Source organism: Botrimarina hoheduenensis, from assembly GCF_007859815.1.
GTDB classification, from domain to species: domain Bacteria; phylum Planctomycetota; class Planctomycetia; order Pirellulales; family Lacipirellulaceae; genus Botrimarina; species Botrimarina hoheduenensis.
This window is the reverse complement of the sequence record NZ_SJPH01000007.1, coordinates 1-57,671: the sequence shown is the minus strand read 5'-3', so window position 1 is coordinate 57,671 and position 57,671 is coordinate 1. Positions and strand designations below refer to the sequence as shown.

43 protein-coding genes and 1 tRNA gene (1 of these 44 running past the window's edge) are annotated in these 57,671 nt (G+C 64.1%); 22 read left to right on the top strand and 22 right to left on the bottom strand.

All coding sequences use genetic code 11. The annotated features are described in order from the left end of the window. From Pla111_RS13695 to Pla111_RS13670, 6 genes are all read right to left on the bottom strand, one after another. Positions 1-190, bottom strand: the beginning of a protein-coding gene (locus Pla111_RS13695) for a hypothetical protein (RefSeq protein ID WP_146575014.1). 212 nt of this gene lie to the left of the window's left edge; the window shows 190 of its 402 coding nt (coding positions 1-190); its start codon is at positions 188-190; its stop codon lies off the left edge, out of view. A 121-nt stretch (positions 191-311) separates the two neighbouring features. Then, a complete protein-coding gene (locus Pla111_RS13690; protein ID WP_146575013.1) occupies positions 312-605 on the bottom strand; it encodes a hypothetical protein in 294 nt (97 codons plus the stop codon). Positions 606-711: 106 nt separating this feature from the next. Further along, complete coding sequence (locus Pla111_RS13685) at positions 712-1,179, bottom strand: hypothetical protein (protein WP_146575012.1); 468 nt, start codon at positions 1,177-1,179, stop codon at positions 712-714. A gap of 160 nt (positions 1,180-1,339) precedes the next feature. Next, complete coding sequence (locus Pla111_RS13680; RefSeq protein ID WP_449240193.1) at positions 1,340-1,861, bottom strand: tyrosine-type recombinase/integrase; 522 nt, start codon at positions 1,859-1,861, stop codon at positions 1,340-1,342. A gap of 145 nt (positions 1,862-2,006) precedes the next feature. Beyond that, positions 2,007-3,083, bottom strand: coding sequence for a glycosyltransferase (locus Pla111_RS13675; protein ID WP_197525034.1), 1,077 nt, complete (start codon positions 3,081-3,083; stop codon positions 2,007-2,009). A gap of 145 nt (positions 3,084-3,228) precedes the next feature. Further along, positions 3,229-3,591, bottom strand: coding sequence for a hypothetical protein (locus Pla111_RS13670; RefSeq protein ID WP_146575010.1), 363 nt, complete (start codon positions 3,589-3,591; stop codon positions 3,229-3,231). A 151-nt stretch (positions 3,592-3,742) separates the two neighbouring features. Between Pla111_RS13670 and rnr the strand changes: the two genes are divergently transcribed. The 8 genes from rnr (at position 3,743) to Pla111_RS13630 (ending at position 13,263) form a co-directional block, all read left to right on the top strand. Beyond that, positions 3,743-6,157, top strand: coding sequence for a ribonuclease R (gene rnr / locus Pla111_RS13665; protein ID WP_146575009.1), 2,415 nt, complete (start codon positions 3,743-3,745; stop codon positions 6,155-6,157). A gap of 208 nt (positions 6,158-6,365) precedes the next feature. Further along, positions 6,366-7,496: a glycine cleavage system aminomethyltransferase GcvT gene (gcvT, locus tag Pla111_RS13660; protein WP_146575008.1), complete on the top strand. Its 1,131-nt coding sequence runs from the start codon at positions 6,366-6,368 to the stop codon at positions 7,494-7,496. An 85-nt stretch (positions 7,497-7,581) separates the two neighbouring features. Next, on the top strand, positions 7,582-7,977 hold the full coding sequence (gene gcvH / locus Pla111_RS13655) for a glycine cleavage system protein GcvH (protein WP_146575007.1): 396 nt from the start codon (positions 7,582-7,584) through the stop codon (positions 7,975-7,977). A 79-nt stretch (positions 7,978-8,056) separates the two neighbouring features. Beyond that, positions 8,057-9,460, top strand: a complete 1,404-nt coding sequence (gene gcvPA, locus Pla111_RS13650; RefSeq protein WP_146575006.1) for an aminomethyl-transferring glycine dehydrogenase subunit GcvPA — start codon at positions 8,057-8,059, stop codon at positions 9,458-9,460. 60 nt (positions 9,461-9,520) lie between these two features. After that, positions 9,521-10,987 (top strand): aminomethyl-transferring glycine dehydrogenase subunit GcvPB, encoded by a 1,467-nt coding sequence (gene gcvPB, locus Pla111_RS13645; RefSeq protein ID WP_146575005.1) that lies wholly within the window; start codon positions 9,521-9,523, stop codon positions 10,985-10,987. Then, complete coding sequence (locus Pla111_RS13640) at positions 10,972-11,886, top strand: lipoate--protein ligase family protein (RefSeq protein ID WP_231931043.1); 915 nt, start codon at positions 10,972-10,974, stop codon at positions 11,884-11,886. Before gcvPB ends, Pla111_RS13640 begins: the two co-directional genes overlap by 16 nt. A 381-nt stretch (positions 11,887-12,267) precedes the next feature. Continuing rightward, a complete protein-coding gene (locus Pla111_RS13635) occupies positions 12,268-12,942 on the top strand; it encodes an FHA domain-containing protein (RefSeq protein ID WP_146575003.1) in 675 nt (224 codons plus the stop codon). Positions 12,943-13,011: 69 nt separating this feature from the next. Then, complete coding sequence (locus tag Pla111_RS13630; protein ID WP_146575002.1) at positions 13,012-13,263, top strand: hypothetical protein; 252 nt, start codon at positions 13,012-13,014, stop codon at positions 13,261-13,263. Between the two features lie 133 nt (positions 13,264-13,396). On the opposite strand, the gene Pla111_RS17510 is transcribed toward Pla111_RS13630, so the two are convergent. Next, a complete protein-coding gene (locus tag Pla111_RS17510; RefSeq protein WP_231931042.1) occupies positions 13,397-14,041 on the bottom strand; it encodes a hypothetical protein in 645 nt (214 codons plus the stop codon). Between the two features lie 314 nt (positions 14,042-14,355). On the opposite strand from Pla111_RS17510, the gene Pla111_RS13620 reads away from it, so the two are divergent. After that, positions 14,356-15,141: a tetratricopeptide repeat protein gene (locus tag Pla111_RS13620; protein ID WP_146575001.1), complete on the top strand. Its 786-nt coding sequence runs from the start codon at positions 14,356-14,358 to the stop codon at positions 15,139-15,141. Positions 15,142-15,201: 60 nt separating this feature from the next. Here Pla111_RS13620 and Pla111_RS13615 read toward each other — a convergent pair whose 3' ends face one another. Further along, on the bottom strand, positions 15,202-16,446 hold the full coding sequence (locus tag Pla111_RS13615) for a glycosyltransferase (RefSeq protein ID WP_146575000.1): 1,245 nt from the start codon (positions 16,444-16,446) through the stop codon (positions 15,202-15,204). Positions 16,447-16,631: 185 nt separating this feature from the next. Between Pla111_RS13615 and Pla111_RS13610 the strand changes: the two genes are divergently transcribed. After that, positions 16,632-17,459: a hypothetical protein gene (locus Pla111_RS13610; protein ID WP_146574999.1), complete on the top strand. Its 828-nt coding sequence runs from the start codon at positions 16,632-16,634 to the stop codon at positions 17,457-17,459. On the opposite strand, the gene Pla111_RS13605 is transcribed toward Pla111_RS13610, so the two are convergent. From Pla111_RS13605 to Pla111_RS13575, 7 genes are all read right to left on the bottom strand, one after another. Beyond that, positions 17,452-19,251 (bottom strand): DUF885 domain-containing protein, encoded by a 1,800-nt coding sequence (locus tag Pla111_RS13605; RefSeq protein ID WP_146574998.1) that lies wholly within the window; start codon positions 19,249-19,251, stop codon positions 17,452-17,454. The two genes, Pla111_RS13610 and Pla111_RS13605, sit on opposite strands and share 8 nt — an antisense overlap. 54 nt (positions 19,252-19,305) lie before the next feature. Continuing rightward, positions 19,306-19,809 carry a DinB family protein gene (locus tag Pla111_RS13600; protein ID WP_146574997.1) on the bottom strand — a complete coding sequence of 168 codons (504 nt, stop codon included), beginning with the start codon at positions 19,807-19,809 and terminating at the stop codon, positions 19,306-19,308. A 44-nt stretch (positions 19,810-19,853) separates the two neighbouring features. Further along, positions 19,854-21,140 (bottom strand): citrate synthase, encoded by a 1,287-nt coding sequence (locus Pla111_RS13595; protein WP_146574996.1) that lies wholly within the window; start codon positions 21,138-21,140, stop codon positions 19,854-19,856. Between the two features lie 716 nt (positions 21,141-21,856). Next, the gene (locus Pla111_RS13590; protein ID WP_146574995.1) at positions 21,857-22,150 is read right to left on the bottom strand and encodes a hypothetical protein; all 294 of its coding nucleotides are present in this window, start codon (positions 22,148-22,150) and stop codon (positions 21,857-21,859) included. Between the two features lie 483 nt (positions 22,151-22,633). Beyond that, complete coding sequence (locus Pla111_RS13585) at positions 22,634-24,085, bottom strand: serine/threonine-protein kinase (protein WP_146574994.1); 1,452 nt, start codon at positions 24,083-24,085, stop codon at positions 22,634-22,636. A gap of 168 nt (positions 24,086-24,253) precedes the next feature. Beyond that, positions 24,254-25,141, bottom strand: coding sequence for a methylenetetrahydrofolate reductase [NAD(P)H] (metF, locus tag Pla111_RS13580; protein ID WP_231931041.1), 888 nt, complete (start codon positions 25,139-25,141; stop codon positions 24,254-24,256). Between the two features lie 57 nt (positions 25,142-25,198). Beyond that, entirely contained in the window at positions 25,199-26,146 is a 948-nt protein-coding gene (locus tag Pla111_RS13575) for an aminotransferase class IV (protein ID WP_146574993.1), read from the bottom strand. A 542-nt stretch (positions 26,147-26,688) separates the two neighbouring features. On the opposite strand from Pla111_RS13575, the gene glgP reads away from it, so the two are divergent. From glgP to cysC, 3 genes are all read left to right on the top strand, one after another. Next, positions 26,689-28,890, top strand: a complete 2,202-nt coding sequence (gene glgP / locus Pla111_RS13570) for an alpha-glucan family phosphorylase (RefSeq protein ID WP_146574992.1) — start codon at positions 26,689-26,691, stop codon at positions 28,888-28,890. Positions 28,891-28,933: 43 nt separating this feature from the next. Beyond that, on the top strand, positions 28,934-30,025 hold the full coding sequence (locus tag Pla111_RS13565; RefSeq protein ID WP_146574991.1) for an acyl-CoA dehydrogenase family protein: 1,092 nt from the start codon (positions 28,934-28,936) through the stop codon (positions 30,023-30,025). A 105-nt stretch (positions 30,026-30,130) separates the two neighbouring features. Further along, positions 30,131-30,808, top strand: coding sequence for an adenylyl-sulfate kinase (gene cysC / locus Pla111_RS13560; protein WP_146574990.1), 678 nt, complete (start codon positions 30,131-30,133; stop codon positions 30,806-30,808). A gap of 37 nt (positions 30,809-30,845) precedes the next feature. Here the strand turns inward: cysC and lpxK are convergent, their stop codons facing one another. Further along, positions 30,846-32,009, bottom strand: a complete 1,164-nt coding sequence (gene lpxK, locus Pla111_RS13555) for a tetraacyldisaccharide 4'-kinase (protein WP_197525033.1) — start codon at positions 32,007-32,009, stop codon at positions 30,846-30,848. Positions 32,010-32,237: 228 nt separating this feature from the next. On the opposite strand from lpxK, the gene Pla111_RS13550 reads away from it, so the two are divergent. Beyond that, positions 32,238-35,882, top strand: coding sequence for a hypothetical protein (locus tag Pla111_RS13550; RefSeq protein ID WP_146574988.1), 3,645 nt, complete (start codon positions 32,238-32,240; stop codon positions 35,880-35,882). On the opposite strand, the gene Pla111_RS13545 is transcribed toward Pla111_RS13550, so the two are convergent. Beyond that, entirely contained in the window at positions 35,860-37,170 is a 1,311-nt protein-coding gene (locus Pla111_RS13545) for a DUF4886 domain-containing protein (RefSeq protein ID WP_146574987.1), read from the bottom strand. The genes Pla111_RS13550 and Pla111_RS13545 overlap by 23 nt on opposite strands. A 391-nt stretch (positions 37,171-37,561) precedes the next feature. Between Pla111_RS13545 and nadB the strand changes: the two genes are divergently transcribed. The 4 genes from nadB (at position 37,562) to Pla111_RS13525 (ending at position 45,204) form a co-directional block, all read left to right on the top strand. Continuing rightward, positions 37,562-39,247, top strand: coding sequence for an L-aspartate oxidase (gene nadB / locus Pla111_RS13540; protein WP_146574986.1), 1,686 nt, complete (start codon positions 37,562-37,564; stop codon positions 39,245-39,247). A 311-nt stretch (positions 39,248-39,558) separates the two neighbouring features. After that, the gene (locus tag Pla111_RS13535) at positions 39,559-40,338 is read left to right on the top strand and encodes an ABC transporter ATP-binding protein (RefSeq protein WP_391581027.1); all 780 of its coding nucleotides are present in this window, start codon (positions 39,559-39,561) and stop codon (positions 40,336-40,338) included. A gap of 148 nt (positions 40,339-40,486) precedes the next feature. Beyond that, the gene (locus Pla111_RS13530) at positions 40,487-43,285 is read left to right on the top strand and encodes a Gldg family protein (protein ID WP_146574985.1); all 2,799 of its coding nucleotides are present in this window, start codon (positions 40,487-40,489) and stop codon (positions 43,283-43,285) included. A 116-nt stretch (positions 43,286-43,401) separates the two neighbouring features. Then, a complete protein-coding gene (locus Pla111_RS13525; protein ID WP_146574984.1) occupies positions 43,402-45,204 on the top strand; it encodes a DUF4340 domain-containing protein in 1,803 nt (600 codons plus the stop codon). 142 nt (positions 45,205-45,346) lie between these two features. Here Pla111_RS13525 and Pla111_RS13520 read toward each other — a convergent pair whose 3' ends face one another. After that, positions 45,347-45,688 carry a DUF971 domain-containing protein gene (locus Pla111_RS13520; protein WP_146574983.1) on the bottom strand — a complete coding sequence of 114 codons (342 nt, stop codon included), beginning with the start codon at positions 45,686-45,688 and terminating at the stop codon, positions 45,347-45,349. Continuing rightward, positions 45,685-46,998 (bottom strand): phenylacetate--CoA ligase family protein, encoded by a 1,314-nt coding sequence (locus Pla111_RS13515; protein ID WP_231931037.1) that lies wholly within the window; start codon positions 46,996-46,998, stop codon positions 45,685-45,687. The genes Pla111_RS13520 and Pla111_RS13515 overlap by 4 nt, the downstream gene beginning before the upstream one ends. A 220-nt stretch (positions 46,999-47,218) precedes the next feature. On the opposite strand from Pla111_RS13515, the gene Pla111_RS13510 reads away from it, so the two are divergent. Further along, entirely contained in the window at positions 47,219-49,111 is a 1,893-nt protein-coding gene (locus Pla111_RS13510) for an AAA domain-containing protein (protein WP_146574982.1), read from the top strand. 86 nt (positions 49,112-49,197) lie between these two features. Here the strand turns inward: Pla111_RS13510 and Pla111_RS13505 are convergent, their stop codons facing one another. Further along, positions 49,198-51,117 carry a glycoside hydrolase family 44 protein gene (locus Pla111_RS13505; RefSeq protein ID WP_146574981.1) on the bottom strand — a complete coding sequence of 640 codons (1,920 nt, stop codon included), beginning with the start codon at positions 51,115-51,117 and terminating at the stop codon, positions 49,198-49,200. A 128-nt stretch (positions 51,118-51,245) separates the two neighbouring features. Continuing rightward, positions 51,246-52,727 carry a transglutaminase-like domain-containing protein gene (locus tag Pla111_RS13500; RefSeq protein WP_146574980.1) on the bottom strand — a complete coding sequence of 494 codons (1,482 nt, stop codon included), beginning with the start codon at positions 52,725-52,727 and terminating at the stop codon, positions 51,246-51,248. A gap of 957 nt (positions 52,728-53,684) precedes the next feature. On the opposite strand from Pla111_RS13500, the gene Pla111_RS13495 reads away from it, so the two are divergent. Next, a complete protein-coding gene (locus tag Pla111_RS13495; protein WP_146574979.1) occupies positions 53,685-55,259 on the top strand; it encodes a hypothetical protein in 1,575 nt (524 codons plus the stop codon). A 64-nt stretch (positions 55,260-55,323) separates the two neighbouring features. Here the strand turns inward: Pla111_RS13495 and Pla111_RS13490 are convergent, their stop codons facing one another. Beyond that, the gene (locus Pla111_RS13490; RefSeq protein ID WP_231931035.1) at positions 55,324-57,192 is read right to left on the bottom strand and encodes a sigma 54-interacting transcriptional regulator; all 1,869 of its coding nucleotides are present in this window, start codon (positions 57,190-57,192) and stop codon (positions 55,324-55,326) included. Positions 57,193-57,326: 134 nt separating this feature from the next. On the opposite strand from Pla111_RS13490, the gene Pla111_RS17305 reads away from it, so the two are divergent. Both Pla111_RS17305 and Pla111_RS13485 read left to right on the top strand, forming a co-directional pair. After that, on the top strand, positions 57,327-57,479 hold the full coding sequence (locus Pla111_RS17305; protein WP_197525032.1) for a hypothetical protein: 153 nt from the start codon (positions 57,327-57,329) through the stop codon (positions 57,477-57,479). Then, positions 57,470-57,544 (top strand) — tRNA-Pro (locus tag Pla111_RS13485). Before Pla111_RS17305 ends, Pla111_RS13485 begins: the two co-directional genes overlap by 10 nt. Positions 57,545-57,671: the final 127 nt, after the last annotated feature.

Genomic DNA, 57,671 nt, shown 5'->3' with positions numbered 1-57,671 from the left:
TCAGCCATCCTTGATCGTGCAATTCTCCCATTGCAAACAGAAACGATTCGCAGATGCTTCGTCGCGCAGCAGGATCAGTTACGCCGTTCTCCTGAAGCGATCTGTCAAGGGTTGCGACTTGCACGCATTGGTAGGACGCTCCCATTTCTTCGTAGGAATCGTCGCGAACTAATCGTGTTGGCTCAGGCACCTGATGTGCTCCTTTATCGGCGAACGTAAAAGGCTCAGTTGCCGGCCGCCCGCGGAAAGCAGGCTCCAAACCGACAACAACATTCTACTCGCGGGCGCAGCCGGTCAACTGCAGCCGGTGGTTAGACCGCCTCTCGCCAGTGATCTTCGATGCCGCTGTATTCGAACGCGGCTTGCGCCTTTGCGTCGTCCAAAGTCTGGTGCCACGTATCAGTCGCAGGTTCCCATCTTTCATCACAGTAAAAAAGATAGAACCCGCGATCGTTGTCGTAGGAGCATATAGCCAAACCTGCACATGGCCCCGCGACTTCTCCACCAACTCGATGCGTTGTATTGCCCGTTGGAACGATGTCTTGATTTACCATCGCCCAAGCAATGACACGCGCATCATCGATCTGTTCGGGGCAGTCGTTCACAGGCGGTCTAACGTAAAAGGCTCAGTTGCCGGCCGCCCGCGGGAGCAGGCTCCAAACCGACAACAACATCATAACGCGGGCGCAGCCGGTCAACTGCAGCCGGTGGTTAGCTGCCGTCGGTGATAGCGTGAGCCGGTCTTTCGACACCCTCTAGTAAAAGCTTATCGAAGTACTCAGGGTCCTTGAAAACAGTCCATGAGGCGATTCCATGCCACGCGGCCAAGAACTTCGTCAGTATTCCGCCAGTGTATGATTTGGCACCGATATAGCCATTGTGGGCAAACTGCTCGTTCGGAAAGTCCTTGCGACGCGCGGCAGGCAATGCCGGCCCAATCCGCAGAAACGTACCAAAATCAAATTCTTCGTCCGACACAGCAATCAATGAGATGATGCACGTGTCTGCATCCACAGTAGCGGATGATGGAAACTCTTTTGTGCGTTGATCTGTGACTGCTGTGTATATCCAATGCGGCATCCAGTGATCGACCGCCTGGACGACGCCGAATGAGCCATCTGTGAGCGGTACTGCAAAGAGGTCGCCGTGATCCCATTTGACTCGCTTGCGACGTGGCATAGGCAGCTAACTTGGTTATAGGAAGTTTCTGCCTATCACCTATAGGCCGCACGTTTGCGGCCTAACGCGCAGGCAGTAGATCGCCGCAACTTGAAATGTAGCAGTAGCTTGCTTCTATGGCACCCCTGTTTTTGCGTGATAGGCCGACCCTGCCTAGCGCTCATCGAGGCCGGTGGCGCAGCCCGTCGGCTGGACTCCGGACACCGCGTCCGCCGCGATTCAGGACATGCGTGTAGATCATTGTCGTGCGAACGTCCTTATGCCCTAAAAGTTCCTGCACCGTGCGTATGTCGTACCCGTCCGTCAGCAGGTGCGTGGCGAACGAGTGGCGGAACGTGTGGCTCGTGACTCGTTTCGTCAGCCCAGCTTGTCGAACAGCCTGCTTGATGGCCTTTTGGACAAGAGACTCGTGAACGTGATGTCTTCCTTGGTCGCCGGACTTCGCATTGTTCCAGCGATGCTCTTGAGGAAACACGAACTGCCAAACCCATTCGCGGTTGGCATTGGGGTACTTGCGGGCCAGCGCGTGCGGCAGTTCCACGCGGCCGTAGGGATCGGAAGACGTGTGCGGCGTGAGCCCGACCGGGTGGCCCTCGCGCGGCAGATCGAGATGATCGTTGGAGCCGCCGGGTCTGCCGGCATGATGCCCGCCGACCTGGAAAAGGTTGAACAATGGGGGCAACGTGCCAAAGACCCGATGTCGCCCGACCAAGCTCATGACGGGCACAGCGCGTCGGGCGTGTAATTCCGCTGCTGCGGAAGATCTCACCCCGCCCGCTCTGCTCAGCTTTGCTGATCTGCCCTGCTACGCTCTGCTGCGCGCAGCTTCAAGCCGCGTTGGATAGGTACGCCGACATGCCGCCGACGCGTTGCAAAAGTTCTTCCAGCCGGCGGGCTTGGCCGTCGAGCGAGTGATCGAGCGGGAACCAATCGCGGCGAGGTTTGTAGCGCTCGCGCGCGGTGTGGACAGCAAGAACCGCGTCGGCCAGCTCATCGGCGGTTGCGCGCGAGAAAGAGCCTCCGCCCGGCTGGCGGTCGCCGAAGTGCCGGTCGTACGCCGCCGGGATGTCGGCAGCGGTGATCGGCCCTTGGTAGCCAAAGCCTGCGGCGAGGGTCGGGCGGCCGTTGTACAGTGCTTCGAGCGCCGTGTAGCCGCCGCCGACAACCAGCGCCGCGCCGGCCATCTTGCCCAGCGGATCGAGCGTGAAGCCTTCCACACGCAGCACCTGTCGCCCGATCGTAAGATTGGTTTGGCGTGCCAAGCGACGCAGCACGCGGCTCCGCGAACCACCGCCGACGAGCGTGATCCGCGCCGCGGGGATCCGGCGGACGATCTCGGGAGCCGCCCGGATCAGGGCCTCGCCGGACCACGCCTTCGAGCCGCTCATGCGGTTCATCCAAAGGATCGGAAAGCCCTCGGTCGGGGCGATGCCGAGCGCGCGCTCAAAGACCGGCCGGGGCCAGACGGCGAGCTTTTCGTGCGGCACTCCCAGAGCGGCGGCCCGATCGACGATCGGCTGCTCGACCGCCACAACAGCGGCGCAGCGCTCGAATTCTTCGATCGACTGGCCCTCTTCGATATGGTCCTGCAGCGTTACGACACACGGCAGGGCGAGCGCCTCGGCCGCTGTGTAAGCGGCGAAACGGAGCGAACCGCGGCCGGCGGTCACAACCGCCTCGACCCCGGCCCGGCGAGCCCAAAGCTTCAACAACGGGGTTGCCAGCGGCCCCGGGGGGGTGAGCCAAACACGCGCACCGATCCGCCGGAAACGGCTCGCCAAGCGACCCGGTCCCGCGGCGAAGCTCACACGATGACCGCGACCGATGAGGCCTTCAGCCAGCATCAGCAGATAGGTCGTGTCGCCAGCGACGCTAGCGTCGCGTTTTACGAGGAGCACGTGCATAGCGAGCGTCGTAACGCAATCGCAGGGGGAACGGCAACGCCGATTCCCTCCGCAGTGCATCCCCGTCCGGCGAAGCACGGGTTTTGAGCCCGATCGACGCCCGCCCGGCGCACTGGCCGGGCGGGCAACCGAAGGGGTAAAACGCTCAGTCGTCGGAACTGGGCGAGGAGAGAGCGATCTGACGCCGCGATTCAACGGAACGAATCTGTCGGCGAGAGCGGGCATTGAGCCGTTCAGCCACACGGCGGCGGGCCCGCTTAAGGGCCGTCAGAATGACCCCTAGGGGGTGGGTGCCGCGTTCGCGAACGGTCACGTCCGGGGCTCCTCGGAGCGAGATCCGGAGCAGGCAGCTCTGGTCGTTGCCTCCGCGGGGCCCGTTTTCGTCGCGGACCCGGACCACCACGCCACGGATCGACGCGCCGTAGCGGTCGAGGGCCTTCTGAATCCGGCCGGTGGCGTCAGCCGCCAAGCCGGGAGCCCCCTGAGGGGCAAAAACTGATACTCGCATCGCATCTCCCAGTGGTTCTCGTAACAAACCGAATTGGTTGAAGCACTTGGTTTGCTACGCCCGGCGTGGGAGAGTGGTTTCCGCCGGGCAACGTGCCGCGACGTTTTTTCCTCGATTCGCTCAAATATCGGTTTGGGTATAGGACGCACCAATGGATGAAGCTCTCCGCCAAGCGGTGCTGAACTACACCAGCAACACGGCCTATCGGCCCGCCAAGCCGCGCATCATCGCCGAGCGGCTCGGCCTGGAAGGAGACCAGATCGCCCTGACTAAGAAGACCATCAAGAAGATGGTCCAGGCGGGGGAACTGGAGTACGGGCCAAATCACTTGGTTCTGCCGATCGATCCAAATCATCCGGCCCGCAAGGGATTCACCCGCGATGCCGGCCTGCCAACGTCAGAAGGCAAGCGGCCGCGGGCCGATCGCTTTGTCGTGGGAACCTACCGCCGCGTTTCGTCGGGTGATGGGTTTGTGCGGCCCGAGGGGACACCGGCCGCCGCGGGTCGCGATGACGATGTCTATGTGCCGGCCAAGCTCGCGGGCGACGCCGCGAGTGGCGACAAGGTACGTCTGCGGCTGAGCGCAAGCAGCGGCCCGCGCGGCAAACCTTCGGGCAAGGTGGTCGACGTCATCGAGCGTTCCACCAACCAGTTCGTCGGCTCGTATCTTGAATCGGCCGGCATGGCGCTTGTGGAGATCGATGGCGGCGTGTTCGGCGCACCGGTTTATGTGGGAGACCCCGGTGCCAAGGGGGCTGCCGATGGCGACAAGGTGGTCGTCGAGATGGTCCGCTTCCCGTCGCACGTGCGCGACGGAGAGGGGGTCATCACGCGCGTGTTGGGACAACGCGGCGCGCCGGGCGTGGACACCCTGGCGATCAAGTACGAGTACAGCCTGCCGGGCGAGTTTGCCGAAGACGCACTCGAGGTTGCGCGATCACAGGCGGCGGCGTTCAATGAGTCGATCCCCGCGGGGCGTCGCGACCTGACGGCCGACGTGGTGATCACGATCGACCCCGCCACAGCGCGGGACTTCGACGACGCCATCTCGCTGACGCGGCTTGACGGCGGGCACTGGGAGCTCGGGGTCCACATCGCCGACGTGTCGCACTTTGTGCAGCCCAAGACCGCACTGGACCGCGAAGCCTACGACCGTGCGACGAGTGTTTATCTGCCCGACGAAGTGATCCCCATGCTGCCGGAGATCATCAGCAACAATCTGGCGAGCTTGCAGCCCGACAAGGTGCGTTATGCGGTGACGGCGGTGCTCGAATTCACCGCCGAAGGGGTTTTCGTCGGCTCAGAGGTGTTTAAGAGTGCGATCAAGAGTCGGCGGCGATTCACCTACGCCGAGGTCGACGCCTACCTGGTCGAACGCAAGCTGGTTACGCCCGAATCGGCGACCGCCCGGGTGGCGCTTGCCGCGAAAGTAGCAACGCCCGACATGACGCCGGAGGTTGATCGCTTGCTGGGCGATATGCACCAGCTGGCGATGACGCTCCGTCGACGCCGTTTCGAGCGTGGCGCGCTCGAGTTGTCGATGCCCGAGATCGAGATCGATCTGGATAAAGAGGGGCGGGTGTGCGGCGCGCACGTCGAGCAGAACACCGAGAGCCATCAGATCATCGAAGAGTTCATGCTGTCCGCCAACGAGGCGGTGGCGCGGCAGCTTGCCGACGCCGGGCTGCTGTTCTTGCGGCGGGTCCACGGCTCGCCCGATCCGCGCAAGTCGCGCGCGCTCACGGAGTTTGTGCGGAGCCTGAATCTGCCGGCCGAGAATCTGCAGGATCGGTTCGAGTTGCAAGAGTTGCTCGAACGCGTGCAGGGAGACCCACGCCAGCCGGCCGTCAACTACGCCGCGCTGCGATCCATGCAGAAGGCGGTCTACAGCCCTGAGGAGGAAGGCCACTTCGCGCTCGCCAGCGGTTGCTACTGCCACTTCACCTCGCCGATTCGTCGCTATCCCGACCTGACGGTTCATCGGCTGATCGAGCAGCTCAACGCGCATCGCGGGGGGACGGGCCCCAAGCCCGTGCAAGAGGTCGGCGCGCTGCTCCAGCAGGGGGATCATTGCAGCGAGCGCGAGCAACGGGCGGCCAAAGCGGAACGCGATCTGGTGAAGGTCAAGCTGCTCAACTATCTGTCGAGCCGCATCGGCGACTCGATGGAAGGGATTATCACGGGCGTAGAAAAGTTCGGTCTGTTCATCATGGGTAAGGACCTGCCGGCCGAGGGCTTCATTCATATCACCGCGCTGGGGGACGATTACTTTCAGTACGATCGTGCGAGCCACTCGATCACCGGTCGGCGGGCCGGCAACGCCTTCCGGCTGGGCGATACGGTGCGGGTGGCGGTCGGAGCGGTGGACATCGACGCCCGCACGCTCGATTTTCGGTATCTGGGCCGAGGCACGAGTTCTTCACGCGAACGGTCTGCCGGGCCGCCGGACAAGAAAAGCCCGCGGCGTGGCGGCAAGAAGCCGCAGAACAGCGGCAAGCCGGCGGGGAAAAAGATGACCCGCGGCAAGAGTGACAAGACCGGCAAGCATCGGCGGAAGCCCGGCTAACCCGCGCTCCGCCGCACTGCTGGCGGTTTGCATGGCTGATCAGCTTGGACTTGGTCGTCTATTTTTAGCCCCACAGCCAACCGAGCCGCCCGCCAGAGACCGAGCGATCCCGTGGGCTTGCTCCCTCAAACCCCTTCCGGGAAGCCATCGAACCGCTAAGGTATGGCAAGTCCCGGAAGACTCCCCGCCCCGCTAACCTCTGGCACGGATGGCATCCACCGCTCAGTCCGTTGATTTGCTCCGCACCCCGCTCGCCGATTGGCACGCGGCCCACGGGGGAAGGCTCGTCGATTTCGCCGGCTGGGCGATGCCCGTGCAATACGGTTCGATCGTCGAGGAGCACGTTGCCACGCGAACGGGGGTCGGCCTGTTCGACGTTTCGCACATGGGGCGCCTAGCGGTCCGCGGTAGCCAAGCGGGCCCGTTTCTTGATCATGTGCTGACACGCCGCGTGACGGCGCTCAAGCCGGGCCAGATCCGCTATTCGCTGGTCTGCAATTCGGCGGGCGGAATGCTGGACGATGTGCTGGCCGGACGGGTCGGTGTGGACTCGGCGGAAGGCCCCGCGTTCGCGCTCGTTGTCAACGCCTCGAACCGAGAGAAACTCAACACATGGTTTGCCGAGGAAGCTCAGCACTTCCAGGTCAGCCTTGATGACCAAACCCTCGCCACGGCGATGATCGCGGTTCAGGGGCCACGGGCCGTGGCGATGGTCGCCCAACTGGCGGACACCGATGTCGCGGCGCTGCGCTATTACTCGGGCTGCGAGGCACGCGTCGCTGGCGTCCCCTGCGCCGTCAGCCGGACCGGCTACACGGGTGAAGACGGTTTCGAGCTTACTTGCCCCGCGCAAGAGGCGACGGCGCTGTGGCAAGCGCTGTGCGCAGCGGGCGGCGTGGCCTGCGGCCTTGCGGCGCGCGACACGCTCCGGCTAGAAGCCGGCATGCCACTCTACGGACACGAACTGTCCGAGCAGCTCAATCCGCTCGATGCGGGGCTCCGTTTTGCAGTGGACCTGTGTGACAGCGGCGGCCAGCCCCGTTCTTTCGTTGGCGGCGACGCACTACGCAGCGCGGACAGCAGCGGTCCGCAGCGGCTACGAGTGGGGCTGGCGATCGAAGGCAAGCGGCCGCCGCGTGAGCAATACCGTGTGCTCACCGCAGGACGCGCGTGCGGTGTCGTGACCAGCGGCACCCATTCTCCGACGCTCGGCAAACCGATCGCGATGGCTTACGTCGAGCCACCCTACGCCACCGAAGGAACGTCGCTGACGGTCGATATCCGCGGCACCGAGACCCCCGCCACGGTCGTCCCCCTCCCCTTTTATCGCCGCAGCTAGCGGCACGGTTTTACTTAGCCGAGCCGATCGTTGAACGTTCTTCGCGGCTCGCCCTCCCCCCCACCGCTCCACTCTTCCAACTGTCATGAAGCCTGAAGAACTGCTGTATGCCAAGACCCACGAGTGGGTTGCGATCGAAGAGACCGACGGCGGCAAGACCGCCACGATCGGCATCTCTGCCTACGCGGTAGAGTCACTCACTGACCTGGTCTTTATCGAGCTGCCCAAGCAAGGCCGCACGGTTGCGGCTTTGGAATCCTTTTGTGAAGTCGAATCCGTCAAGGCGGTTAGCGATATCTACAGTCCGGTAGCGGGCGAGGTCACGGAAGTGAACACGCCCCTGGCCGATGCGTTGGAATGGCTAAGCGACGACCCCTACGGTGCCGGCTGGATCGCCAAGGTAAAGATCACCGACGACGCCCCGCTGGCCGGCCTGCTGGATTACGACGCCTACCAAAAGATGTGCGCTGAAGAGGCCTAAAGAAGATCCTCTCCCCCCGCCCGCCCGGCGTTGCCGCCTAACGCCGAAAAGATACTCCCTCCCGCTTTGGTTGCCTCGCATGCCGTTCACCTACAACACGCCAGAAGACGAAGCCGCGATGCTCGCGGCGATTGGCGTCGGATCGATCGAAGAGCTGCTGGAACAGGTTCCAGCCGACTTTCGGCTCGATCGCCCGCTGCGGTTGCCAGCGGCCCTGGGCGAGATGGAACTCGACGCACACACGCGCCGGCTCGCAACCCGCAACGCCAGCCCGACTTCGCACGCGTGCTTTCTCGGCGGCGGTGCCTACGACCACTTTGTGCCGGCGGTTGTCGATGCCATCGCCAGCCGTGGCGAGTTCTATACGAGCTACACGCCCTATCAGGCGGAGGTCGCCCAGGGCAACCTGCAAGCGATGTTCGAGTACCAGTCGCTTGTCACACGGCTTACCGGCTTGGACGTTTCTAACAGCAGCCTCTACGACGGTGCCACGGCGGCTGCCGAGGCGGTGCTGATGGCGCTCGCCGCGAGCAAGGGTCGCACCGAAGTCGTGCTGCCCGACTCGCTACACCCCGAGTACCGCCAGACAATCGCGACCTATCTAAGCAACTTGCCGGGGCAGGTCGTCACGCTCACGACGCCGCACGGTGTGATCGAAGCCGAAGCTTTGCGGGCGTCGGTCAACGAGCAGACGGCGTGTGTCGTGATTCCGCAGCCGAACTTCTTCGGCTGCATCGAAGAGGCCGACGAACTCACGCGCATCGCGCACGAGGCAGGAGCGCTGGTGATCGCGGCCTACGATCCGATCAGCCTGGGTGTCCTCAAGCGGCCCGGCGACTGGTCTGGCGAGGGTGCCGGGGCTGACATCGCTGTCGCCGAGGGGCAATCGCTCGGATCGCCGCTGCAGTACGGCGGGCCCTATCTGGGCATGCTGGCTTGCCGCGAGTCGCTCGTTCGACGGATCCCCGGGCGCATTGTGGGGCAAACCACTGACCGGCGTGGGAATCGGTGCTTCGTGCTCACGCTCCAAACGCGCGAGCAGCACATCCGCCGCGACAAGGCAACGAGCAACGTGTGCAGCAACCAGGGCCTGCTCGCGCTGCGAGCGACCGTGTACCTCGCGCTACTGGGTCCGACCGGCCTGCGCGAGACAGCCCACCTGTGCCTGCAGAAAAGCCACTACCTAGCTGAACAACTCTGCCAGTCCGGCCGCTTCGAGAAGGTCTTCGCCGCGCCAACGTTCAAGGAGTTTGTACTCCGCGATCGTCAGGCTGATGTTGCCGGCTTTATCAACGACGGTCTGGAGCACGGCTTTCTGGCGGGCATCCCGCTGGGCCGCTGGTACCCCGAGCTGGCGGACTGTGTGCTTATCTCGGTGACCGAAAAGCGCACGCGGGAAGAGCTGGATCGGCTGGCCGCGATCGTCAGCAGCACGCGCCACGGCGATGCAATCGCTGCTCACTCGGCTTTGCAAACCGCCTGACTCGGCAACCACGCTTCGTGGCTCTAAAGAATCCCTTCGCCCTGCTTCGCGCCGAAATTCATGCGTAACATCCACGACACCCAACTGCTGTTCGACCTGTCTAAGCCAGGACGCCGAGCGCTACGGTTGCCAACGTGCGACGTGCCGGTTCAGCCGATCGAGACCTTGCTGCCTGCCGGGGCGATCGCCGAGCAAGCTCCGGCGCTCCCGGAACTCGCCGAGCCCCAAGTGGTGCGGCACTTTACGAATCTCTCGACACAGAACATGTCGGTCGATTCGCACTTCTACCCGCTTGGCTCGTGCACCATGAAGCACAACCCCAAGCGCAACGAGCGGGCTGCGGGACTGGCCGGGCTGGGCGATCTGCACCCCTACCAGCCCGAATCGACAATCCAGGGCATGCTCGCGCTGCTGTACGACCTGCAAGAATTTCTCAGCGAGATCTCCGGCTTGCCGGCCTGCAGCCTGCAACCTGCAGCGGGTGCCCACGGCGAGCTAACCGCCCTGTGGGTCGCTGCGGCCTACTTCCGCGATCGGGGCGAACAACGCACCAAGGTGCTTGTCCCCGATAGCGCGCACGGCACGAACCCCGCCAGCGCGATCATGGCGGGCTTCGAGACCGTAACGGTCAAGACGCTCAAGTCGGGGGCCGTGGATATGGAAGACTTCCGCGCGAAGCTCGATGACCACATCGCGGTGTTCATGATCACCAATCCGAACACGGTGGGGATCTTCGAGCCCGCCATGCGCCAGATTGCCGATGAGGTTCACGCGCGGGGCGGCTTGATCTACTTGGACGGTGCCAACATGAACGCCATTCTGGGCGTCACACGCCCCGGCGACTTTGGTGCCGACATGCAGCACTACAACCCGCACAAGACCTTCAGCGGTCCGCACGGCGGGGGCGGCCCCGGTGCCGGCCCGATCTGTGTGACAGAAAAACTCGCGTCCTACTTGCCCGCGCCGATCGTCGTGAAGCGCAACGATGACAACCAGGCTCCCGTCTATTCGCTGGACTACGAGCGCCCCAAGTCGATCGGACGGGTCCGCTCGTTTTTTGGCAACACGGGCGTCTTGGTGCGTGCTTACTGCTACATCCGCACGCACGGCCCCGACGGGTTGCGGCGTGTGAGTGAGCAGGCGGTGCTGAACGCCAACTACCTGCTCAGCCGCGTGAAGCACTTCTTGCCCGTCCCGCAGGGCGATCGGTGCATGCATGAGTTTGTCGCATCGGCCAAGCAGCTCAAGACGGAACGCGGCGTGTCGGCGATGGACATCGCCAAACGGCTTCTCGACTTTGGCGTGCATGCCCCCACGGTCTATTTCCCCCAGACGGTCCCCGAAGCGCTCATGTGCGAGCCAACCGAGACCGAGAGCAAAGAAACGCTCGACGCGTTCGCCGAGATGCTGTTTCGCATTACCGAAGAAGACCCCGAGCTGCTCCACACCGCACCGCACACAACCGCGATCAGCCGACCCGACGAGGTCGCCGCTGCCCGGCAGCCGACGCTGTGCCACTGCGGCTAACGCTATTTGGCGAGCCCCTGACGCCAACGAATGAGCGGGCCCGCTGTCACGCCTCTCACAACTTGGTTAGCACACCGTTGCCCGCCCTGCCCTGCCGCCTGCTGCACAACGCCCCCGCGGCGGGTGACTGGAACATGGCAGTCGATGATGTCTTGCTAGACACCGTGGCGGATCAAGGTCTTGCCGCACTCCGCTTCTATCGATGGGGCGAGCCGACTCTCTCACTCGGCTACTTCCAGGCACACACGGAGCGTAGTCGCCACAGCAGCAGCCGCGCGCTACCGATGGTGCGTCGGACCACCGGTGGCGGTGCCCTGGTGCACGATCATGAGCTGACGTACGCGCTAACCCTGCCCGCCAGCAGCGGCCACACGAAAGACCCGACCGCGCTAACTTGCCTAGTGCATCGCGCCCTGAGCGAGGCGCTGGCCTCGCTCGGGTTTCCGAGCGAGGCCATTTCGACCTGCGCGGCCGCAATACCTGCCGCCGACCAGCCCGAACCTTTCCTGTGCTTCCAGCGGCGGTCGCGGGGCGATCTGCTGGCCCGCGAGGCAAGCAGCAAGAAGCTTCCGATGCCAGCGGCCGAGGGGCTGCATAAAGTGTGTGGCAGCGCTCAACGCCGCCGCCGCGGGGCGCTGCTACAACACGGAGGGGTCCTGCTTGGGCGAAGCCGCCACGCTCCCGAGCTGCTCGGAATGATGGATCTAGGTATCGAACCCGGGGGGTGCATCCCCGATTCGGACTTCTGCGAGACACTCGCCGAGGCATGGGCGACGCGGATCGCCGAAACGGCGGGGCTAACTCTTGCTCCCAGCGAGCTTTCCCAAGCGGAGCAGCAAGCGGCCCAAACCCTGATGGAGGAACGATTTCGGTCCACCGAATGGACCCAGCGACGCTAAGCTACGGACGAACCCGCTAACGCTAGCCGTAGTGGGGGTCGAAAATAACTAGTGAGCAAGCAGAAAAGGCGATTAGTAGCTATGCTAAATAATCGCGCGAAGGTGTTGAGAGTCGGCGCAAGTCACGGTCCAGAGCGGATTTCGGTCTAGGGATTTTCCGCATCCTCGGCCGATCGCTCAGGAACAGCGACCGATGAAGGCACCGCCAGCGTAAGAACAGCACGGATACCGCTGGAATAGCAGGAACAGAGAAGGCATCCGGGCGACGTTGTCGCCGGCGACCGATGTGACCGCCCAACTGGGGGGGTAAGTCGATCGCCACGGTAACGACCGCCCACCGCGAGCTGATTGCTCGCGGCTCCTCGTCGTAAGGACACTGCGATGAAGCTGGTAGTATTAGCAGGGTCAAAAAAGAACTCCGCCGTACCGCTCAAGAAAGACCGACTAACCGTCGGCCGGTCATCGGAGTGTTCTTTGCGTGTGGGCAGCGACGCGATCAGTCGCAAGCACTGTGAGTTTGTCCGCACCGCCGAAGGGGTCATTGTTCAGGATCTCGGCAGCCGAAACGGGACAATCGTCAACGAGGTCCGCATCGAGCAACCGACGCGGCTCAATCACGGCGATACGATCAAGATTGGCCCGCTCGAATTCCGTTTCGAGCTCGAGGCCGAGCTAAGCGATCTGAAGCTCCCTAAGGTAGACGGCGTTGCCGATGCGGTCGCGCGCACCGCTGACAAGGGGCGTAAAGGTGCCGCCATCGACGACAGCATCAGTGATTGGCTGCTGGGCCCGCAAGAAACCGTCGGCCCGGGCACCTCCGTTAACGAAACGCTCGCCCTCAGCGCCGACGAGACGCGCGCGATAACCGAACAATTTGCTTCGGCCGACTCCGATGTCCCGCCAGAGGAAGCCGCCGCGGTGGAAGCCGAAGATCCCAAGGATAAGAAAAAGAAGAAGGAGCCCGGCAAGCTTCCGGCGAACGCCTTTGGGCCCAAGGCCAAAGATAGCCGCGAAGCCGCCGAAAAGATTCTCCGCGACATGGCACGGCGCCGCTAACACGTTGCGCGGCGGACCGTTTATGGCTCTCTTGATCGAGTCTCCCCACCGATCCACTATCTCTCGGCGATGAAAAAAAACTCTCAACCAACGAGCCAACCCTCGGGCGGCGTTCTCGGTTTAGGGCTCGACGCTACCGACGGTCACAAGCGTCTCACGCGGGGCCCCGACTTCTTGCTGGCGGGCGGTTCCGAAGAAACCCACGCCACGATGCAAGAAACCATGATCAAGGTGACCGAGAAGCTCGGTGCCAAGAGCAAACGCATCCGCGACGCCTCGCCCGACGAGCTGCGCGATCTGATCGCCGAGTCGCGTGGTTAACGGCCCCATTCTTCAGATCGACTAAAAACCAAGAGGGCGGCGACCGCCGATGGTCGCCGCCCTCTTTCGTTTCGGTGGTTCTTGGAGGCTGCTACTTCACGTTGGATCTCGCAACGTGGTGCCGTGCTGAAAATCAGTCGGCCAGCAGGGCAGACGACTCTCGTAACGCTTCAGAAGCAGCGGCCTCGACGGCCGACTCGAGATCATCCGCGTCGGCCGGGGCCGCCGCTTGGCGGGCCGCCAGCTCCGTGGGGGTCAGCTTGGCATAACCCAGCGAGAGAATCACCTCCAGCACTTCGCTGCAGGTGGGGAACATCCGACCGCTGGTGCGCTTGTACTCGTCCAGGGCGTTCATGAACTCGACCTCGGCATCCGAGTAGTCGCGTTCGCAGGTGGTCGGGTCGATCTGGCGACGACGGTTCACCTTTTCTCGCCGCTCCAGCGGAGCGGCGGCCTTGGTCGGCTCCGCGGCAACTGTCGGCTTAGCGACCGTCGCCTTGGCAGCGGTCGCCTTGGGCGTGGCTGACTTAGACTTGGCTGCCTTAGACTTGGCGGCAACGGGAGTTTCGTCCCGTCGGCCCGCACGACGACGATCGATCGTGACTTCCGCGTCCGCGATCTCTTTTTTCGCCGCCTTCGCCTTGGCAACGGGTCGGCTCTTGGCGGCTGACTTCTTGGGGAGGGTGGCCTTCGTGGCAGGCTTCTTGGCAGCGCTCTTCGCGGCCTTGGTCTTGGTCGAACGGGCGGTCGACTTGGTGGGGGTCTTGCTCGCGGCCACTTAGGAAGCTCCTGGCAAAGCTGTCGAGAGGGGTAATCGCTCCTCTGCCCAGGCAGTCTGGGTCAGATAGGGAGACTTTCGTCCCACCCTGCTGGCAAACTATGACGATCGCGTACTTTTTCATGCTGGCGCAAAGACACACGTTTGGGGGGTGCTGACGGCCTGCGCGGTTCGTTCGGTCGGCCGGCCCGTTGACCCGATCGGGTTGCCCCCTGGATGCCGTCTTGCTACGGTCTGCCGCCGCCGAGGTGCCGGACAACCCGCCGAGCCGAAGCAATCCGCCCGACCCGATCCCCCCGTAGCGAGTCGCCCTCATGGCCCGCCACACGTACTTCTGCTCGCTGCCGACGCCGGTTTCCGCCATGGGGCGTGCTCTTTGCGCGGCCCTACCGGGAGGGTTGTTGGCCGTCGTGGTCCTGGCGACCGGTTGCAACACCGTCCAGAACCAAACGCTGAACGCTGAGGGGGTGGCCCTGTACCGTCAGGGGGCGTATCCCCAAGCCGCCGAGAAATTCCAGACGGCTATCAGCAAGCAGCCCGACGCCGCGGATGGCTACTACAACCTAGCCGCTTCGCTGCACCAAACGGGCGTGCGTTTGAATCGTCCGGCCGACCTCCAGCAGGCAGAGGTTCTCTACAACCAGTGCCTGGAGCGCGACGCTAACCATGTCGAGTGTCACCGGGGGCTGGCGGTTTTGCTGAACGAAACGAATCGCCCCGACGCGGCATTCCGGCTCATGAACAATTGGGCGATGGCGAGCCCCAGCAACCCGAGCCCGCGCATCGAGCTCGCGCGATTGCTCGAGGAGAGCAAGCAGCCCGAGCAAGCCACCACGCAGCTCGTGCAGGCGCTGACGGTTGATCCGAACAACGCGCGTGCGCTGGCGGCGTTGGGCCGCATCCGCGATCAATCGGGCGACTATCAGCAAGCCCTACAGAACTACCAGCGTTCACTGGCCGCCAACCCCAGCCAGCCTCAGCTTGCGGCGCGCGTTGCGACGCTCACCTCCGCCGCAGGAGGCCAGGTCAGCGGTCTGACAGCACCAGCCGGACAAACCCGAATGGTAAACCAGTGGCAAGGGGCACCCGCCCGCTACTAGGCGCGCACGTCATGGGAGCACCACAGCGCACCGCTCCTTGGTGCGTACGGCCCCGCTTGTTTAGCGGCTTGCGTGGAGCGCGATGAGTGCTTCGCACGCCCGTGTGAGCGCCTGTTCAGAATCGATTGAGAGAGCGATCTCTTGCGCTCGCGAGGCGGCCTGCGGATCGTCCAACAATCGGCGGAGCTTGTCCGCGACACGCGACGCCGTGAACCGTGCGGGTTTGAGCTCATCGCCTACCCCCAGCCGCCGGAGCCGCTCGGCGTTGTCAAACTGATCGAACCCCAGCGGCTGAATCAGCTGCACGATCCCCGCGGCCAAGCCTTGGGCACAACTGCCGATGCCGCCGTGATGAACGAAGGCATCGCAGCGGGGGAGCACCTGGCTCAACGGCTGGAAACCGACCCAGCGGACCGTGTCGGGCAGCTGCGCCGGCAACTGCTCCGGGTACTTGGTCAGCAACACCCCGCGCCGCCCGAGCCGTTGGCACGCACCGACCGCCGCCGAGAAAAAGCGCTCGGCAACGCGATTCGCCGAGCCCGGGGTGAAGGCGAGCGGCGGATCGCCCGCGGCGAGAAACGCTTCGACCTCGGCGGGCAGGTGCGGGGCGTTAGCGCCGTCCCAGAGCGGGAAGCCCGTGAGGGTCGTCCGCGCAGGCCAATCCCCGGGATCTGCCGCAAACCATTCCGGAAACAGGCACACGGGCGGTGCCACGCCATAGTACCAATCGAAGTAACGCTGCCGGAGCGGTCCCAGACCGACCCGCTCACGCAACGAGTCGAGCGCACGCTGGACCGGATGACTCCGGAGCATCCGCTCGACGAGACGAAATTGCTGGCGGGCAAGCCACGCCGGTCGCGTGAAGCCAAACGGCATCCGCGGCGGCGACCGATCGCTCCACAATGCCATCGGCGCGTACACGATCGAGGCCACCGGGGCTCCGAGGGATTCGGCCGCGACGCGACTAGCCAGATCCAGCCCGTGTGCCGCGATGACGGTCTCGCCCGGGCGATAAGCCGACGCAACCACCTCATAAAGCTCTTGGAGCAGATCGATCACGCCGTACTGAAAGACGACCCGCATGCCACTGAGCGGCTTCCACAGATCGCGCCGCTGGGTCAGCGTGTCGTACGCCTCGGCGCTCGAGACCGCGAGAAACCCTAACCCGGCCCCACGAATCAGCGGCTCAAAGTGAGGGTTACTCACCACCTCGACCCGATACCTCCGCCGCGCCAGCGCAACGCCCAGGCCGATCATCGGATGGACATCGCCGTAGCTCCCCAGGGCGGTCAGCAAACAGTGCATCGGGATCCGGCAAGACGGGTTAAAATGAACCGGTACTGCGTACCGCGACCTAGAACATCAATGGAGCTTAACCCTCGCCTCGCGGCTACAGCCCCCCTGACTTGCTCGGCCCCGCCCCCAAGGGGAAGAATCCCGAGCCGCAGAGCGTCTTTTGGAACCTACGCCCACTTGATGACAAACGATCGATGACGAACGACGACCCTCTCAACCGCGATCGCTTCTACTCCGTCGAAGACGCGGAGCCGAAGGTTGTCAATCAGGACGACCAGGAGGCGGACGACTCAGCGGAGTACGAGGTCGAGCCGGTCGATGAACATGTTGCCGAACAAGCACGGCTGCGTGCTGTGCAAGCGCTGCGCGAAGCGGAGTCGGCCATCGACATCAACGCGATCTATCACGAGATGAAAGAGCCTGTCCAATGGCTGCCGTCGCTCGGATCGTTACGGCTGCGGTTTGGAGTGAAGCACCTGCTGATCACCGTGACCTGTGCCGCGATTGTGCTGGGAATGCTCCGCGGTGGTCTGCTGGGCGGCCGTGCGATCGCGATCCTGATCGCGCTAGTTTTTGTCGCAATCCTGATCGTGAACGTCTGGGTGTCGTGGCTGGAGAATCGTCAAGAGCGCCGCGCGATCCGCCGCCGCGAGCATGCCCTGGCGGTCGCTCGCGGGGAAGAGGTCGAGCCGCTCGACGACGACGGTGAAGACTCGTTCGAGTCCAATCTCGCCGAGTTCTACGAAGATGTCCGGAGTGGGGTAAAGAGCGCCCGCTTCAGCACGGCCGACCTGCTCGGCGGGCTGGGTGTCGCGGCGCTGCTGATGCTGCTGCCCAACTTCATGGGTGTGGCCAATGCCTGGTCACTGATTGGACTGTTGATGGTGATCGGCATAGCGGGTGCCGTCACAAGTCTGTTCTCTCCGCCGCGAGTGGTGATGGTCGGCTGGGGGTTGGCGGTGATCGGCTATCTGCTGCTTTCCCTAGCGGTGCTGCTTGCCAAGTCACTGGGATTCATCTGACGATCGGGGAATCCGCCGCTGGAGCCTCGTGAGCAACCCGCTGCTCTTCGAGCCACTCGTTAACGAGTCGCTCCAGCACGTCTAGCGGCACGGCACCGTTGCGGAGCACGACGTCGTGAAACTCGCGCACATCAAACCGCTCGCCGAGTCGTTGTTCCGCCAGCCCGCGCAGCTCGCGGATCTTGAGTTCACCCGTCTTGTAAGCGAGCGCCTGACCGGGCCAACCGATATAGCGATCGACTTCCGCGCGGATGTTATGCAGCGACAACGCGGAGTTTTCGGTCATGAACGCGATCGCTTCGTCGCGGGTCCAACCGTTGTAGTGCAGCCCCGTATCGACAACCAACCGGCAGGCCCGCCAGATCTCCATGCTGAGGCGGCCGAAATCGGAATAGGGGTCTTCATAGAAGCCCATTTCGAGCCCTAGCCGCTCCGCGTAGAGCCCCCACCCTTCGACGAAAGCGGTGAATCCGCCGTTCTGGCGCAGCGGCGAGAGCCCTTCCAGCTCTTGCTGCAGTGCGATCTGCAGGTGGTGACCCGGGACGGCCTCGTGCAGTGCGAGCGCCTCCAGCATGTACAGCGGCCGGCTCCGCAAATCGTAGGTGTTGAGAAAGAAGAACCCGGCCTTTGTCCCGTCCCCATTGGGACGCATGTAATACGCGGCGGTCGTTTTCGGAGCGATGTAGGCCGGGACCGGCTTCAGGCCGTACGGCATGCGCGGCAGCGCGCCGAACAGCGTCGGCAACTCGCCATCAGCCCGTTTGAGGATCGCCGCACACGCCGCGAGCAATTGTTCGTCGGATTCGGCATAGAAGCGTGGCTCGGTGCGCAGATGCTGAACAAACGCCGCAAAATCGCCGTCGAAGCCAACCCGCTCGATCACGCGCGCCATTTCGCTGCGGATCCGTTGCACCTCGGCCAAGCCTCGTTGGTGGACCTCCTCGGGCGTGGTGTCGAGCGTCGTGAACTTACGCACGCGGAAGCGGTAAAAATCCCGCCCGCCCGGCAGGGCTAAGGCACCGACCGACGTTCGGCAAGCCGGAACGTACTCGTCGGTCATGAAGCGCAAGAAGAACTCGTAAGTGGGGAGGATCGCCTCGGCGATCGCCTTGCGCCCGGCCTCGGTCAGTCGCTCTTGATCGGCGGGGCTGATCGTGGCGGGGAAGTTCTTGAACGGTTTGTAAAGCAGACTTGTCTGGGGCGATGAGACAAGGTGGGCCGTGATCGACTCCTCGAAGCCTTCCAGGATCACGGCCGGCGGGGTGATTCCTGCCCGCACCCCTTCCCGCATCAGCTCGACATACCCCCGCGCTTGGGCAGGAAAAGCCCGCAGGCGCGCCACATAGTTCTCGTAGTCTTTGACCGTGCGTAGCGGCACCCAGTCGGGTAGCTCAGGAAACTCGATGTGGAAGCCCGATCGCCCGTCAATCGGCAGCAACTCTTGACGAAACGAATGCTCCGCAAGGTTATTGCTCAGTTCGCGGAGCAGCAGGTCGCGCTCGAGTCGCGCTGCGCTGCCGAGCGCCTCGGGGTCGATCGCCCGTAGCCGCGTGAGAAACGCCTCGGACTGGGCCGCACGGCGGGCTGAATCGGCAAGCGAGATGCTCGTCAGCCGATCATTTGCCACGTGAACGCCACTGCGCGTCGCGGATTCAGGATACTCTTGCAATCGGTACTGCCAAACCTCGTCGAGCAAGACCGCCACTTGCTCATCGGGCGTGGCCGCCTGTGAGACGTACGGTACCAATGCCACCAGAGTGGCTAGCAAGAACAGAAAGATCGGTCGGTGCATCTGCTCGAATCAGGGGTCGGAGGAGTGCGGCAACAACGCGCCGCCACGCAGCGCTCACCAAGTGGGGCTCTTCCCCATCAAGCGTCGCAGCAGCACGATCTGCCCGCAGTGCATCAATTCGTGTTGGCTACACCACTCGATCGCGCCCAACTTGGTGTCGAAAACCGGATGAGCTGGCAGCGTGGGGACTTCAAGCTCCTGGTCGGTGCGGTCGGTGAGCTCGGCCAGCGATAACTCAAAGACGCCATCGAACACGCGCCGCAATTCGGCGGGGGTTTCGTTCTTTGCGGGATCGCCCGAAGGGGTCGATTCGCGTTTGTAACGCTTGAGGAACGAGGTCGAGATCAGGCTCTCATCTGCCTCGATGCGATCGCGGACACGCTTGAGGCACAAAAAATACTGGGCAAAGGCAAGATGCCCCACGTGCCAACCGATGTGGTTCATCTCGGGCTGAGGCTGCCAGAACCATTCGTCCGCCGTCAGCCCTTCGAGAAAGGTGGCGGTCATCTGGCGGCTGAAGCGGATCCGCTCCAGCGCGGGCGCAAGTCGCGTTTGCATACGGTCCCCCTAATGAGAAACGAAAGACCCCCGCCGAACCGGGACTAGCGCTTCTCGATCGGCACAAAGGACCGCTCAACCGGTCCCGTGTACACCTGCCGCGGTCGGTAGATCCGTTTGCCGGGGCTTTCGCGCATCTCTTGCCAGTGAGCGATCCAGCCGGGCATCCGCCCGATCGCGAACAGCACCGTGAACATCTCCACGGGGATGCCCAGCGCGCGATAGATGACGCCCGAGTAAAAATCGACGTTGGGGTAGAGCTTGCGCTCGACGAAATAGGGGTCGGTCAGCGCGACCTCTTCCAAACGTAGGGCGATGTCAAAGATCGGATCGTCGATGTGGCCGCGGTTCAAGAGGTCGTGGCACGCCTTCTTGATGATCTTTGCGCGGGGATCGAAGCTCTTGTAAACGCGGTGGCCGAAGCCCATCAGGCGGAAGCCCGCCGTCTTATCCTTGGCCATTTTGACGTACTTATCGACGTCGCCCCCGTCCTCGCGGATCCGTTCGAGCATCGAGACGCAAGCCTCGTTAGCACCGCCGTGCAGCGGGCCCGAGAGCGCGGCAACCCCCGCTGAGATCGAAGCAAACAGGTTCGCGTCGCTGGAGCCGACCATCCGCACGGTGCTCGTGCTGCAGTTCTGCTCGTGATCCGCGTGCACGATCAGCAGCAGGTTCAATGCGGCGGCGGCGACCTCGTCAATCTCGTACTTCTCCGCCGGAACCGAGAACATCATCTGGAGAAAATTCTCGCAGTAGTTCAGCGTGTTATCCGGGTGCATGTACGGCTGGCCGATCGACTTCTTGTAGGCGTAGGCGGCAATGGTCGGGGCCTTGGCCAAGAGTCGCATGCTACAGCGGTGCACATCGCTGGGATTGCGCACGTCGAGCGAGTCGGCGTAGAACGTGCTCAGCGCGTGGATGACCGAGCTGAGGATCGCCATCGGATGGGCGTCGTGCTGGAAACCGTCGTAGAACTTTCGCATGTCTTCGTGCAGCATCGTGTGCTGACGAAGGTCGTTGCGAAACGCGGTGATCTGCTCCTCGTTGGGCAGCTCGCCGTGCAGCAGCAAGTAGCAAACCTCGACGAAGTCACAGTTCTCGGCGAGCGCTTCGATCGGATAGCCGCGGTAACGCAGGATGCCCTGCTCACCGTCGAGGAAAGTGATCGCGCTCTGCGTCGAGCCGGTATTGACGAAGCCCTCGTCGAGCGTGATGGCCCCCGTCTCGGCACGCAGCTTGCCGATGTCGAGGCCAACCTCTTGTTCGGATCCGCGGACCACCGGCAGCTCTACCGACTTGTCGCCGATCGAAAGCTTGGCTACCTCGGCCATCCACTTCTCCTCTGGGTTGCACGCATGGGGGCGAAACTGCCGCCGCCTTAAGGACGCGGAGTTCCCTAGCGAACTCCTCCCCCCACAAGCACGGCGAAACATTGGGCGAACCAAGAGTCTACCGGGGGGGATGGGCAATGCCAATCGGCAGGCAAGGCACTCATCCGTCAACCCATCGTCGCCAAGGCAGCCCCCCTGCAGCTGGCGAGCAACTGCCCTGGCAAATGATTGCTCCGGCTACCAATCAGTGCCGACCGATCGCATTACGCGGATCCGTACAACGCCATCGGTCCGCGTCACCCGACGGGGTGTTTTTCGGCCGAATAATCTGGCGGGCGTGGCGTTGGGCTGCGCACCGCACACAACGGCCCCGGCGCTCTTGTCCGCACGTTAGGCAACGCGTCGGCGGCCCCGATCCGGTGGCGGAACTAACCGGGGGCTCGAGCACGTCCTCGCGGGCGTAGGGGCTCCGTCGGCCGTTTGCCAAGCTGTTGACAGACGAGCGACTCACGCCGGTGAGGATCGCGATCTGACGGTTGGAGGGGCGCTCGGGCAGGGCCAGCAGCTCCAGAACCGCGTCAATTTGCTCACGTGTTAGCAAGGCTGTTCCTTTTTGAAGCGACCAAAGAGAACGGAGAAAACTGGTCAAGACGACCGGGCTCCGTAGAAAAGCGGCTCCGTAGAAAAGCGGCACCGTAGAAAAGCGGCACCGATCGCTAAGCGTCGAGATCGCTGTCCCGTTCGATCCAAAAATCACCGGGCTCCGGCAGGGCTTCTTCGTCGTCGGGCAGAAAATCGTCGAGCCACGCCGATTCTCGCCCCTCACCGTTCTCCCAATCGTCATCCGCTGCTTCGATGTCCGCCGCTTCGCTGTCCACGTTGTCGCTGTCAACTTGGTCGTGGTCCTCGCTGCTGATGAGCCAGCCATCGCTGGTAGCGTGTTGGTGATGGCCAAAACGAAGGTCTTGATCGCCTTCGGCCGACCCTTCTTGGAACAGATCCTGTCGCATGGCCCCCCTAAAGTGTACGCATGAACACTACCTAATAGCGTCACACTAGCAATTAAGTTGGCCAATTACAACTACACTAACCATATATTGTGCATATTTTGTGCAAATACGCCGAAGTCTAGGGGCTTTCGGTGGTTTGGACTTGCTGCGGCGATCGGGCTGGTCGCCCCGCTCGCAGCGAGCCGAAGACATGGCAGCGGGATCGTTTATCCCTCCTTCCACCAACCGCTTGCCGGCGCGGCATCTACCGACGCCGAGCGGCCCTCCCCGATAACGGGCACTTTGGCCCATGCACGAGCATCATTTGCTGTTCGCCTTGCTAGCGGCCGCCTTTGCGCTGATCTGGTCCGCGATCGCTGCCATGTCGGTCAGCGACGGCCTGAACGCAACACGAACCCGCCGTTTACGCCAGCCGCAGCTCAATCGGGGCGCTGGGCAGCTCGCGCCGCCAGCGCCGCATCTGCCGACGAGCCCGACCGAGGCTCACCCCCGTTCGGCCAATTTAGAGCGGACGCGAGCAAGCTCTTCGGCGAGCTGAGCCGGTGCCTTTTCGCCCAGGCTGTCGAACCGCTCGAGTGCGGTGCGTGCATCGTCATCGCGACCAGCCTGAGCGTAAGCAATCGCTAAGCCTGCCTGGCTAAAGACTGCGAACTCGGGGGAGGTAGCGCCCTCGGCACCGAGTCGGCGCAGCTCGAATTCGGCGGCCTGAGGAGCATCGCGCTCGAGCAGACAAGCCGCCAACCCACGTGTGGCGAGCAACAGGAAGAAGCGGTCTGCCTCGGGGTGGTAGCGCGCGACGGCCCGCCAAGCGTCGGGCGTATCGACACGCTTGGCGATCAGCAGCTGGGCCTTCGCAGAATCGGCCCGTGCGACCTCAGGCGCACCGGGTTGGGGCAAGAGCGGCTGCGGGCGAAGTAGCCCTCCGAGAATGGCTCCGCCGAGCACCGCCGCGGCGATCATCCAGCGTGCGTAGCGGCCCGTGCGACGCTCGCGACGCATCGCAGCCGACAGCCGTTCACGCTCGACACCTAGCTCACGTGTGACGGTTGCCGCCCGCGCTAGCGTATTGGTCAGCCCCGCCGCCGAACTCTCGGACCAGCCATCGCGTTCGGCATGGCTAACCGTCTCGGCGAGTGCGGCGAGCAATGCCTCGGGAGAAAGGTAGCGCTGATCGGGAGACTTTTGCAGCAGCTTGTCGATCACTTGCGCCAGAGCGGGCGGTGCCTCGGGGTCGCGCTCGCAGACCGTTGGGGGGGGGCTTCCCACGTGTTGCATGGCGACCGCCAGGGGCGAATCCCCCACAAACGGTGGGTCGCCCGTCAGCAGATGGAACGCCGTTACACCGAGCGAGTACAGATCGCTCCGGGCGTCGATTGGTCGCGCCTCGACCTGCTCGGGGCTCATGTAGAGCGGCGTGCCCAGGGCCACCCCCTCGCGCGTCATGTTGGTGCCTGCCTCGGCGAGGCGGGCCAAACCGAAATCCGCCACCTTTACGGCACCGGTTCGGTCAAGCATGAGGTTATCGGGCTTGATGTCGCGATGGACGAGGCCGCGCTCGGCCGCAGCAGCGAGTCCTTGGGCAACCTGCCACATCACGCCGAGGACCGCACCGGGAGCCAGACGTCCCTGCCGACGGAGCAAGTCGCCCAGGCTTCCGCCGGGGACGTACTCTTGGGCCAAGTAATAGTGTTCACCAACCGAGCCAACCTCGTACACCTGTACAATGGCCGGGTGCGTCATCGACGCGGCTGCGCGCGCTTCTTGCTGAAAACGAGCGACCTGCCTCGCGTCGCCGGCGAGGTCCGGATTGAGCACCTTGATGGCCACACGCCGCGCAAGCGACTGCTGTTCGGCCAGATAAACGGTCGCCATGGCACCACGACCGATCAGCCGCAGCAACCGAAAGTCGTTGAGCTGCTTGCCGGTGAGATCCATCGGTATGCCAAACTGAAAAAAACGTTGCGAAGTTAGCTCGTTTCACGCGGTCGATGCCGCGAGTGCTGGTTGCGGTTTCCTGGCGATACTCCCTTCGTAGGGGCGATCTAGCTTGCGCCGGCAAGCGCCCCGCGGTCAGCGACCTCTCAGCTCCCCTGCCGTGACGCGTTAACGATCGGACAGAGTAACCGCCTCAAGTACCCGGCTGGCGGCTTCGGACTTGTTCAGCACGTAATAATGGATGCCCGGCACGCCGCCGTCGATGAGCCCCTGAGACTGCGCGGTTGCCTGTTGGACGCCAATCTCGAACTGCGCGGCGGCGTCCTCGCTCGCCCCTTCCAGAAGACCGAGAAAATCGGCGGGGAGTTGGGCCCCGCACAGGCTGGCGATCCGCTTAACCTGTGCCACATTCGTCACGGGCAACAGTCCGGGAATGATCGGCACGTTCACTCCCACGGCGTCGCAACGCTCCCTGAAACGAAAGTAGTCGGCGTTGTCATAGAAGAGCTGGGTAATGACGGCGTGCGAGCCGGCATCGACTTTGCGCTTCAGATTATCGAGATCCGCTGCGGCGGAGAGCGCCTCTTGATGAACCTCGGGGTAGCCGCCAACGGCGACCCCCATGTCGGGAAAGTCGTGGTGGATCATGTCCACCAACTCGTTGGCGTAAGAATAGCCGCCGGCAACGGGGCGAAACTCGGTCTCTCCCTGCGGCGGGTCGCCACGCAGCGCGACAACGTTTTGCACGTCCGCCTCTTGCGCGCGTCGCAGATAGTCGCGGATCTGGTCGGCGGTGCGCCCGACACAGGTCAGGTGCGTCGCCACGGGCAGATGGTACTCACGCCGCACACGCGCCGCGATCTCGAGCGTTTTGTCTTGCGTTGACCCGCCCGCTCCGTAGGTGCAGGTGATGTAGCTCGGGGCGAAGCGCATCAAGCGATCCGCGTGACCAAACAACGCCTCCAAACCTGCCTCAGTCTTGGGGGGGAAGAGCTCAAAAGACAGAGCGAAATCGGTCTGGGCGTAGATGTCCGGGAGTCGCATGGCGTGTGGCATCAACAGCAGTTAAAGGGAAATAAGCTTGTCTATGGTCGCAAAGTGGCCGGGGGGCCTTCACCACAGCCGCGCGTCTTGATTCTCGGCCACGTACTGGGCCACATGGTCCTTGTAAGCCGCGGCAATCTTGCGGGTCAGCTCGCCGCCGCCGGCGGGCAGGTCACGCCAAGCGCCAACTTCCAACCGGAGCGCGGCCAGCGGCATCACCTCGCGCGTTGCGCTCGTGACAAAAGCCTCGGTGACACGCAGCAGGTCTTCTTGGGTGATCTTGCGCTCGGTGATCGGCCATCCCTGTTGCTGTCCGAACTGCCGTAGGGCAGCCCCGGTGATGCCCCGCAGGTTGCCCGACTCGTCGTCGGGCGTGACCACTTGACCGTCGAGCACGAAGAAGACGTTGCTGTTACTAGCCTCGGTGACGTGGCCGGCGGCGTTCAGCATCAGACAGTCGTCGGCTTCACGCTTACTGGCGTCGGCGACCGCCAGGATGTTGTTCAGATAGTTGCCGCTCTTGATGTTAGGACTGAGCGACTCGACGCTGTTGCGCCGGACCCCGGTGACCGCCACCCGCAGCCCCGTGGTGTAGTGGAGCGGATTCCAGGTAGGAACCGCTTTGACCATAATCATGTAGCTGGTACGCAGCTGCGGATCGGGAAACAGATCAACCGGCCCCACGCCACGCGAGACGTGCCAGCGCACATAAACGTCCGTGGGCTTGTCGAGCCCTTCGAGTGCCGCTGCAACGGTGCGCCGGATCTCGCCCATCAATTCGTCGCGCGATTGCGACAGCGGCATGTGGATCAGCCGCGCTGAGTTCTCAAGCCGATCGAAATGCTCGCGCCAGAAGAGCGGCACGCCGTCGTAGGTGCGGAACACCTCGTAAACCGAATCGCCGTAGAGAAAGCCGCGGTCCAGCACAGGGATCCGCGCCTCGGCCAGGGATGACAGCACGCCGTCAACATTGGCGGTGGGAGTGACTGCCGACAAAGTAAGCGAAGCGGTGCTCATACCGAACGTGTGAAACAAAGGGATTTCGACAAACGGCGCAGACCGGGCGGTTTGCGCCTGTGCGATGTCAGGGAAAGCCGCAGTCGGGAACCGCGCTGAGGGGAGGATGATCGGGTTCGCGGGAAGGCCCTATAAATTTGGCGAGGCCCCGCTGTCGTCGAACCGTTCCTCTCGCAGCGGCTCACGGACCGCGGATCGGCCGAACACCTGGAGATAAAGCCTAATCTAGGCGCGGCCGCGGTGCCGCGGTAGACGCGGGGTGAATGCTAATCGGCCTCTTGCGTCCGAAGTACCCACCCGATGAAAAGCGGCCCGGGTGCCATCGTTGCTATTTCCCCTGGCGTCAACACCCCTCAATTCCGCTATACTCCCCCCCCACAGACCAACCACTAGCTCCAGCGGCAGAGCAAGCGGCCTAAGCCGTTTCAGCGCTACCTCACCGCCGGACACTACTAAGCGACCGTGATCGCCCTCTGCCGGCGACGACGGCCCGCTTTACCTGCCCCCTTTCCCTCCCTAACAGCGCGATCGGACACGACACGATGAGCCAAGCCGAATTGACCCCCCCGGCCAACGTCGAGCGTCAAAACTGGACCGAGATCACGCCTGAGGCGCTCTACAACAAGCTGCAAACCATCGCCGGCAATCTCTGGTGGTGCTGGCGACCCGAAGTGGGCAACTTGTTCCGCGAGCTCGACCCGGTGCGTTGGCGACAGCTCGACCATAACCCCAAGGCGCTGCTGGCGGAGATGACTCCGCAGCAGGTTGCCGAGCGGGCGAACGAGCTGGCGATGTACACCCGCATCAACCAGGCCCACCGTCGGCTGACCGAGTATCTGACCGACACGCGCCACACCTGGGGGGCCCGCGAGGCCGGCGTGCTAGGAAGCAAGCCCGTCGCGTACTTCTCGGCCGAGTTTGGCATGCACGAGTCCGTGCCGATCTATTCCGGAGGCCTCGGAGTGCTCTCGGGCGATCACATCAAGTCCGCCAGTGGCTTGGGCGTGCCGCTGGTGGCGATCGGGTTGTTCTACGACCAGGGCTACTTCAAGCAACATCTGGATGGCGAAGGCTATCAGCAAGAAGACTACATCGACACCAACGTCGCGACGCTGCCGATCAAGCCCGCCCTGGATCCGCAGGGCAAGTCGATCACCGTGTCGGTGGAAACTCGCGGTGGCTCGCTGCTCGCCAAGGTCTGGCTCGTGAACGTGGGCCGCGTAAAGCTCTACCTGCTGGACTGCGACGTTGACGGCAACAGCCCCCAAGACCGGGAGCTAACCAGCCGGCTGTACGGCGGCGACACCCGCACGCGTATCCGCCAAGAGATGGTGCTGGGCATCGGCGGTGTGAAGGCGTTGCGAGCCCTGGGCATCACGCCCGGCGTTTATCACCTCAACGAGGGCCACAGCGGCTTTGCTCCGTTAGAAGTGATCCGGCTGCGGATGCAGGACGACGGCTTGTCGTTTGAAGACGCCCTACGCGAGGTGGCTCAGCACACCTGCTTCACCACCCACACGCCCGTGCCCGCCGGACACGACCGCTTCAGCGCCGACCTGATTGAAGAGCACCTGGGCCCCACGCGGGAAAAGATCGGCATCTCGCACGATCAGCTGATGGGCCTCGGTCGGGTCGAGCCGCAGAATCACGAAGAAACGTTCTGCATGACCGTCATCGGTCTGAAGCTCTCTCGGCACGCGAACGCGGTAAGCTCGTTGCACGGCCATATCTCGCGCCGCATGTGGGCCAACCTGTGGCCGTGGCGTGTGGAAGAAGAGGTGCCAATCGGGCACATCACCAACGGCGTCCACGTTCCGACGTGGCTCGCCCTGCCGATGCGTCAGCTCTATGACCGCTATCTGGGCGTCAACTGGGCCCGCAAGATGTACGACCCCGACCAGTGGCAGAAAGTCTACGACGTGGACAAGGGCGAACTCTGGGAGACGCACCACGCGCTCAAGAGCCGGTGCCTGGACTTCGTACGCCGCCGCTTGAGCCGACAGTGCCGCCGCCGCAGCGAGGACGAGTCGGCCGTTGATGCGGCCCGGATGTCGCTCGATCCCGGGGCCCTGACCATCGGTTTCGCGCGTCGCTTTGCCACCTACAAGCGGGCCGACCTGTTCCTCAGCCGGATCGACGAGCTCGCGGAGCTGATCAACAAATCGGATCGGCCGGTCCAGTTTGTTTTTGCCGGTAAGGCGCACCCGGCCGACATGCCTGGCAAGAAGCTGATCCAGCGGATCGCCAACCTGCGGAACGACCCCCGCTTCGCCGGGCGCGTCGTGTTTGTCGAGGACTACGACATGAACGTCACGCGACACATGATCCAAGGGGTCGATGTGTGGCTGAACAATCCGCGCCGACCGCTCGAAGCCTCGGGCACGAGCGGCATGAAGGTGGTCCTCAACGGCGGCCTCAACTGCTCGATTCTCGACGGCTGGTGGGGCGAAGCCTACAACGGCAAGAACGGCTTCGCGATCGGCAACGGCACGCAGCACGTCGATAGCAAGATCACCGACGAGCGCGACGGAGACCTGCTGTTTGAGGTGCTCCGCGACGAGGTCGTCCCCTGCTTCTACGACCGCGACGCCGACGGCTTGCCCCACCGCTGGATCGACATGATGGTCGACTCTATTGCAACCCTTGCCGCCCGCTTCAGTGCTCACCGCATGGTGCAGGACTACGTCAAGATGTGCTATCTGCCCGCCGCGGGTGGTCTAAGCGCTGAAATGAAGAAGGGCTGAGCAAGTGGCCACTAAGAGTCGGTAGCAAAAGTCGCCTCTCGCTATGCAAGATCGCATCCAAGCGCCCGACGATGTCGAGCTACGCACACTGTGTGATGAGCTCGCTCGTCGGGCTGGCGAATTAGATCGGACGGGCGATTGGCCGGCGGAGCAGCTCCGCCGATGCGGCGAGGCCGGCGTCTTCGAGTGGTTCCTCCCGATCGAATACGGCGGCCAGGGCTGGGACGACGTCGCGATCACGCGCGGTTATCTGCAATTGGCTCAGGCTTGTCTGTCCACCACCTTCGTCATCACCCAGCGGGTGGGGGCCTGCAAACGCATCGCCGGATCGACCAACGAGGCGCTCAAGCAGGCGTTGTTGCCGGGCCTCGTCAGCGGAAAAACCTTTGCGACGGTTGGCATCTCGCACCTCACCACAAGCCGTCGCCACTTAGCAACCCCGGTGCTCTCCGCCGAGCCCACCGCCGACGGCTACACCCTGAACGGATACGCTCCGTGGGTGACGGGTGCCCAATCAGCCGATCAGGTGGTCGTCGGAGCGGTTCTTGTTGAGAACGGCCGGCCTACCAACGCTGAGTTGCTGGTTGTCGTCGATACGTTGGACCCAGCGGTCAAAGCGCCCGATCCGTTTCCGATGGTCGCCCTGTCGGCTAGCAAAACCGGCGCGCTGCAGCTCAACGGTTACCAGGCGTCGCGGAGCCAAGTGATCGCCGGGCCCGTGGAGAAGGTGCTGACACAGGGTTCGGCGGGCGCGGCCGGTGGTCCCCAGACCTCAACGCTAGCCGTTGGAGCGGCGTCAGCCAGCCTCGACCTCTTGGCCCGCGAAGCGGATCGTCGCCCCGAACTGCACGAAGCCCACGCCGCGCTTTCGGCAGAACACAGCGATCTGGAGTGTGATCTGATCGCCGCCGCGAAGGGCGAGCCCGCTTGTTCAAGTGAACAGCTCCGCCAAAGAGCCAACAGCCACGTTCTCCGCGCTAGCCAGGCAGCCCTTACCGCCACCAAAGGTGCCGGCTACCTTGCCGACGCCCAAGCCGGTCGGCTGTGCCGTGAAGCACTCTTCTTTTTGGTGTGGAGTTGTCCGGCCCCCGTGCAGGCGGCGAGCCTGTGCGAACTGGCGGGGCTCACCGATTGAGTGCCGCGGTCGGCGGGGGATAAAGGCCGCTTCAGCGAGCGGGAATAGGTTCCCTTTCTCGACGCCCCCCCCGAGCCCCCCCCTTGATCCGCTAAGCTGACAAGCATGTCCGATGAAGAACCGATCGTTGTTTGGCACGAGCAGGCGATCGATCGCGCGGCGCGCGAACGGCTCGCCGGCCACCGCGGAGCGGTTGTGTGGTTCACCGGCCTGAGCGGTTCGGGCAAGAGCACTATCGCCAATGCCGTTGATGCGCTGCTCCATGCACGCAGCGTACGCACCTATGTGCTCGATGGCGATAACGTGCGTCACGGCCTCAACGCGGCACCCGCGATGCTGACGCCGGCTTTTGGCAAGGACTTCGCACAGCGCTTTGGGCTGGGCTTTGCTCCCGAAGACCGTGTGGAGAATATCCGGCGGATCGGCTCGGTGGCAAAACTGTTTGCCGACGCGGGGATCGTTACGCTCACGGCGTTTGTCAGCCCTTACCGGGCCGACCGCGATACGGTGCGGAGCACGCTCGGCGGCGGTATCGCGGAGGGAGGTGACTTTGTCGAGGTCTTCGTCGATACACCGTTAGAGATCTGCGAAGCCCGCGATCCCAAGGGGCTCTACAAGAAAGCGCGTGCTGGTGAAATCAAAAACTTCACCGGGATCGATGACCCCTACGAAGCCCCCGCACGGGCAGAGCTAACCCTCGCCGGCGGCGCGCATGACGGCGCTACGCTTGCTCAGCAAGTGGTGCAGTATCTGGAGCAGGCCGGGGTCCTTCCGGCGCGGTAGCGCTGCGGCTGAGAGCCGGTCGTACCTCGCTCAGCTTTCACCCTTCAGCCGTTCCGGTTTCAGACGGTTTGTCTTCCGAAACAGCGTACGCAAGCTGCTCCTGCCAGGGATCATCCGCCAGCGCTTGTTGGGCGATCGCTTCCAGTCGGCGCGTCAAGTCGGCTTCGCCGACGGTAAGCACGACATCGATGGCAACCGCACGGAGCGGCGTGGGGCCTAGTGTCGCAACGCCAACCTTAACCAAATCCTTGTGCGTGCAGACCAACGCCTCGGGCTGAAGCCGTTCGGCAAGCGCGGCAAGCCGCGCGATGTCGTCCGCGGTAAAGCGGTGGTGATCCGGAAACTCGACCCGCTCGAGAACCTGTGCGTCGAGCGACTGAAGGGTTTCGTAGAAGGCGGCCGGATTGCCGATCGCGCTGAACGCTACCACGCGGCACCCGGCGAGCGAACGGGCCTCGGCCACGTCGCGGACCGCGTCGTCATAGGGCCCGGCATCTTCGATCGCTTCGAGCAACCGTGTGGGCCGGGCTTCGGCCTCGCACCAGATTGTGTGGGGAGCCAAGCGTTGCAAGCGCTCGCGGATACGCAGCCGAGCAGCGGCGTCAACCAGATTCGCGCGGGTCAAACAAACCACGTCGGCCCGCTTGAGGGAGCCGAGCGGCTCGCGGAGCGTTCCCCGGGGAAAGAGGTGGCCGAATCCATACGGCGCGGTCGCATCGATCAGCACGATGTCGAGATCGCGCGCGAGCCGCCGATGCTGAAACCCGTCGTCGAGAACCACGGCTTGCGTTGCCAATTCATTGATCGCCGCTTCGGCCGCCGTGACACGATCAACATTTTGCAGGTGCGGCACATCGGGCAAGCTCTGTTCGAGTTCGAGCGCCTCGTCGTTGGGTCCTTGCGCGCTGGCACCGTAACCCCGGCTGACGATCGCAACGCGGACACCGTTAGCACGGAGCCGGCGTGCCACCCAACGCACCATCGGCGTCTTGCCGGTTCCCCCGAGGGTGAGATTGCCCACGCTGATGACCGGTACACCCACACGCCGAACCGCTGCGGGTTGGCGGTCGTACCGACGGTTGCGCCACCACACGCCCAACCGATAGGGCCCTTCTAGCAAAGCGAGGCCGACCCGCGCGGCCGCTGCCGCCAAGCCCCGGCGTCGACCGCTAACCAGCTCATAAAAGTCGGAAGCCCGCACGCCCAATTGCCCCGCACGCCCAATTGTCTGGTGAATATCGTAAATCTTGGGGCATTCTTGCCGTGCGACACGGCATAACGCGTGCAAAAAGCACCCCGGGGGCCCTCAAGTCGCAGCGCTGTTGGTCGTCCGGTTTACGCCCACAGGCGTATACTCAGGCAGGGAGCCAGCCTGTGGCTAGCCCCGCCGCCTGCGCCGATCGACCGCTTTCCCGTAGCACCGCTCCCCATGCCCACTGCTCCGGCTCCGCCGCCCTCAGCGACAGGACAGCCCGCGGCGTCGTCCGCACGGGGGGCTTCGCGCCCCGTGCCGGCCTCGGCAGTGGATCAGCGGGTGCGTCGAGCCGCGCGGTCGCTGGCAGCGAATGAGATCGCAACCGCGATCGCCACGCTAGTCATCGGGGGGCTGCTGTTCCTGGCCGTCGCCGCGCTCTTGGAACACTGGGTAACCACCAGCGGCCTGCGTCACTCGGAACGCTGGGCGCTGTGGTCGGTGGGGCTGATCGGCGCAGCGGCCTACGCCCTGCGGCGGATTGCTCCGCTGTTAGTCCGACGGATCAACCCGCTCTACGCAGCGAGCCAGATTGAGCGCGAAGCGCCGACCCTCAAAAACGCTCTGGTCAATCTTCTGCAATTGCGTTCGCCGGGGGCCGTCGGCCGACAGGTGCAGCAAACCCTTGAGCAGCAAGCTGCCGAGCGCCTCGCCGCCGCGGGCGAAACGCCCCTCGACCGATCGCGACTTGTCCGGCGAAGCTACATGCTGTTGGCGTTGCTGGCGATCGCCGCGATTTACACCGTGATCTCGCCGAAGAATCTTTTTGTGTCGGCCTACCGCATCGCGGCACCGTGGGCCCGGGTGTCCGCCCCCACGCGGGTCAGCATCGCCGGGATTGAACCGGGCGATGCCCAACTCAATCAGGGCCAATCAATCGAAATCTCGGCGAGGGTGCTTGGCACCGCTTCCGACGAGCCGGTCGAGCTTATCTACACAACCGCCGATGGTCGCTTGCGGAATGCACGCCTCGCGATGCGTACGACCGAAGACAACCTCACACGCTACCGTTTGTCTCTCCCCGCCGATGTGGGAACCGAAGCCGCCTTGGGCCTGCAGAGCAATATTACCTATCGCATCGAAGCCGGAGACGCCCGCTCGGAAACCTATCGACTAACGGTGCAAGCTGCCCCGACGATCGCTCCGACAAGCGTGTCCTATGATTACCCCGATTACACGGGCTACGCCGATCGCCTATCCGAAGGGAGCGGCGACTTACGGGCGATCGAGGGCACGCGTGTCACGCTGTTTGTTCGCGCAAATCTGCCGATCGAAAGCGCTCAGGTCGATCGGGGGGCCGATGGCACACCCGATGTCTTGATGAAAAAAATCGAGGGCGTTAACGCGACGGCCGAGTGGACGCTCGCACGCACCGCGGAAGCAAGCGGCTCGGCACCCGAGGTTTCGTCCTACGTGCTGCGGTTCAGCACGCCCGATGGCCAAGCGAACGCGGATCCGCCGCGGTACCAGATTGAAACCCTCGCCGACCTGGCTCCCGAGGTGCGTCTGATCGCTCCGGCCGACGAAACGCTGACGGTTGGGCTGGATGATCCCATCGACTTTGCGATCGAAGCTCTCGATCCCGACTTCGCCTTGTGCGCCGTAAAGATTGTCGGTGAGGTTGAAGGACGCCAGCGTGTGGATGAAGCCCTCTTTTTCGCCCGAGGCGACGTGGCGCAGCACGAGGGTCCACTCGAACGCACAATGCGGCGCACTCCACGCGAGTTAGGTCTACGCCCGGGCGAGCAGCTTCGTTACGCGGCCGTTGCGGTCGATAATCGCACCCCGCAGCCTCAGTCAGCTGTTTCAGAAAAGCGCACGATTGTCGTCAGGTCGGCAAGCAGCGACGCTCCGCAGGGGAACCAAGGCCAACAGGGTTCTGAGGGGCAACAGGGAGAAACGAGTCAGCCCGGTCAGCAAGAGCAGCCGGGGCAAGAGGGCCAAGCAGCCGGTAGCCAAGAAGGAGGTGGCCAAGCAGCAGGCGGCGAACAGCAAAACCAGGCGCGCGAAAGCGGACAAGCCACGGGCTCACAACCGCCCCCCGCTGGCGCGCCAAACCAACCGCAGAAGGACTCCACAGCGGACGAGCAGGCTTCCCCTGCCGACGGTGCTGATCAGCCGCAAGACCCCGCCAAGCCCCAGCAGCAGGAACAGCGGCAGCAGCAAGACGGCGAGCAGCAGTCCGGCTCGCAGGAGGGCGAATCATCCGTTTCGCAGCAGGAACCGAAGGACCAGCAACAGGGCCCCGGAGGCACGGACCGCCCGGGGGGCCTGCAAGCGCCCAGCCAAAGCGATCAGCAAGGCCAACAAGAGAACTCTGCCCAGGGGGGCAGCGGGGCCGAAGGGACGAACAATTCGGAGTCGGGCTCCGACTCCGCCGGGGGCGATCGCCCGTCCAACCAGCAAGGGACGGGCAATGGCGAGCGACGGCCGGGGTCTCCCCAGGGGGGCGAAACCGAGCCAGTTGATCCCAACGGAGCCAACGACGCCGAAGCCTTCGATCGGATCCGGCAGCATCTCGATGAAAAGACGGGCGAGAGCCGCGGCCGGAAGCCCTCTGGCCAGGAGTCGGCCGACGACGACGCTCAGCCCCAGAGCGAAGGGTCGGGCGAGGGCTCCGGCAAGAACAACGCTAACGCCGATCAGCCGGGCGGTGCCAACCAGGGGGCCAACCCACGTGAGGCGCGCGGCGAAACGCCCGAGCGCGAACCGAGCGACCCCGTCCCGCAAGAGGGTGCCAAAGGCGAGCGTTCGGACTCCGCAACGGGCGAGTCGGGCCAGCAGGCCCCCCCGGGCCAAAATAGCAAACCGAATGCCGGCCCCCGCGAAGGGACCGGTGACGCTGGCCAGAACCAGGCCGCGGACGAAGGAGGCGGTCAGGCGGGCGACCAGGGCCTCGGCGAATCCTCCGGAGAACAAGGCCGCCAAGAGCTTGCCGAGCGGCCCACCGGCGAGTCCAGCGGCAACCAGCGTGGCGCGGGCTCTGAGTCACATCCGGGGGAACAGCGTAGCGATAACGCTGAGGAGCCGGGCGCCGGTGGCGACGGGACTGCTGCGGACCGACCTCAGGACGGCACCAACGGAGCCAGAGCGGGCGACACCGAGAATCCGCGGGGCGGCCGCCCCGCCGCCGGCGACCGCGAGCGTTCCGACGACGACGCCTCTGCTAACAACAACACCGATCAACCGGACAACGCGCAGCGCTCGGGCGAGCAGCCCGGTCGCGGATCGGCAGGAAAAGAGGCGGGCCAATCCGGCGCTGAGGGCGAGCGCGATCCGCCGAATGGCGGCGAACCTTCTTCGGGCGATCCCTCAGAAGATGCCAACCAGCGCTGGTCGGACGAGCCACAACAAGGGAGCAACTCCGAGTCGGAAGCACGGGGCGGAAACGAGCCCTCGCAACCCGATCGCACAACCAACCGCAACGGCACGCCCGATGCCCCCGGAGACGCCGCCAACCTCGACTACGCGCGCCGTCAAACCGAGCTGACGCTGGAGCGCCTCTCGGATCAGCTTGCGCGGGGCAAAGCGGATCGCGAACTGCTCGACAAACTCGGCTGGAGCGAAGAGGACCTGCAACGGCTGGTGCAGCGCTGGCGCACGCGCTTGGATCGGGCCGAGCGAAATGAGCAGGGCGCGTCCGAGCTCGACGCCGCGTTGCGCAGCCTAGGAATCGGCGAGCGAGGGCCAACCGGCAAATCCACTCTCACGGACGACGAGCTGCGTGACCTGCGCGACGCACCCCGTGCGCCGGCCCCCCCTGCCCTGCTGGAGCGGCTCCGCAGCTACAACCGGGGAGTCAACGCCGCGGGCGAGCGTTAGCACGACCGCGGCCCGCGAAGAGGCCAACGATCACCAGCAAGAAGCCCGTGTGCGGCTCGGGCACCGCTTGCGACAGCGAGGCAGCCGCCAAGTAGTTGTCGCGCCACACGGTGTAGTCAGCCACATCCACCACGCCATCGTTGTTGCCATCGGACTCGAGTTCCGTCTTCCAGCCAAACTGGGAAACCAACAACTCCAAGTCGGCATAGTTGACCCAGCCGTCGTCATTAAAATCGGCGGCTTGATAGGCGAGTGCCACGTCATTCCAAATGGTGAAGTCGGCAAGATCGACCACCCCATCTTGGTTGCCATCGGCGGCCGAGGGCCCGACCGTTCCGTAAGCGGCTGCCCACAGGGCATAGTCACCGGCGTCCGGCCTGCCGTCTTGGTTGTAGTCTGCAACAGGATTGAGCGCGCTCTGGTAAACAGCGATATCGGCCGAGTCGACTCGGCCATTCTTGTCGGCATCAGCCGTGATTGCTTCGTTGAAGCCGAACTGGTCGTTCCACAATCCGTAGTCGATCTCGTCGACAACGGTGCTGACATCGAAGTCTCCTTCAGGCGACACCCCCGTCCAGCGTTGCCGCCAGACAACATCCCAGATGATCTCCTGAAACCACGCGGCCTCTTCATCAGAGACGAGGTCTTCGGTCCAGGCTCCCTCGCCCACGCGGGGAACCGGTAGCCCCATCGGATTCTGCTTGAGAATCGTGGCGTAGACGGTCGTCGAGGCGACGTACTGTCCGGTGGCGTTCAAGTGAATCGGGTCGCGATACAGCCGGTTGATACTATTGAAGCGGGCGGGTGCGGTGCCTGCCGTAATCTCGTCACGAACTCGGTTGAGCACTTCTCCTACCGGGATCAGTCGAAATTCGCCCGGAGAAGACGCATCGAGGTGATTCATCAAGAGATCGAAATAGGGTTCGCTGTGCTGCGTTGATTGCGTGGGGCTATCAACCACCGGGTTGTCCCAGTTGTTCCAGTTGGTGCGCCAGGGCCAAGACTGATAAACGTAAAAATTAGTTGCGGAATTGGCGGGGTTGCTTAGCGTTAGATCGCGATAGTTGGCGAGCTGCTGTAAATCCCCCTCAAGATCTGAGTTGAAGTCGCCAAAGATCTGCAGCGTGACGTGGTCCCAATGGTTATTGGTCAGCGCCGTATCGAAGGTGCCGAAGCTGCTGATCTCGGTATAGTCGTTCGGATTGCTCGCGATCATCTCCAGAGTCGAGTTGGTGCGGATGTGAAATCCGCTCGTGAGTTCGTAGCCCCCCTCAGCTGCGGTTAGCACCGTTGCAGCGGGCCGCGAGTCTCGCGTGAGGCTATTGCCTACCTGGAAAAGCGAAACCTCGACTGCGGACGCCGAGCCGACCACCAACACCCCGCACCAACACGCCGCGACGAGCAGGCTGCGCCGCGTTGGTGAAGATTGCTTCGGGCACGCCGAGGAGAGGCCCCTCGCGCAGCGCTTTTGAACAGTACGATGCCTCATCACGGTCACTCTTCTCTGATAACTATTCCGGTTAGTTCGGCCATCTGCGCGGGCTTGCCCCCTAACCCGCTCAGGCCGATTCACGCATTATTATGAACGTTTGGGCGAAAAGGGCGAAGCGGATTCGCCTAAAACACGGCATTTCGTCCGTTGTGTCCCTTGCAACCGATCCCTTAGCGGTGCGTTCCTGATGCTTCCCCCCCCCCCCTCTGATTCTGTCGCGAACGCCTCGCCACGCTATCTGGCCCCCTTTCATCCCAAGCGGATCCCGCACCATTTTGTCGATGTTCTGGTGATCGGCGGGGGCGTGGCCGGGCTGCGTGCCGCCATGGAGGTTGATACGGGGCTCTCGGTGCTGATCGTCACCAAAGACGCCCTGAGCGAGTCCAACAGCGCCTACGCCCAAGGCGGCATCGCGGGCGTCATGGCCCCCGAGGACGAGTTCGAGAACCACGTCCGCGATACGCTGATCGCCGGCGGGGGGCTGTGCGACCGCGCGGTCGTCGAATCGGTTATCCGCGAAGCCCCCGCACATATCCGCAACCTGATCGCCTGGGGAACGCGGTTCGATACGTCTCAAGACGGAGAGCTACGGCTGGGCCGCGAGGGGGGGCACAGCCATCACCGGATCGCGCACGCCTTTGGCGACGCCACCGGACGCGAAATCATGCGGGCCATGCGGCGGCACGCGCGTGAGACGCTCTCGGCGCAGATCTGGGAAAACACTTTCACGATCGATCTGCTGACCGCCCCTCGGCAAGAAGATTCCTTGCCCGAGTGCCGCGGGGCGCTGGTCTGGAACACCGACCACGGCAAGACCTTCGTGTGGGCCAAGCAAACGATCCTGGCAACCGGCGGTGCGGGCCAGCTCTACCGCGAGACAACCAACCCGGCAGTTGCCACGGGAGACGGCCACGCGATCGCTTACCGCGCGGGCGCTGAACTCGCCGACATGGAATTCATGCAGTTCCATCCCACGGTGCTTTACATCGCCGGCAGCAGTCGGAGTTTGATCACCGAAGCGCTCCGGGGCGAAGGGGCATGGCTGGTTGATGACTCCGGCAAGCGTTTTATGCCCGACTACGACGAACGGGCCGAACTCGCTCCGCGCGACATCGTCAGCCAAGCGATCGTCCAGCAGATGGAGACCACCCAGCACCCCTGTGTTTACCTCGACCTCAGTCACCTGAACGCCGAGCATGTGCGTGAGCGCTTCCCGGGCATTACCCGAACCTGCACCGAGTTTGGTATCGACATCACTTCCGACCGCATCCCCGTGCGGCCCGGAGCCCACTACATGATCGGGGGCGTACGGGTCGATCACCGGGGCGCGACCAGCCTGCCGCGACTGTGGGCAGCCGGCGAGGTCACCAGCAGCGGGTTGCACGGGGCCAATCGCCTCGCTTCGAACAGCCTGCTCGAAGGGCTCGTCTATGGCGGACGCGCTGGGGCTGCGGCTTCGGCCGCCGCTCTGGTCGAGCCGGACGCCTTCCATGCGATCCCGCTCGAAAATCCGGTCCACGCGTCGACCAGCGAACCGCTGGACGTCAAAGACATCCGCAACTCGTTGCAGAGTCTGCTGTGGCGCTCCGCCGGCGTATGGCGTAATGCCGAGCGGCTTAATGATGCGCTCGCCAGCATTCATCGCTGGCGGCGCTACGTGCTGGACCGCCAGCTCACGACTCCCGCCGGCTGGGAATTACAGAATCTGGTGGAAGTGGCCGAACTCGTGATCCGTTCGGCCCTGATCCGAGCCGAATCGCGCGGGGTACACCTGCGGACCGATTTCCCCAAAGCCGCCGAGCGGTTCGCCAGCAGCCGCGTCCTGGCTCACCGGACCCCCACCGGCCCGGCCATCGCCCTGAGCCCGACCTAAGCGGGCAGCGGCCAAACCCTCCCCTGCCCTCGTACTCCCTGCCCTCGTACTCGCTGGTCTCGTACTCCCTCTTGTGTGGCGGGGATAACGCTGCGTGCGGCCAGCAGAAAAACGGCGGGCCCGCGAACCCTGCCCCCGTTCATCGCGTAGCCGCGATCAACGGAGTTCGAGGAGTCCGTTCTAGCGGATCAAGGACCGGGTCTCATCGACTGCGTGGGATAGACAATTCTGCGGCGTGGGGGCTAACCTTATCGGTCTTCCGATCGGCCCCGGCCGCGTCGTACACGTCACTAATCAGCACGGTTGAGCGGATGTCTGACAAGCCTACCGACCACAAGACCCCGCAGCCCCACGCAGGGCCGTTGCACGATCGGCCGATGATCGAAGCCGACGGGCTCTCGAAGTTCTACGGCGATTTCGCCGCGACACGCGACGTAACGTTCACCATCCGCGAGGGCGAGGTGGCGGCGTTCCTGGGGCCCAACGGTGCCGGCAAGAGCACGACGATGAAGCTCTTAACCGGCTATCTGGCCCCTTCGGCCGGATCCGCGCGGATCGCGGGGCACAATGTTTCGAGCGACCGGATCGAGGCGTCGCGTCGGCTGGGCTACCTGCCGGAAAACGGCCCGCTGTACCCCGACATGAGCCCCCGTAGCTTGCTGAGTTTCTTCGGCCGGGCCCGCGGAATGACGGGTGCCAAGCTTCGCAACGCGACCGAGCGAGTCATCACGCAGTGCCGGCTCGAGGCGGTCATCGGCAAGCCGATCGGCAAGCTCAGCAAAGGCTATCGTCAGCGGGTCGGGATGGCCCAAGTGCTGCTCCACGAGCCCGACGTGCTGATTCTGGACGAACCAACCGCCGGCCTCGATCCCAACCAGATCCGCGAGGTCCGCAAGCTCATCCGCGAGCTGGGCGAGACCAAAACGGTGCTCCTGAGCACTCACATCCTTCAAGAGGTTGAGGCGATGTGCAATCGCGTTGTGTTTATCAACGAAGGCCGCGTCGTCTTTGACGGCACCCCACAAACTCTCGGCGAGGGCGTTAGCCACCTCGACGAACGATTCCATGAGCTTACCGGTACGACAGTTTGAACAGGAAAGCCTAGGGCCGGCTGAACGGGTGCCGTCGATACCTCAACGGCGCTTTAGCCTCTCGGGCGTTCCTTTCACACTCTCTCCGCGTCACAAGTTAACCGTCTCTTTCGATTACGCCATCGCTACCCGGATCTAATATCACCCTATGAATCCGACTGTTCTTGGCGCGATCTTTCGTCGCGACTTCGTCAGCTACTTCTCGAACCCGACCGGATACGTTTTTATCTGCGTGTTCGTCATGCTGAGCGCGCTGGCCGCTTTCTGGCCGCCGGAGTTCTTTAGCAACAACCTCGCGAACCTCGATCAGCTCTCGGGCTGGATGCCGTTCATCTTGCTGGTGTTTATCCCGGCGATCTCGATGAGCATCTGGGCCGAAGAACGGCGGCAGGGGACCGACGAACTGCTGCTAACCCTGCCGGCCTCGGACCTGGATGTGGTCCTGGGCAAGTTCCTGGCCGGCGTGGCGATCTACACGGTTTCGCTGCTGTTCTCCATGTTCTCGATCTTCCTGGTCTTTTCCTGGGGACTGGGATCGCCCGACGGCGGGCTCTTTATCGGGTCTTACCTCGGGTATTGGTTCGTCGGCATCGCGATGCTGTCGGTCGGCATGGTGGCCTCGTTCCTCACTAGCAACCTGACAGTCGGCTTCATCCTGGGCATGGTGTTCAACGCCCCGCTCGCTCTGTTCGGCGTGGCAGAGCTGATTGTTAAAGACCCCGCCACCGCGCAGGTGATTCGTCAGTGGAGCGCTCTGGAGCAGTTCCGCGACTTTGAACGCGGCGTCGTTAGCATTTCGAGCGTGGTTTACTTCCTGAGCATTGCGGCCGTAATGCTGTACGTGAGCATGGTGCTCATCAGCAAGCGCCACTGGGCCGGTGGTGACGATGGCGAAACCAAAGGGGGTCATTACCTGCTCCGCACGATCTGCCTGCTAGCGATCATCGGTGCCGCGAACATCTTCCTTACCAACCACGATGCCCGGGGCGACATGACCACCGAAGGGCTCAACAGCCTTTCCGCGCGGACCATCGAGATGGTCAAAAACCTGGGGGCGGATGACGCGGTTCCTCCGATCCGGGTCGACGCGTATGTCAGCCCGCAAGCGCCCGCCGAGTATGCCTCTCAGAAACGCGACTTTCTGGCAACGCTCGACGAGCTGGCCGCGGCCAGCGGCGGCAAGATCCGCGTCACCAAGCACGAGATCGAAAATTTCAGCGAGCAAGCCACCCTGGCCGAACGGGCCTACGGCATCGAGCCCCGACAGGTCATCACCAACGTGCGTGGTGCGCGCAAGACGGAAGAAATCTTTCTCGGAGCCGCTTTCAACTGCGGCCTGGATAAGGTGGTGCTCCCCTTCATCGATCGGGGCATCCCGGTCGAGTACGAATTGGTGCGCTCCATCACGACCGTTGCCCAGCAGAAGCGGCAACGGATCGGCCTGCTCAAGACGGCGGTCGAGCTGAACGGCGGCTTCTCGATGCAGGGGGCAATCGATGAGACCCAACTCATCCGTGAGCTGAAGAAGCAGTACGACGTTGTCGAGGTCGATCCGGCCAGCCCGATCACCGAGAAGTACGACGTGCTGCTCGCCGTGCAGCCGTCGTCACTTGGCCCCGCGGAGATGGATCATTTTGTGGCGGCGGTCAAGAGCGGCCAGCCGACCGCGATCTTTGAAGACCCGTTCCCCATCCCCGGCTTCTGGCCGAATGTGGTGGGCACGTCGCAGCCCAACCCGCCCGCTGGCGGGGGCATGATGGGCATGTTCGGCGGGGGCGGTGGGCCCCCTGCTCCCAAGGGAGACATCGCTCAACTGTGGAACCTGCTCGGCGTGCGTCTGGTCGGCGATGAGATCGTTTGGCAAGACTACAACCCTTATCCCAGTGCGGGAGACATGGTCGAGTCCACCTGGGTGTTTGTGGACGAAGGCAACGGCGCACTCGAGCCCTTCTCCGAACTCGATCCGATCACCGGCGGATTGCGTCAGTTGCTGCTCCTCTATCCCGGTTCGCTCCGCGGAGACGCGCGCGAGGGGATCGAATTCACCCCGCTGGCGGTAACCGGCAGCAACACGGGCACGCTGACGCACAGCGATATCCAGATGGCTGCCCGGGGTGGTTTCGGCCTCCGGCAGAGACGCACCGGCGAGCAGTACGTGCTTGCCGCCCGCATCGCCGGCGAGGCCCAAACCGTTGAAAAGCTGTCGCTCGACGCGCTCAACGAAAAGGCCGCCGACAACGAAGATGAAGCCGACGCCGACCAAGAGACCGCCGCGGCACCGGCTCCGAGCCCGCTCAACGCGGTGATCGTGTCCGACATCGATTGCCTCGCGGATCCGTTCTTCGCGATCCGCGAGATGGGCTCGAGCGACGACATGCTCGTCCAGTGGAACTTCCAGAACGTGGCGTTCGTGCTGAACGTGCTCGATTCGCTGGCCGACGATGATCGGTTCCTGGAGGTTCGCAAGCGGACTCGTCAGCACCGCATTCTCAGCAAGATCGAGCAAGCCACCGAGGACTTCCGCAAGAAGGCGAGCGAGAAGAGCGCCGAATTCAAAGACGAAACGCGCGACGAGATCGCCGCGGTGCGGAGCGAGTTTGACGAAGAGATCGCAAAGATCGAAGCACGCACGGACCTGACCCCGGTCGCCAAGCGTCAGCTCGTGGAGTTCACGCGAACGCGGCTCAGCCGCAGCCGCGACGTGAAGATCGAAGCGCTCGAGCAAAAGCGTGACCGCCAGATCCGCCAGAGCGAGCGGGACCTCGACGCACGCATCCGCGGCGTTCAAGACTTCTACAAGGCCGCGGCCGTGCTGCTGCCTCCGATCCCCCCGATCCTGCTGGCGTTCTTCGTGTTCTTCCACCGCCGCTCGGCCGAGCGCGAGGGCGTGGCCAAGTCGCGTCTGCGTTTTGGCAAGGCCCCCGAAACCACCCCGCAAAACACCTGACCTGAGACGCCCCCCAACGGCCCGACACTGGTGCCGCTCTCAAGCACTGCGAGCGACACCGCCTTTGCTCCGCGCCAGAACGCGTCTTCCTTCGGTACACCTGACGGCTACGAACGATGAAAGAAAGCTCGACCACCCTCGCTTTCCTCGGCACCGCCACGCTGGCGGTGCTGATCGCCATCGGCACGCGCCCCTCGGACGCGACCTACGAAGTGGATGACCTGATCGGCAAGCCGCTGACCAAGGCCTTCACGCCCGAAGAGGCCAAGTCGCTGAAGATTCTCAGCTTTAACGAAGAAACCGCCACACTGCGCGAATTCGAGGTCACCGAAGCGGACGGCGTGTGGAGCATCCCCTCGCAAGGCGGCTACCCGGCTGACGCCGAGCAGCAGATGGCCGATGCCTCGACGGCGGTGATGGATCGCGAGGTGCTAGCGATCGTCAGCCAAAGTGCGGGCGACCACCCCGAGTTCGGCGTGGTCGAGCCCTCGCCGAACCTGCAGGTCGGCCAGACCGGTGTCGGAAAGCGTGTAACGCTCGCCAAAGGAGACGGCACGGCGCTCGTGGATCTGATCATCGGCAAGCAAGTGAAAGACGAACCCGATCAACGCTATGTTCGTCGCGTCAATCAAGACGTGGTCTACATCGTCGATCTGGACGACGCGAGCCTCTCGACCAAGTTTGAAGACTGGATCGAAGACGACCTGCTCGATCTCAGCCCGTTCGATATCGAGCGGGTGCGGATCAAGGACTACACCGCGGAGCTCGTGCTGCAGGGCTTTCAGCCCAGTATCGAGTGGGATCGCCGAACCGATATGACGCTTCGCTATGACGATAGCGAGTCCAAATGGCAAGCCGATAAGCTGCTGGCCTTCGACACGCGTGCGAACGACTACCGACCCTTCGATCTGAGCGAGCTGGAGCAACTCAACGACGCGAGCCTCGGCGAGCTTAAGAGCGCACTCGATGATCTGCGGATCGTCGATGTCGAGCGCAAGCCAGCCGGTTTGAGTGCCGACCTGCGTGCCGGCGAAGACTTCCTTAACAACCGCGAGTCGGTCGGCAGCCTAGTCCGCCGCGGCTTCGCACCGGTCCCCATGGAAGACGGCCAGACGGAGATCCTCTCCAGTGAGGGCGAAGTGGTTTGCTCGCTCAAGACGGGCGTGGAATACGTGCTGCGTTTCGGCAATCTCCAGGCGGCAACCGAAGAGGGCTCGGCCGACATGGAAACCGACCCCGCCGACCCCAGCGCTACCCCGGCCGAAGGGGCGGGCGTGAATCGTTATCTGTTCCTGAGCGTACGACTCAATGAGGACCTGATCGAGAAACCCACGCTGGAAGACCTGCCCGAACTGCCCGAGGGTACCCAGGACGGCAACACCGACGAAGCGGCTGACACAGCAGACGACGAAACTCCGAATGACGAGTCAAACGAGGCGGACGAAGACGGCCAGACCGATCAAGACGCGGCGGACGCCGCCGCCCCGTCAGAGGAAGTGGCCGCGTTGATCGCTGAGCGAAAGGCGATCGAAGAGCGTAACCAACAGGCGCTCGACTCCTACCAAGCGAGCCTCAAGAGCGCCCGCGAACGGGTCGCCGACCTCAACGCCCGCTTCGGCGACTGGTACTACGTTATCGCCAACGAAGTTTACAAGAAGATCCGCTTGGGGCGTGATAAGGTGATCACCGCCAAGGAGCCGGAAACCGACGACGCGACCGCCCAAGAAACGACGACCACCACGGGCTTCGGTGCGCCGGGTGCGGCGATCCCCGGCCTGCCTCAACTCGGCCTGCCCGCCGAGGAAGAGGACACCCAGGAAGACGACGACGAAGAAGCCAACAGTACCGAAGGCGCTGCCGCCACAGGCTCAGAGGACGCGCCGGCGGATGTCGAGCCCTCGGCGAACGCCGACTCCTAAGGCTTTCGCAACGATTTTTGCGGCAGACAGCGGAGCCCGCGCTCGCTTGAACTGAGCATCGGGTTGAGCTGAGTTGACGGGCCTAATTCGGGTAGTGAGCCCCGCCCGTCGATCGAGTCACATCGCCCGACGGCAGACTCGCTTAAGCCTCGGCTTCGCCGAGGCTTTTGAGCAAGTTGAAGTTGAAGAGGCCGGTGTTGTGGCCATCGCTGAAGTCGATGCGGTAGGCGTACGCGCCGACGGGGCTCATTCCGGCAACGCTCAGCGGCCGCGCCTCAGCGGCAGAGAGCACAGTCAATTGGTTGGCCGGCGGCGGGGGTGCGGAGCGCTTCTCACGGCAGGTCGCGCAGGGGCAGGCCTCGCGGAGTTCCGCGGCGCGGTAAACGCGCTGCTCCCCGTCGCTCCACACAATGCGCACGCGCGCTTCATCGGGCCGGCTGAGTTCGACCGGCACCGGCGTTGCGGGGGAAGGCTTGGGATTCATACGACAACGTCCGGTTGTTTTCTCAGATCGCGGAAGCGGCGTGATTTGCCCTCGGAACGGGGCAAACTCTGCGGCGTGACCAGCTGCACTTCGATCCGCAGACCGAGCCGCAGGCGTAACTCCTGAGCGATGCGTTCGGGGAGTCCCAGGCGGTCCTCCACTTCGACAACGATCTCATCCATCTGACCACGTTTGCGGACCGTGACACGGTGCTCGGTTACCTCTGGAAAGCTGTGCAGGATCCGCTCGATCGAGGAAGGAAAGACGTTCACGCCGCGAACAATCATCATGTCGTCGGCACGGGCCAGGACCCCGCCCTCCAGCCGCACGAAGCCGCATCCGCCTTCGACCACCGGCCCCACGGGCCAAGCCGGGCGCACCAGATCGCCGGTGCGGTAGCGGATGACTGGCGATCCGAAGCGTCCGAGCGGCGTGAGCAATAGGTGCGAAAGCTCACCCGCTGCGGCGGGCTTGCCCGTCTCGACCGAGAGAAACTCGGCCAAGAACTCCGTCTCGATCACGCGCAGGCCCGGGCCGACCGCTGCCCCCGAGATCGGGGCGAGCCGTTCATCACCAAAGCCCCATGGGCCAACCTCGGTGGCACCGGCGTGGTCAATGACCTCGGCGTCCCAGGCTTGTTCGATCCGCTGGCGTGTCTCGGGGATGCTCCCCCCCGGCTCACCGGCGAGCAGCACCTTCTTGATCGATGACCGGGTGGCCTTCATGCCAAGTTCTTCGGCAAGATGCAGCGCATAGGTTGGCGTGGCGAGCAGCACGGTGGCTCCGCTGCGTGCGATCAATTCTCCACGAGCACGGCTGCCCATTCCGCCGCCGGGGATCACCCGCACCCCCTGCGCGACCAACGCGTCGAAGGCGCTCCAGAAACCGATAAAAGGACCAAACGAGAACGCGAGCAGAGCCCGATCGCCCGGTCCGATCCCGGCGGCATCCAGCACGTGGCCCCAGGTGTCGATCCACCACTGCCAGTCCTCGGCGGTGTCGAGCACTTCCAGCGGCTTGCCGCGGGTGCCCGAGGTCTCGTGCCGACGCACGTACGCGCGGTCGGGCTCGGTTCGCCATTGATCCGCTTCCGCGGCGGAGAGGAGCTCTTCTTTGCTGGTGGTCGGCAGCGCCCGAAACGCTTCGAGCGAATCGAACCGTGGCGGCTCGGCACCGAATTTGTTGCGGTACAACGGGCTTGAAACAACGGCGACCGTCAGCAAATGGTTGAGCCGATCGAGCTGCTCCGCCTCAATCTCGTGACGGGGCAAGAGCCATTGGCGGCGGCGATCGGGGGAGGGTTGGTTCACCCCCGTATTCTATCCGCTAAGGGAGACTTGTTCCGAGGTGCCCCCCCGGGAAGGGCCTGGCCCGGCAGTCGTTCGTTCCGGCGGTGGCCTGCCTGGGCGTTGGCTCGGCCTTGGCAGAGACCTCGAGGGATCGACGCGCCACGCTTCAGCCTCGAAACTAGGCGACCCCCTTTCTAACTAGCACGCGGACGCACCGCGGACCGGCAACACCGAGCGGCGGATGGGTTGGGCAACCCCTGAGAGTTATTTCGATCAGCTCGAACGCTGGCTAGCGTTAGAGGGCGAAGCCGAGCGCGAACGGCTCGCGGACCGGCGTCGGCAGCAACGCGCCGGTAACCCCGAGCGATCGGGCGAGACGCTCGTCAACCTGCGCGTGACGGACCATCGTACGGGGCTGGCGGGGCGGCTGCTGATGGACTTCGCGAAACCGGCGTCCGAGCCACTGCCGATGAACCGACTCAAGGTCGGCGCGCCGGTCGTTGTTTCGGGCGAAGACGATCCCGATCTCAGCGGCCAGCCGGGCGTTGTCAGCGCACGACGTCCGAACACCATCCAGGTGGCTCTAGACGATTGGCCCGAAGGACGCCGCTTTCGGATCGATCTGTGCCCCGACGAATCCACCCGGTTGCGACAGCTCGGGGCGATGAGTCGGGCGCGTGGTTTGAGCGGTTCGGCAACACGGTTGCGAGAGGTCCTGCTAGGGTTTGAAACGCCCCGCTTCAACGATCTGCCGCGTGTGGAAATGGTGACCGCCTTGAATCCGCCGCAAGAAGAGGCGGTGCGATTCGCGCTGGCGGCGCGCGACCTCGCGATCGTTCATGGCCCCCCCGGAACGGGAAAGACAACCACCCTGGCGGAGATTGTGTTGCAGGCGGTGCGGGCGGGAGAAAAAGTGCTCGCCTGTGCTGCCAGCAACACGGCGGTCGACAACCTCTTGGAAAAGCTGGCGGGGGTCATGCCGTCGGTGCTGCGGGTGGGACATCCGGCGCGGGTTTTCGAGGCGTTGCGCGGCCACACGCTCGACGAACTCGTCGAGAACGATGAGGCTTCGGCGATCGTCCGCGAGATGCACCGCGATGCCGATCGCCTGCTCCGCGCCGCCGACAAGCCTTCACGCTCACGAGACGCACACCAGCGCAGGCGTGAGCTGCGAGCCGAAGCCCGCGAGCTGCGGCGCGACGCCCGCCATCTTGAGCGGCACACCATTCAGCAAGTCATCGACGCGGCCGATGTTGTCTGCACAACGCTCACGATCGATGAAGAACTGCTCGGAGATCGTCGGTTCGACCTGGTTGTGATCGACGAAGCCTGCCAAGCGACGGAACCCGCCGTATGGCAGGCGGTTCTGCGGGCCGAACGCCTAGTGCTGGCGGGCGATCACTGCCAGCTGCCGCCGACCGTGCTCTCTGCCGAAGCGGCGCGCGAAGGATTGGGCGTCAGCCCTATGGAGCGCCTCGTCGGCAGCGCCGGCAGCGATGTGTTCCGGCGGCTGACGGTCCAGTACCGTATGCACGAAAGGCTGATGGCCTTCCCCAGCGCGCGTTTCTACGCGGGCGAATTGGTCGCCGACGCCTCGGTACGCGGCCGTCGCATCGCCGATCTGCCGGGCATTCAACCAGAACTGGCAGAGCGACCAATCCTGGAGTTCTGGGACACCGCCGGTGCCGGCTGGGACGAGCAGCTGGAACCCGATGGCTCGAGCAAGCAGAATTTGAAGGAGGCGGGCTGGGTTGTCGGGCAGGTCCGTGAGCTTCTCGAAGGGGGCGTTCCGGCCGATGAGATCGCGGTGATCGCCCCCTATGCCGCGCAGGTGCGGCTCTTGCGTGGTCGGCTCCAGGTGCCGGGGCTTGAGATCGATACGGTTGACGGTTTTCAGGGACGTGAAAAAGAGGTGGTCGTTATCACGTTCGTACGCAGCAATCCGACCGGTGAGATCGGCTTTCTCGGCGACACGCGCCGAACGAACGTGGCGCTCACCCGGGCAAGAAGCCTGATGAGAGCGATCGGCGACAGCGCGACCTTGGGCGGCAACGAGTTTTACGCGGCGCTGCTCGACGATATCCAGCAGCATGGCGAGTACCACAGCGTGTGGGAGCTGGGCGACGGAGCTTAACGAACCCGTGAGGGGGGAGCCCCATCACCAAAGGGCCCGCGCTCGACGGGGTGGCTGACGCGGACGCGGCGCTACCACCGGCAGACTTATCGGCGGTGGCGGCCTGCTGCACAGGAAACAAGCAGGAGGCTGAGCGTCGCCGGCTCGGGGATGGCGGTTCCAACCCCCCAATTGCCGAGCAGCGCGTTCAGTTCGTCGTTGTCGATCGTGGGTCCCACCGGCGGGTCGCCGTTCCAACCAACGGGCAAGGGGCTGGCGGCAACGCCCCAGTTGGCGAGCAACAGGTTCAGATCGGCGTTATCTACCTGACCGTCTCCGCTAAAGTCGCCCGGTACGGCCGCTGCTGCAACCAAGCGCAGCGTGCTGACGCTGTAGGCCGGCATGGTGTAGCGGAAGGCGTTCACCAGATCGATCGAGAGCTGCCCCGCCGCCACCGGGTTCGGATTAGCACTCGTGAGCTGATACACCTGAGCGGTCGTGTAGCGACGCTCATCGGTCACGGTGACCGCGGCATCCAGCGGCGCGCCGGTCCGGTTGATCGCAACGATGACCAACTCGTTGGGATTGTCGGTCGATTGGCTGGCATAGACCGACGATTGGGCGATGTCACTCGTCGCCGCTGCGACCGAGAGATCGCCGAAACGGCTCCCCTGCCCGTCGAAATCGGTGAACATCTCGAAACCCGCGGCCACAAAGGGGGCGTTCGCCTCGCCCTCGATCGGCCACCAATTGGCGTTGAAGACGCCCTCGCGACCGAACACGCCGAGCACGTCGGCCTGGGCGATGCCCCCGGAGATGTGGTTGCCGCCGCCGTAGTTGTATTCCGAGATCGAGATCAGCGTGCCCGGCTTCAGCTCGTCGATATCCGCACGGACACGGTTGAGCAGCTCGACCCCCTCATCATTACCGGCACCGCTGTAGTCCTTGGTGATGAACTCGGTGATGTAGCTATCCTCGATGTAGGTCGAGTCCCACAGGGATCGCGGTGCCTGGACGCGGGCCTCGATCATGGCGGGCGTGTTGTTGGTGTTACCGATGATCCGTACGCCGCCGCCACGAGCCTCGGGATACCAGTGCAGGTCCAGCGCGTCCATCAGCACGCGTCCCTGCTGCTGTTCGGCAGCGGCCATCGTCGTCAGCAGCCAACGATTAAAGTGCAACCCGTCTGCCGCACGCGGCTGGGGCACCTGCTGATTGAAGTCGGGGGCGCTGTTAAGACTCTGCATGGCGTCCCAGCCAAACGTTACCCCGCCGAGAACTTTTGCACCGGGTGCCACCTCCTTGATGGCCGAAGCGTGCGCGATCGAACGCTGCCCGACATCGGCGAACGTAGGGCCCGTTGTGCCGTAGAGACGCGGGTGGGTGTTGTCCCACAGGCCCGGCTCGTTATCGAGCAGGTACATCACCTCCTGGCCCGCTTGGCGATTCGACTCAACCCAGTTGACGAACTCATCGGTGAACACATAGTCATCGGTCTTGTTGGGGGCGAGACTCAACGGCTGGCCCGGATAGATCGCCGACTTCTTGGCGCGCACCTGATGCCACCGCGAAGAGGGGGCGGCTTGCGAAGCAAGGACGGCCTGATTGTTGTCGGCGGCGACATAGCCCGCCATCGGCACGGTGACGGCGGTGCTCACGCCCAGCGCGGCGGCCTCTTGCAGCGTTGGCAACACCGCCTGTCCGGGGGGCGTGTTCGGCTGAAAGCCCACCAGCAGCGCGTCGCTGTAGTGCAGAAAATCTTCCCCGGCGTTGGAGCTGTTGGTCTCCCAGTTGTAGCCGGTCCAGCGATTGCCCCCGAGCCGCAGGCTGCCCACGCCCGCGGGGCGGAGCGAGCCGTTCACGCCGTAGATCCGCGGCGAAATGGGCGTCGTGCCGGCCGCAGTGCTGATCGTTAGCGCGATGTCTCCCGGGCCCGGGTCGCCCGGCTCGATCGCCTCCGCGGTACCTGACCCTGTAAAACCGAGCAGGGCAATCATCACCGCGGCGCTGAGAGATTTTCGGAACATCGTTCGATCGGTGCTGATGAGGATCGGTTGGGCTGGCGAACCGGCGGGCGGGTGCCGCCGCCCGCCGGCAGTAAAAGCCACGCCGGTTTTGGTCGCAAACGCTTGAGCGAAACGCCGACCGGCACACCTCAGGGGGTGCTCGCCGAGTCGAGTGCCTCGGTACGGAAGTCGAACCGATACGTCCACTCGTCGAAGTAAAGATTATGACCATCAATCTCCACCTCACCACGCTGGAAATCGTTCGGCTCACTCCGAAAACTCGTCTTCGGGGGGATCAGCTCGCGGGCGTAATCCAGATTGACGATCATCCGATACGGGTCGCGGGCACCCAGATAGAAATCGGCAACGCGCGGATCGTCGCTCTTGCGCACGCCATACGATGCGTCCACCGGGAGCCAGCCCCACGGCAAGACGTAGATCTCCGACCAATCGTGCAGGTTCCACCGGCCGGGCTGGGTCTCCCACCCCGACTGCCAGCGGGCCGGCACCCCGGCGGCCCGACACAGCGTGACGAACACCGTCCCCTGAACGCCGCAATCGCCCCGCCCCTCGGCAAGGCCCTTCTGCGAAAGGCTGGGGATCAGGCAGTACTCGTACTCGCCCACCCAGAGGATGTTGGCCGACACCCAGCGGAACACCCGCCGCGCCTTCTCAAGCGGATTGGTCTGGTCGCCCACGATCTCGTCCGCCAGACGCCGCACCGCGGGCGTTAGCGCCTCGTGCGGCAAGCGCTCGGCCGTGTAGCGCCGATAGTTTTCGTCCGCCGGGTCGTAGGGCTGAACCTGATCCGGATCGATCCGCGGGCAGTACGCCTGCGAGACGAACTCGACGGTCATCTGAAAGGTGGGGGCCTCGCTCTCGCTGGCACCGAGGGTCTGCTCGAAGTACGCCGACCGATGCGGCACCCCGTTGGGAGCAATCAGCTTTACCGGGGGCTCGCTGCTCACCAGCCGCACCTCGGTTTGCGGGCCGTATTCCTGCGGAAAGGGCAACCAAGCCCGCACCACGGCACCGGGCCGCAAGCGCGGCTTCACTCGCGGATGCGTGCCGTTGATGCGCACCTCGTACTCCAACCGATGCCGGATCGCGGTGAGCCGCTTGGTCGGCTCGGTCTGCGACTGATCGACAATCTCACCCAGCAACGCATCGAGATCGAACCGCTCGCGCGCTTCGTCCGGGGGCCGCTTGGCGTTTGTCGCGTCTCGGCGCCCGCGGGCTGCGGGTTCGATCAAGAACAGGTTGTTCGGCGCTTTGCGGAAGTAGCGAACCTGGCCGTCGATCACACGATGCTGCAAGGCTCCCGCAGCGGTCCAGCGATCGATCTGCTCGTCGGTAACGTCGGGCAATCGGCTCCGTAGCGCGACGAGTAATTGGTCTCGATCGAGCGAATACTCCAGCCGCGTGCGGCGGAGGATTTCAAGCTGCCGGGCCGCGTCGCCGACAACCGGCCCGAGAGGATCTGCTACCTGCGTACGCAACAGCGCCTCCGCCTGAGCCAATTCGCCGCGTTCAAGCAGCGTGGCGAGCTCGTCCGCGGTGGCAAGCGTAGCCGCCGAGAGCCATGCGGCGCTCCACAGGACGAGGCAGGTCGTGAATCGTTGTCGGGACATGCCCCTAAAGTAATCGCTCGGGACCTCAGCGGCGATTGGGACTTCGCCGGGTACTCGGCAACCCCTGCCGGACAAGCTGGACCGTGGCACCCGTTTAGCAGTGCCACCAGCCGCTGTCAGCGGGGGTCAACGCTGACAGCAGTCCATCCCGACAGCGGTCGCGGTCCGATTTAGCTGTTCAGAACGATCGCAATGGAAACAACTCCAGACAAGATTGCTCTAGATGATTCATCAGATGGCGAATACTGGACAGCAATAAAGGCTAGGCCCGCAACTGCAGCTGTCGGTAAGCCTTTGAGAAATATGCTGAGGTAATTCTGATTCGTCACGCTAACGCTGTTGATTCGATTCTCAAGTCGGTTGGGGAGTTATCGTCGAAAGTTGTGGATGGCCCTGGTTGAAGAGGGCGGCGGGTTTGGGGAGAAGGGAGTCGCCTGACTTCCAACCCTTTGCCGCTGGAACCTGCCGCCATGAGCGAAGCTGACCTGCCCCCACGTGTGGAACCCGTCAATAAGTTAGGGTTTGGCGAACCGGCTGCCGGCACCCCTTCTATCTTACCGTCGGTGGCCTCTGCCCACCCCGGCACCGCGCTTCAGCGGTTCAGAAGTTTACCGTTTCACCGTTTCACCCTTCCCGGGGAGTGGTGAAACGCGGTGAAGCGACGGGAGCGGCCGCGTCGCGGCGGGGCGACACCGCCAGCCGTTAAAAGCCGTTGCTAGGGCTCTCGGTGAGCCGGCGCGCCGGGCTTTTCGCCTTATTCTGGCCCTAGACGCAATGAAGGGCCCTCACAGCGACATGAAACAGCAGCAGCCCACCGCCGCTTCAAGCGACTAGGCCCCAGGGTCTAGCGACTAGGCCACGGGGTCTAGCGACTAGGCTGGAATCCCCTGCCCGGTTGGCTGTTCGTGCTCCGCCCTCCCGCCAGCCGCCAGAATGCCAGCCCCAAGCGAGTTAGCCATGACGAATCCTGTTTTTCACCGGATGCGGTTTACCCCCCTCGTCGGTCGCGGCTGGCCCCTGGCGATCGCGTTGGTCGGGCTGCTTGCCATGCCGGCTGCCGGCCAGGTGTTCAACGCGGGCCCGGCCGACTCGGCGCTGTTCGATACGGTGATCAACCTGCCACCCGCCCCCAGCATCAGCTCCGGCCAAAGCATCGGGGGCGACGGCCAGACCACGCAGGTCAACCTGGGCGACGGCGGCTTCATTGGTTCCTTGTTCGACGTCCTAGAGGGCGGCGAGCTCAACATGACCGGCGGCCGAATCTCGACCGCGATCGATGTCCGTTCTGGTGGCGAGTTCAACCTCAGCGGCGGCTCGATCGGTTTCACCGGCCAGGCGTTCTCGGGCAGCTTTGTGACCATCACCGGCGGCCTGATCAATCAGGGTTTCGAGGCGCTTGCCGGCAGCACCGTGCTGCTCAAAGGCGGAGCCGTGAGCCGGCGGTTTGAGGCCAGGGCGGGCAGCGGCGTCGAAATCTTCGGCCAGGACTTCCTGCTGAACGGCGTCGCCATTCCTGCGGCGAACCTCGCGAACGTCTCGCTTGCCGACACCGACGTGCTGACCGGCGTCCTCGAAGACGGCTCAACCTTCATCTTCAGCCCGCAAGCCCAAGACGTGATCCTCGACGTCAAGCTCACGCAGTCAGCACTCCCGGGCCCGGCCGACACCACGCCGATCGTCGTCGACACGGCCAACCCGGTCCGCCCCTCGGGTGTGCGGGCGGGTCAAACCTTCACGCTCCGCGCGGGCGGCGAGTTGCCCATCAACTTCGAGGCCGTGGACGCCACGGTGAACATCGAAGGCGGGGTGTTGGGCGATCACTCGGGCTTCTCACGCAGCACGGTCAACGTCAGCGGAGGATTCGTTGATGCCTTCTCCAACGCCTACGCCGGCGCCACCCTCCACCTCACCGGCGGCGAGTGGGGCCGCTTCAGTGACGCCCACTCCGGCAGCGTCGTCAACGTCAGCGGCGGAACTCTGGGAAATTTCTTTGAAGCGCAAGCCGGCAGCACCATCAATATCAATCAGGGCGTGGTGAGCCGCAGCTTGACGGCGCTGGCCGGTAGCAACGTGGATATCACCGGCGGGGCGATCGGGTTCGACTTCGACCTCCAGGCGGGCAGCGACGCCGAGCTGTTCGGCGGCGAGTTCCGCTTGAACGGCGAGGCTTTCACCGGCTCCACGCTCACCCTCGGCGACAACGACGTCTTCACCGCCACGCTCGCGGACGGCTCGTCGCACATCTTCGCCGGCAACCGCAGCGACGACATCGTCGGCCTGAAGCTGACGCCGGTCGAGCTGCCGACGCTCGACACCACGCCGCAGGTGATCAGCACCGCCGACCATGGCCGCCCCTCGGGCCTGCGGGCCGGTCAAACGCTGACCGTCGTCGAAGGGGGCGTGCTGGGAAACTTCTTCGAGATGGTGGACGGCAGCACGGTGAGCATCTGCCCGCCCGCGGAGTTGCCCGCGGCAACTGCTTCACCGCTTCACCGCTTCACCACTCCCAGGGGGAGAGTGAACCCGGGGTAAGCGGTGAAACGCTGCCACGCACGCCGCGGTGGGTGGCGGCGGAGACCGGCCCCAACGCCTGCCCTTAGCGCGCAATGCCGTACTGCTCCACCTTGCGGTAGAGTGTCGCGCGGCCGATGCCGAGCAGCTTGGCCGCCTCGGGGATCGCCCCCTTGGTCCGCTTGAGCGCCTGCTGAATCAGCCGCCGCTCAGCGTCTTCCAGCCGAAGCGACTGCGGCTCGGCGTCTTGCCGTCCCACGCCACGCAGCGCCAAGTCAGAGGGAACGATCGCGTTGCCCTCGGCCATCACCACCGCGCTGTCGATCACGTTGCGCAGCTGGCGGACGTTGCCGGGCCAGTCGTAGCTGAGCAGCCGCTCGCGGGCGTCGCTCCCCAGGTGCAAGCCCGGCCGACCGTGCTCGGCCCGGAAGTGATCCAGGAAGAAGTCGATCAGCCGTCCGACATCGTCCTCGCGATCCCGCAGCGGCGGCAGCAACAGCTCGAACACGCTGAGTCGATAGTACAGGTCCTCGCGGAACTTGCCCTGCTTGACGTAGGTCTGGAGATCTTGGTTCGTGGCGGCGATCACCCGCACATCGACTGAGATCGGCTCGGTCGCCCCGACCGGCAAGAAGGGGTGCCCCTCCAGCACACGGAGCAGCTTGGCCTGCCCCTCGGGCGTCATTTCGCCCACTTCGTCGAGGAACAGCGTGCCGAGGTCCGCCTGCTGGAAGTAGCCCGTGTGGTCGCGGTCCGCACCGGTGAACGAGCCGGCCTTGTGGCCGAAGAGCTGGCTCTCCATGAGGTCGTGAGGGATCGCTGCGCAGTTGACGCTCACCATCGACCTCTCGGCCCGCTGGCTGGCCCGATGGATCGCCCGCGCGACCAGCTCCTTGCCCGAGCCGCTCTCGCCCCGGATGAGCACGGCCCCCTTGGCCCGCGAGATGCGACTGATTTTGTTCTTGAGCTCTTGCATGGGCGGGCTATCGCCCACCAGCTCGTCGTACCCGGGCGACGACGCCACCAGCCGATCAAAGCTCGACCGCAAGCGCGTGAGTTCGAGCGCCCGATGCAACGCCACAACCAGCAGGTTGGCGACACTGATCGTGAAGTCGAAGTCCGACTGCCGAAACCTGCCCGACTCAAGGTACGCGTGCAACGCGCCCAGCGCACGCGGGGGCTCGCTCGTCGGAGCGCGGCGCGTGGTGCCACGGATCACAAGCGGGGCACAGATGGCATCGGCAAACGCACCGAGCTTGCCGCTGGCGTCGGCGGCTCCCTGATTGGCCACCCACACCGCGTGGCCCGCCCCGGCCACCAGTTCGGCCAGCGAGGGGCTGAGCACCATCCGCTCTTGAGCTTCGGGGGGCGATGCCAGCTTGGGCACGAGCGTCCCCTCGTCGGTCTGCCACAAGAAGCCCACGACCGAGGCGCCGGTCCGTTTGCGCATCAAGTCCAGGGCGGTCTGAACAAGGGTCTCGGGGTCGCTGGACCCCAGCAGCTTGATGCACAGCTGGTACAAGAGCATCAGCTCTTTGACCTGCTCCGAGTTGGGCAGCCCATCGAGCGACGCCTCGTCCACGCCGCCGGTGAGGACCGGCACCTCGTGGATCAGCGTTTGCGTCAGGGCCGGGTCGTCGCCCTCGGCGGTGGGCGGCTCTTCAGAGGCGTGAAACTCGAGCTGAGTCGAACCAATGCGGATCAGATGGCCGTCGCCCAGGGCCGCGTCGGACGCCTTCTGTCCGTTGACAAACGTGCCATTGCGGCTGTTGTTGTCACTGACGCGCCAGCCGTCGTCGACCCAGGCAATGCGGGCGTGAACGCGCGAGCAGAGCGGATCGCCGACCGCGATCTGGCAGGCTCCCCCCCGGCCCAGCAGCACTTCGCCCGAAGGGGGCAGCGGAAAGCTGGCACCCGCTCGCGGTCCCGATAAAACGGTCAAGTAAGCGTACAACCGAGCCCCGTTCCGCATCGCTGCCGTGGTGTTGGTTTGCCCCGACACGTTAATCTAAGCGGCAAAGGCCCCGGCGACGAGGGAATCGCCCGCCGTATTTTGCCAACGGGGCCGGCAGCGGGCCCAAAAAGGGCGTGCCCCGCCCCCGCAGCACCCGCCAGGCGGCCGCGAAAGGGGCGGTCCCCAGCGGCTGGCCCAGCGGCTGGCCCAGCGGCTGGCCCGGCCGCGGGCTGACCATCTTGGAGCGGAGCGAAAGCTCTGCTACGCTGTGCGTTCACGGGCTGTAGCTCAGCTTGGCTAGAGCGCTGCGTTCGGGACGCAGAGGTCGAAGGTTCGAATCCTTTCAGCCCGACTCTTACTAGTGTACCGCGTCGCTAATCCCTGATCTTATCGAGGGTGGCTTTTGCCCGGGCGACTTTCTCTAGGATGGCGTTGGCGGTTTTGGTCCAGGTGAAGCCCTCGGTGGTGTCGTTGTGGTG

Coding starts and splice junctions, on each gene's coding strand:
- Pla111_RS13685 (WP_146575012.1), bottom strand. CDS start 1,179: ATGCCACGTCGCAAGCGAGTCAAATGGGATCACGGCGACCTCTTTGCA.
- Pla111_RS13530 (WP_146574985.1), top strand. CDS start 40,487: ATGAATCCGACTGTTCTTGGCGCGATCTTTCGTCGCGACTTCGTCAGC.
- Pla111_RS13500 (WP_146574980.1), bottom strand. CDS start 52,727: ATGTCCCGACAACGATTCACGACCTGCCTCGTCCTGTGGAGCGCCGCA.
- Pla111_RS13575 (WP_146574993.1), bottom strand. CDS start 26,146: ATGAGCACCGCTTCGCTTACTTTGTCGGCAGTCACTCCCACCGCCAAT.
- Pla111_RS13675 (WP_197525034.1), bottom strand. CDS start 3,083: ATGCACGTGCTCCTCGTAAAACGCGACGCTAGCGTCGCTGGCGACACG.
- Pla111_RS13525 (WP_146574984.1), top strand. CDS start 43,402: ATGAAAGAAAGCTCGACCACCCTCGCTTTCCTCGGCACCGCCACGCTG.
- Pla111_RS13550 (WP_146574988.1), top strand. CDS start 32,238: ATGCCCACTGCTCCGGCTCCGCCGCCCTCAGCGACAGGACAGCCCGCG.
- Pla111_RS13620 (WP_146575001.1), top strand. CDS start 14,356: ATGGCCCGCCACACGTACTTCTGCTCGCTGCCGACGCCGGTTTCCGCC.
- Pla111_RS13600 (WP_146574997.1), bottom strand. CDS start 19,809: ATGCAAACGCGACTTGCGCCCGCGCTGGAGCGGATCCGCTTCAGCCGC.
- Pla111_RS13615 (WP_146575000.1), bottom strand. CDS start 16,446: ATGCACTGTTTGCTGACCGCCCTGGGGAGCTACGGCGATGTCCATCCG.
- rnr (WP_146575009.1), top strand. CDS start 3,743: ATGGATGAAGCTCTCCGCCAAGCGGTGCTGAACTACACCAGCAACACG.
- Pla111_RS13535 (WP_391581027.1), top strand. CDS start 39,559: ATGTCTGACAAGCCTACCGACCACAAGACCCCGCAGCCCCACGCAGGG.
- cysC (WP_146574990.1), top strand. CDS start 30,131: ATGTCCGATGAAGAACCGATCGTTGTTTGGCACGAGCAGGCGATCGAT.
- Pla111_RS13605 (WP_146574998.1), bottom strand. CDS start 19,251: ATGCACCGACCGATCTTTCTGTTCTTGCTAGCCACTCTGGTGGCATTG.
- gcvH (WP_146575007.1), top strand. CDS start 7,582: ATGAAGCCTGAAGAACTGCTGTATGCCAAGACCCACGAGTGGGTTGCG.
- Pla111_RS13585 (WP_146574994.1), bottom strand. CDS start 24,085: ATGGATCTCACCGGCAAGCAGCTCAACGACTTTCGGTTGCTGCGGCTG.
- Pla111_RS13670 (WP_146575010.1), bottom strand. CDS start 3,591: ATGCGAGTATCAGTTTTTGCCCCTCAGGGGGCTCCCGGCTTGGCGGCT.
- gcvT (WP_146575008.1), top strand. CDS start 6,366: ATGGCATCCACCGCTCAGTCCGTTGATTTGCTCCGCACCCCGCTCGCC.
- Pla111_RS13635 (WP_146575003.1), top strand. CDS start 12,268: ATGAAGCTGGTAGTATTAGCAGGGTCAAAAAAGAACTCCGCCGTACCG.
- Pla111_RS13595 (WP_146574996.1), bottom strand. CDS start 21,140: ATGGCCGAGGTAGCCAAGCTTTCGATCGGCGACAAGTCGGTAGAGCTG.
- glgP (WP_146574992.1), top strand. CDS start 26,689: ATGAGCCAAGCCGAATTGACCCCCCCGGCCAACGTCGAGCGTCAAAAC.
- nadB (WP_146574986.1), top strand. CDS start 37,562: ATGCTTCCCCCCCCCCCCTCTGATTCTGTCGCGAACGCCTCGCCACGC.
- Pla111_RS13565 (WP_146574991.1), top strand. CDS start 28,934: ATGCAAGATCGCATCCAAGCGCCCGACGATGTCGAGCTACGCACACTG.
- Pla111_RS13495 (WP_146574979.1), top strand. CDS start 53,685: ATGACGAATCCTGTTTTTCACCGGATGCGGTTTACCCCCCTCGTCGGT.
- Pla111_RS13590 (WP_146574995.1), bottom strand. CDS start 22,150: ATGCGACAGGATCTGTTCCAAGAAGGGTCGGCCGAAGGCGATCAAGAC.
- Pla111_RS13520 (WP_146574983.1), bottom strand. CDS start 45,688: ATGAATCCCAAGCCTTCCCCCGCAACGCCGGTGCCGGTCGAACTCAGC.
- Pla111_RS13505 (WP_146574981.1), bottom strand. CDS start 51,117: ATGTTCCGAAAATCTCTCAGCGCCGCGGTGATGATTGCCCTGCTCGGT.
- metF (WP_231931041.1), bottom strand. CDS start 25,141: ATGCCACACGCCATGCGACTCCCGGACATCTACGCCCAGACCGATTTC.
- Pla111_RS13610 (WP_146574999.1), top strand. CDS start 16,632: ATGACGAACGACGACCCTCTCAACCGCGATCGCTTCTACTCCGTCGAA.
- Pla111_RS13630 (WP_146575002.1), top strand. CDS start 13,012: ATGAAAAAAAACTCTCAACCAACGAGCCAACCCTCGGGCGGCGTTCTC.
- Pla111_RS13510 (WP_146574982.1), top strand. CDS start 47,219: ATGGGTTGGGCAACCCCTGAGAGTTATTTCGATCAGCTCGAACGCTGG.
- gcvPA (WP_146575006.1), top strand. CDS start 8,057: ATGCCGTTCACCTACAACACGCCAGAAGACGAAGCCGCGATGCTCGCG.
- gcvPB (WP_146575005.1), top strand. CDS start 9,521: ATGCGTAACATCCACGACACCCAACTGCTGTTCGACCTGTCTAAGCCA.